The sequence below is a fragment of the Parabacteroides caecihominis genome (assembly GCF_023656785.1).
Taxonomy (GTDB): domain Bacteria; phylum Bacteroidota; class Bacteroidia; order Bacteroidales; family Tannerellaceae; genus Parabacteroides; species Parabacteroides segnis.
The window spans coordinates 1-50,626 of sequence record NZ_JAMOKS010000045.1; the positions used below are offsets into that span (position 1 = coordinate 1).

Consider the following 50,626-nt stretch of genomic DNA (forward strand, 5'->3'; position numbering starts at 1 on the left):
GGTCGATTTCAGCCAAAATTTGAGAACAAGAACTTTTTCCAGAACTAATTTTCTTTCTATTTACTATACAAAATGTCAAAGATCTTTTTGAGATATGTTTTTACACAGTCTCTCGAGAGGGGAGCCGGTTACAACCGGTCGATAATCGGATAGTTCATATTTGATAAAAGGTGAACTCAGCAAACAGTATATCTTTCAATCGTCTGGCAAATCGACACCAGCATCCTTTGATAAGCAGCACGGTTGTCACCATTTACTTCGCTGATGTATTTACTGTAAGCGATCTCTTTGGCATAGGCCGAAGGATGGGCACTGAGCGAGGCGGCCACCGGATAAGCAGTGTGGATCAGACGGGCGAAATCCATAAAACTGTCTTTCGCTGATTCGTAAGTGCGGAACCATAAGGAAGTATGGCCGCTGTTTTCCGACAGATCGGTCTTTGTTCCTTTCCAGAAAGCGTTTGGACGTCCGTAGGCGGTGATACCAAAGAAGTTATGATGCTCCTTTGCCAGCGTACTTTCTCCCCAGCCTGTTTCGATGGCCGATTGGGCAAGGATGACGATCGGATTGATTCCGAAACATTCCCCCGCCTTTTGAGCGGGGAAAAGATATTGTTTGATAAATTCCTGTTTTAACATAGTGAATAATTGTTTAATTTGCCGATATGCCAATGTGCCAATGGAAATACCAACTGTTGCTATCAGAATTGGCATATTGCCTTATTGGCACATTGGCATATTATTTTACTCGATTTCCGGACGGTCCGAACCACCTCCTGTAGGCGGAGTGACCGTTTCGATATCCATCTTTTCATATTTGGCATTCTTGCGGATCTCGTTGAGCATGGTGCCCGGTGAGAAGACGATACGAGCCTTGTTGAAGAGGGAGACATTGAAGTCCTTTTCGTTTTCAGTACCCTTGCTGCCGGCAACCATACGGAAGTTACCCAGGCGGCCCATCTGGATCACATCGCCTTCTTCCAGGCGTTCTTCCATGACGGAAAGAAGACCTTCGATGACAAGCATCACATCACCGATAAAAGCGGTGCTTCGAACAGCGATCAGATCACAGAGCTTGTTGAAATCGAGTTTCTTCAATGAACGGACCTGTGCATAAAATAATTTGGAACCTTCGGCAGCATCTTTGCGCATGTCGGGACGTTTTACTAAGTGGAAACTTAAAGCCATGGGAATAATTTTTTAATTTGACAATGTGCCAATATGCCAATGGAAATACTCCGAAAGCTATTGACGGTTAACTGGTTGGTTATCGATAACAGGATAAAGATAGGGTGCTGGAAAAACGGCTGTGACATGAAATGTTGTTATCGGTTATAAAGGGTTAGATATGGTTGTATAAATCAAGAAATAAGCTGCACAAACTTTGATTTACATGCTATTAATTGGACTTAATTTCTTATCTTAGTGGTATTAAATCATAAGAATATGGACGAAGAAAAATTTAAGATCCGCAGTTACGGATGGACAGAATTGGCACTCTGTTACAACCCGGATTTGCATCCGAACTCAGCATCACGTTTGTTGCATCGCTGGGTGGTAAGAAACGAAAAATTGACCAGGGATTTAAGGGCAGCCGGGTTCTGTGAACGGCAACGAAAACTGACTCCGAAACAGGTCGGGGTGATTGTCGATTTCCTGGGAGAACCTTGAGAATTGAAAATTAAGAATTGAAAATTGAAAATTTGAAAGTCCCTTATTTCGGAGATGAAAGATATATGTTTTGAAGATGAAATAAGGGACTTTTGAATGCAAAAGATATATGTTTTTTTAGAGGAAAAGGAGATTCTTACTGTTGACAGGAAACATCTGTTGTACAGCATCAACTTAATAGTTATGCTGACAGAAGAATTAAAACGCTATAAAAAAAAATTAGTGGAATTGTAGGAAAAAATTTGGCTTTGGATAAATTGGAAGCCTATATCGGAGAGTGTCCGGACCGCCGGATCGAAATAATGAAACTGGTCTGGTTGCTGGGGAGTGATGAGTGTCACCAAAAAAAGGGTTGGACTGATTTGGCAAATAAGTTTTTTGACAAATTCCGACCGGAAATATTGACTTGGTGTGGTTTTGACCTGGTAGACCCGTGGAAGGAGAGAGTACCGGTGAACGACCGGAAATTTTTGAGTGACCTGCTGGGGCAAATGAAGGTCTATTATTTCAATGATGTGTCTTTCGACTTCCTGGCTGAGCACTTTTATCTCTGTTTTCGTCTGGAGGGAACGGTCGGTTCTTTTTGTACCGAAATGAAAGTACATGACTCCGATTATTCGGATTGTATCAAACATTTTTTGAATGAAATAAATAGGATTAATAACAAAAATAAGAAATAATAATTGATTAATACGCTGTATAACAGGTTTTTCTGTGCTTGTTTTTGCTGCGATTTTAGTAATTGCCGTCTGGTGCATACCCTCTACCTTTGCAGGGTGAAAGTGAATGATACCGGATGTTGTTAATCTTTGAAATCTGAAAAAAAATGGCCGCAGGCCCTTATTTAGTTATAAATATTTATATTCTATATTAAAAGAGGAATTTCAGGACATTCCCGGGCGACTTGAAAAGTATCTTATTAATAGGCTCATTATCAGAGAGGTATAGACACGAAGCAAATTCATTTTCATCTTGATATCAATTTCAAACTTAATTTGTGTAGGGTATGAAAGATTATTGTGCTGAAAATGAGAAGAATGCGTCCGATATTTTTGGAAGTGCATTCCTGACTGTTCCCCGCTTTATCCTGGATCAGTTGTTTAGTGAAAATCTGCCGGTCCGGCAAGGAGGATGGTTATATCTGCTTTTATTTGCCGGCTGTTTTTATGCAGATGGGCATGTTAGATTGAACGACCGAATGGTAAGTTGCCGCAAAGGCGAGTTTGTCGGTACCCAGGCCCAACTGGCTCGTTTGAGCGGGATCAATGTATCGACGGTCAACCGTTTGCTTCGCCAGATGGCGGATAAGAAATTGATTACTATGAACCGTATTCCCGGTGGAACCCGTATCCGGGTGAATGGTTATGTGAACTTTACGGCAGCTCCCGAAAAACCGGAAGTCGAGGAGAATACCCTTGCCGATCAATTGAAAGCTGCCAAAAAGCAATTCGGAGGGAGACAAATGGATGATGATGTTCCAACTTGTTAAAACGGACGGATATGAAAGCATTTGAAAAAGCAGAAGCGGCGGTTATCAGTTCCGTTTTATCAGTAGAGTCGGCCATTATAGAAGTTTATCCGGTACTGAAACCGGAGATGTTCAGTCATCCGGACCTGGCGTTTGTCTACAATGCGGCTTGTTCACTGTATGAAAAAGGGAAGAGGGCGGACCTTGTGACGGTGGATACGGAGATGCACCGGTTGGATGAAAAACATTGGAAAGATATTAACGGGATAGCGGTCCTGAACGACTGGATGATACAACTTCGGCATACCGCTAACCTGAAACAATATGCAGAAGAGGTAAAACGCCGTTATATGCTCCGGATACTTTCGGGGTTGTTCGGTGGATTGAAGGGGAAGGCGGATGACTTCGGTACTTCTTATGCCGACCTGATCGGAGAGGCGGAACAGAAGTTGTTGTCGCTGCGTGAGACTTGTACGGTCGGTAAACCGCTTCGACAGATCGGAGCGGTGGCACAGGAGGTGTTGCAGATGCACCGCGAACGTCTGGAAACCGGTACCGACAGCATGCGTATCCTGACGGGGATCGAGGCTTTCGATTATGTGACCGGCGGACTCTATAATGGCGAACTGACTGTGGAAGCCGGACGTCCCGGCGACGGAAAGACAGCTGTAGCCATGCATATTGCGATGAATGTGGCGATGGCGGGGAAACATGTTTGTTTCTTCAGTTTGGAGATGACGGCATTGCAAACCCTGAACCGCCTGTTTGCCGGTTATGCCGGGATAGATGCGAACCGTTTGCGTATCTCCGGAGCGAACCAGGCGGACCTGGGAAGGATGGAGCGGTTGGCGGAAGATTTTAAGAAGCTGCCGTTGTATTTTGACCATACGTCGGGAAACAGTGTCGCCAATATCCGTGCCCAGGTGAAACTGCAACGGCGTAAGAAGAAGTGCGACCTGGTGGTTATCGATTATCTTCATCTGATACAAAAGGAACGTTCCAAAAACGAGACAGTGGACCAGGCGATCGGACGGATTGTAGAAGCATTGAAGCAATTGGCGCAGGAAGAGAATATCCCTGTGCTGCTTCTTTCGCAGATGAACCGTAACAGCGTGAACCGGGATGGCAAACTTCATTTGCCGGAGCTGCATGACTTACGTGACTCGGGGGTGATCGAACAGGTCGCCGATTGTGTCTATTTTGTTTATATTCCCCTGAAGAACGGGGTGGAAAATGATCCGGTGACGGGCGAAAGCCTGGTGGATGTCGGTGAACTCTGGATTAAAAAAGTACGTAACGGTTCTGTCGGGGTAGCTCGTTATCGTTTCAATGAGAGTTATACGCTTATTTCCAACTATTCAAACCGGAAGAAGCCATGACGAAAAGAGAGATCGAACAAATGAAGTCGTCTGTCTGCATCAAGGAGGTAGTCGAGGGGTATGTGCCGCTGGAACGGAAGGGGAGTAACTATATGGGGCTTTGTCCGTTTCACGAAGATCATCATCCATCACTTATAGTGAATCCAGAGAAACAAACTTTTCATTGCTTTGCCTGCGGGGAACATGGGGATGCGATTGCTTTTGTGCAGAAGATGGAACATTGCAGTTTTATGGAGGCGGTGGGGAAATTGAAAATTGAAAATGGAAAATTGAAAATTAATAAGAAAAAGGCGGAGTCTGTTCCTGTGAATACCACTGAGAAGAAATTTTCAATTTTCAATTCTCAATTTTCAATTGAAAAAAACTGTAAGTTTTTTTCCTCCCTTTTGCCTTATGCTTGCGGTAACTCTGAATTGACGCCTGCTTACCTGGATTTTGAAGTCGGGCAATCTCCTGTAAATGTACCGAAGGAGTGGTATGCGATGCGTAACCGTGTCATTTTCCCGATCCGTGACGAAGCCGGGCAGTTAATTGCTTTTGCTGCCCGCCGGTTGGCGGATGGTAATCCGGATGAACCGAAATATATCAATACTTCAACAGCTGGCGGGTATAAAAAAAGCGATCATTTGTATGCTTTGAACCGGGCGAAGGAGGCGATTGTGCGTGAAGGTTTTGTTTTTGTGGTCGAGGGGTATAAGGATGCGATAGCCATGCATGCGGCGGGTTTGACGAATACGGTCGCTTTATGCGGGACGGCTCTGACTGGCGGGCAGGTGGAATTGTTGAAACGGTATACCGGCCATCTGTGTCTGTTATTGGACGGAGATAAGCCAGGGCGTGATGCGGCACGGAAAATTGCGCTGTCGCAGGAGACGGCTTTTTCGGAGATACAGGTTCTTTATTTACCGGAAGGGGAGGACCCGGATTCGTTGTTCCGGCGGCATGGGAGAGAGGTGTTCGTCGCCTTGATCGACCGTTGCCGGACAAGGCCGCATTATTCGGAAGAGTTGTTGTTGTCGGCTTGCCTCTTGTATGCGGATACGTATTATTTTTTCAAAGGGGAGTTTTGCCTGTTTACGGAGGTGATCCATACGATTCTCCGTTCGGATAACCTGTTGTTTGAACATGGGGACTATCGGACGATTTTGTCCCATCTGGCGGAAGGGTATCTGGAAGCTGACCTGGAGATGGTGCTGAGAGGGGTGGCGGACGGGTTGCATGCGGAGTATGACGGGATGGTCTGGCAGGATGTGAAGGCGTTCCGGCTTCTTTATCCTGAAGCATCCAATTACCGGGAGATGTATCTGGTCCGCTTGTTGTTCTTTTATACTGAAAACCGGATATTGAAGGATATCCGGAAGACGGTGAGGGCTTTGTTGCAGTCTTCTCCGGATGAGACCGGGCAACGACTGGAAATGCTCGTTCATATAGCCGAACGACGGGAGTTGTTACGGCACGTGGCGGAGAATCTGGATAGGCCGGGGACGGTTTGGGGATGATGGGACTGATACAATTATTTCTAATCAAAAACAAATGAAATCAATATCAAACTTACTTCTTTGGGGAGGCATTCTACTGCTTCCCCTAAACTCTTATGCTCAGTTTACCAAAGGGCTGAGTTACCGGGCGGAAACCGGTGTCAGCTTTAGCGGAGGGAAACATACTCCTTTTTGGCTGACGGCAAATAAACAGGGACTTTCGTCCATTGAAAAGAATAACGGGTATCTACGTGCAGGTGTTTTCCGGGAACTGGAAAACGATAAACCTTTCTCGTATGCTTTCGGGGCGGACCTGGCTGTAGCTTATAATTTTACATCGACTTTTGTGGTGCAACAATTGTATGCGGATCTGAAATATCGTTGCCTGGGGTTGAGCATCGGAAGCAAGGAGCGGCATAGCGAGTTCAATAATCCGTTACTCAGTAGCGGTGGTTTGACATTCTCGGGAAATGCCCGTCCGGTTCCGCAGGTTCGTATCGGTATTCCTGAATATACGCTTGTTCCGGGGACAAAAGGTTGGTTAGCTTTCAAAGGACATATCGCTTATGGTATGTTTACGGATGACGGCTGGCAGAAGGACTTTGTGGCTCCGGGAGGTAAACATGCGGAACATGTGCTGTATCATTCCAAGGATTTGTATGTGAAGATCGGTAACCGGGAGAAGTTTCCGTTGATTTTAGAAGGGGGATTGGAAATGGCTGCCCAGTTCGGAGGAAATGCTTTCATTGGAGATAAGAAGATCGATATGCCGAACGGGATAAAGGATTTCTTTAAGGTGTTTATACCGAGCGGCGGAGATAGTAGCACACCAACAGGAGAACAGACAAATGTCTATGGAAACCATTTAGGCAGCTGGAACTTCTCACTGACATGGCATGCTCCTAAAAATTGGACAATCCGTCCTTATTACGAACATTATTTCGAAGACCATTCGCAGATGTTTGGTGAATATGGCTGGAAAGATTGTCTGGCAGGAATAGAAATAACGTTTCCCAAGAATCGGGTGATCGGTAGTTTTGTTTATGAATATATCTCAACGAAAGACCAGTCCGGTCCTGTCTATTGGGACCATACATCGGAGATACCTGAACAAGTGAGTGGTACAGATAATTATTACAACCACTACATCTATGCCGGTTGGCAGCATTGGGGAATGGGGATCGGTAATCCGCTAGTCATGTCTCCGATTTATAATACAGATGGTGATATTAGTTTTAAAAGTTCACGTATGCAGGGACATCATTTCGGGATCATGGGTACTCCTTGTACCGACCTGGAATACCGAATCCTTTTATCGTTTACCCGTAACTGGGGAACTTATAGCTTACCTTTTTATGAGATCAAAAAGAATGGAAATGCGTTGGTAGAATTAACTTATACGCCCCATCAGTTGAAAGGCTGGGACTTTACAGCATCGCTGGGTGTTGACAGAGGCGGGATGTTGGGTAAAAGTGCAGGGGGAATGCTAACAATCAGAAAAACGGGATGGATACGATGAATACAATGAATGTGATGAAAAGATATATAACAGTAGTATTGCTGGTTCTGATAGTCAGTTCCTGCGGAAAAATGCCGATCAACGGAGACCTGGATGGTCGCTGGCAGATCATGAAAATAGCATATGCGTCGGGAGAGGAAGAGACACCGGAACGGGCCTATTACAGTGTTGCTCTGCATACAATCAATCTGATGAAGGTTGATGTAACCAGTCAGACCGGTAATATGGAATATACCGGAGATTCATTGTTTGTAGTTATGCCGGTCAGTAAAGTTGAAGATTTATTGCCATTCGGGATGAACGGGACGGAACAGCGTTTCGGTATCAAAGAATTAACATCGAAGCATCTGGTCCTGCAATCGGATTATGCCCGGTTGGAGTTCAGGAAGTTTTGATTCAACAATTTTTTTATTGAAATATCAACAAAAACAAATAATATATGAAAATGAATTTGAACAAACAACTTTTAGGAGTTTTGCTTGTGGTGCTACTGGGCTCTTGTGCATCACCCAAAAACATTATTTACATGCAGGATGTAGAACCTTTTAGGCAGGGAAATATCGAACAGATATACGAGCCGATCATCCATGAAGACGATTTGCTGGCAATCATGGTGAACAGCCGTGATCCGGAACTGGCATTACCTTTTAATATGCCGATGGTTACTTATCAGTTAGGCACAAATAACGGAACGACTGGTCAGCAGCGTGTGTTGGGCTATTTGGTAGACCGCTATGGTGATGTCGATTTCCCGATTTTGGGTAAGATCCGTGCCTCGGGCCTTAGCCGTATGCAACTAACGGAACTGATTAAGAAACGGTTGGTGGACGAGGATTTGATCAAAGACCCAATCGTAACAGTACAGTTTCTGAATTTTAAGGTTTCTGTCATTGGTGAAGTTAGCCGGCCAGGTAGTTTTACCGTATCGGGTGACCGTATCACATTGTTGGAGGCTTTAAGTATGGCAGGTGACCTTACGATTTACGGTCGTCGCGATCGTGTGGCGGTGATCCGTGAGAATAATGGTAGACGTACGATCCTGTTCCATGATTTACGTTCGGCGGATATCTTCGATTCGCCCTGCTATTATCTTCAACAGAACGATATCGTGTATGTGGAACCGAACAAGGCGAAAGCGGGCCAGAGTGGCATCAATCAGAACAACACGGTGGGTGTGTGGGTATCGGTCGTATCCCTGTTGACCACGGTTGCAGTATTAATATTCAAATAACAAAAGAGTATAAGAGTGATGAATCCCGAACAAGAAACAAATATGCTTCGTGAAGAGGAAAATGAGTTGAACCTGATCGATATGTATCGTGTCGTACGTGCCAACTGGTACTGGTTCCTGTTATCTGTGGCGGTCTGCTGTGCAGTAGCGGTGCTTTATCTGGGGTGGGCACCGAAAATCTACCAGCGTACAGCAACGGTATTGATCAAGGACGATACGAAAGGAGGCGGCGCAGCCAGTGAGGCTGCCGTTTTTGAGGATTTGAATATGTTCAATATGAAAAGGAGTGTGGATAACGAACTGCTGGTTTTTAAATCGAAACAGTTGATGAAATCAGTTGTCAAACGTCTGGACCTAGATATCAGTTACAGCATTCGTGAAGGGTTGCGTACGGTGGAGTTGTACAGTCATTCACCTGTAGTGGTCCGTTTTCCGGAGGCAAATGAAAACCTTGAATTTGGTTTGACGGTAGTGCCGGTATCAGATAAAGAAGTGAGCCTGTCGGGTTTCTTTTCCGAAGAACTGGAGGAAGAAGGACAGGTGCTGGAAGACCAGACGTTGACTGTGGCGTTGAACGACACGGTATCAACGCCTATCGGAAAAGTAGTGGTAACTCCCAGTTTGTATTATACGGATCTTTATTATGGGAGTGAGATAACAGTTTCTAAAAGCAACCAGGATCGGGTAGCCTTGGATTATAATGAATCTCTGCAGGTTGTGCTAGCGAGTAAAACAGCTACCATTTTGAATTTGTCACTGCAGGATGTTTCTGCATCCCGTGCGGAGGATGTGTTGAATACACTGATTGCTATTTACAACGAGGATGCGATAAGCGACAAGAATCAGGTGATGGTCAATACATCGAATTTTATCAATGACCGCCTGATTATTATTGAAAAAGAACTGGGAAATGTGGATGCGGAGATCGAGGTATTCAAAAGAGAAAACCAGTTGACCGATATCCATTCGGAAGCTGGTATGTATTTGCAGGAAGGTAGTCAGTACAGCCAGGAAGGGCTTGGATTAGAGAACCAGTTGACGCTGGCAAAATATATTCGGGAGTACTTGACTGACCCACATAAGGGGGCCGACCTGATACCAGCCAATACGGGTATCTCGGATGTAAATTTGGAAAGTCAGATTTCGGAATATAATACCTTGCTCTTAAAACGCGACAAGTTGATCGGTAACAGTAGTAACAGGAATCCGGTCGTGATGGACCTGAACAATTCGCTGGGTGCGATGAAGCAGACAATTATCCGGGCGGTAGACAATCTGATCGTAGGTTTGAATATAAAAATAAAGAACATACGTGAGCGTGAAGCGCAGACGACCCGTCGTATAGCAGCTGTCCCGACCCAGCAAAAGTACGTGTTGTCGGTTGAACGCCAACAGAAGATCAAGGAGGAACTTTACCTTTACCTTCTGAACAAGCGGGAAGAGAATGCCTTGTCGCAGGCGATCACGGAGAGTAATGCCCGTATTATCGACCCGGCACAGGGTAGCGAGAAACCAGTGGCACCCAAATCTATGCTGGTTCTTTTTGCAGCCTGTGTGTTGGGGATGGTGATTCCTTCGGGTATTCTTTGGGTGCAGTTGACGATGAACACGACGGTACGTTCAAGGAAAGATATAGAGGATAACCTGTCTGTACCGTTTCTGGGTGAGATTCCTTCGCGTAACCGGAAAGACAAGAGTGAAATCCTGGTCCATGAGAACGGTCGCGACGGTGTCTCGGAGGCATTCCGTATTGTCCGGACGAATATGGAATTCATGCGTGTAAAAGCAAAAGATCTGAAAGTGGTGATGTTTACCTCTTCAAATCCGGGTGCGGGGAAAACTTTCGTATCAATGAACCTGGCGATGAGTTTTGTTCTAACGAATAAAAAGGTGATCCTTGTCGATACCGATATTCGTAAGGGTACCCTTAGCGCCCGCATCAGCCACGCTGGTGCGGGATTGACGCATTATTTGTCGGGGAGGGTGGATGATGTGGATAAGATCATTGCACCATCGGGCATCAACGACCGTTTGGACGTAATCCATGCAGGTCCTGTGCCTCCTAATCCTTCGGAGTTACTTCTGAGTAATCGCTTGGAAGAATTGGTAAATACCTTGCGTGAGCGTTATGATTATGTGATTTTGGACAATGTGCCGGCCGGTATGGTAGCAGATGCCACGATCGTGAACCGCGTGGCTGACTTGACGGTTTATGTGATTCGTGCAGGTTTGATGGATCGCCGTCAGCTACCGGAAGTGGAAAAGTTATATAAACAGGAGAAGTTTCGCAATATGGCGGTGATACTGAATGGTATCAATATGAAACGTGCCGGTTATGGATATGGATATGGTTACGGTTATGGATATGGCTATGGTTATGGAAACGAAAAATCTCAAAAACATAAGAAATGAATAAAATTGTTCGACAAATGTTGATCTGCTTGTTATGGGTGGTTTGTGTATCAACGGCTTATGGTCAGCACACGGAGGATGCGTCCGTTGATACGCTAAAGCAGTCTTCCCGGGAGCAGCAAATGCAGGCCCGTTTGGAAAACTATGTACAGTTATTGTCAACGCATAAAAAGCCTGACAGGCCCCGGGTGATGGTGATGCCCGTGATGGGGTTTCGTACTTCCCAGATGTCGTACGGTTTGATGGTTGCTGCAATGAGACGCACGGGGGGATATATAAAAGCGAAATATAGTTTCAGCAATACTCCTTCGGATGATTTCGAATGCAACGATGTCGGGATGTCGGATGAAGATGGTGAGGTACAGTGGTACACGGGTAAGACGGAAAAAAGCCGCTTGTCTGTCACAGGGGGGATCGTACAACGCCTGTGGAAACCGTTTTATCTGTATGCCGGAGTAGGGTACGGCACACGTACGCTGGTCTGGGAAACGGTGGGAGGCAAGTGGGGTAAAAACAAAGACCATTCCCTGGAGGGTGTGGAAGCTGAGATCGGAGGAATCCTGTCTGCCGGACCAATGGTATTTTCGCTGGGTTTGCAAACGAACAGCTTTAAATATCTGGAGGGAAATCTGGGAATTGGAGTTATTTTTTAATCGATGAACCGAAAAAACAGAAGAGTCCATGAATCTATTGAAGTATATATTGTTTTTTCTTCCTGCTGTGTTGATGTTGGGAAGTTGTGAAAAGGACGCCGAACCTGAAGCCATATCGATCGGCATGCAGTTGGAGGAACCGCAGCATATAGGGCGAACGTATGTCAGGTTGAAAGGGAGCGTGACGAGTCAGATACCGTTAAAAGAGACTGGTTTTCTTTGGTGGAAGGCGGGTGACCGTGATCATGCCTCGGAGGTCGCATGCCGGGATTCTTTATCGTTTGGCATGCAGGTGCTGCTGGAAGGACTGGATGCGGATGCGTCGTACGAATATTGTTTGTATGCGGGTAACGGTACAGATCGTCTGACAGGGCAGTCGGGTAGTTTTAAGACGTTGTTGTATGGTGAGCCTTTGTTGTCGGACCTGTCGGCGGACGAGGAGGTCGCTAACCGTTTCACCTTCCGGGTGAAAGATGATGGAATAGATGGTACGGGGGCTAACTTGTTATCGAAAGGTGTTTGCTGGAATACAGAGGGCAACCCGACGGTAGACGACCGGAAGCTGGAAGCGGAAGGTGAGGAGGCTGCGTTTTCCGTTTCCATTCCGGACCTGGAAGAGAACACGACCTATTATCTGCGTGCTTTTGCATTAAACGATAGTTCGTATCTTGCTTACAGTCCGGAAATAAAGATTCAGACGGGCAAAACATTTCCCAAGGTCGGCAGTATCCTGTTGTCTGATTCACTGAAGAAGGAATTTCGTGCTACACTGGAGGACAGCGGAGGTGCTGAAATCATATCGAAGGGCTTCTGCTGGAATACGACTGGTACGCCGACGGTGGCAGATGAGAGGGAGACAGCGGGTAAAGAGTTTACTGCCGTGTTGTCGGGGCTGAATCCCAATACGGTCTATTATGTACGTGCGTTTGCCGAGAATACATATGGTGTGGGTTATAGTGAGGAGTTGGTGGTCAATATTATATCGCTGCCGGTAGTGGGGGCGGTGGAACGTATTGATCCGGATAACAATGTGTTCCGTTCCGTATTAGTGACAGATGGTGGAAGTGAGATAACGGAAAAAGGTTTTTGCTGGAACATGACGGGAAAACCGTCGGTGGAGGATCATGTAGTTGTGGCTGATGACGATTTTATGGCCACGATATCAGAAATGGAATCGGGTACTTATTATATACGTGCCTATGCTGTCAATAAAGCAGGTGTTGGTTATGGTGAAGAGTTGAGTGTGTCGATTCATGTGCTGACGGTTCCGGTACTTGACAGGGTTCGTATTGTTGATTGGGAAACGAACCGGATACAGTGTTCGATACTGAATGCGGGGGGCAGTAAAATAACGGCTAATGGTTTTTGCTGGAGTACGCATGAATATCCGGATGTTTCGGATAATCTGTTGGAAGCGGATGATGATTTCATGGCAGTTATGGGTACCATGTATCCGGGTGTTTACTACATAAGGGCTTATGCGAGTAATAAGATAGGTACGGGTTATAGTCGTACGTTGGTGTTGGATACGCGTACAGTTCCGGTTGTGGATGAAATAGAAGTATTGGATGCTACAACGTATACATTCCGCTCGAGAGTACTGGACAACGGTGGCGGGAATATAAGTAAATGGGGATTCTGTTGGAATACGGTCGGTGAACCGAACATCTGGGATTATAGTGTGCAGGCGGATAGTGATTTCACGGCAACGCTGGGTGATTTGTCTCCGGGTGTCTATTACATCCGTGCCTATGTGATTAATGAAAAAGGTGTTGGTTACGGTCCTGGATATTCGATCATAGTCTCCCCTGAGGGTGTGGATTAAGAAGTAAAACAGAAAGAGTCTTTTTGAAACTGGCATATTATTTGTGCTCTGCGATCTTTATCATTCTTATCATTATTTTGTTACAGAAGAATCCGGCTGTCTGCTGGTAGGATTCAGGGAAGATTCCGTTACTTTCATTGTAAAAGAGGTATGGAATAAGGAACCTGTCGGCTTGCCGGAAGTGGACAGGTTATATACTGAAATGCAGCGAATCGGGGAAATGTGCGGCTGCAACCAGTTCCGTATCTTGGCTCATGGCGGTTATCTACCGGAGGCACTTTCCTTTGAACTGCATGGACTGACTGTTTCGGATGAAAGCTATCTGAAAAGCTTGGAAACGGGAAAGCATATTGAACTCTTTTCACATAATGAAGCAGCTTACCGGGCTATTGAGGAAGGATTCAAAACGAACAGGATCGGAGCCGTTGTACAGGCAACCGGAACAGGAAAGTCTTACCTGATTGCCCGCTATATCGTCAATCATTCGGAAGATGATATAGTGGTTATCGCTCCCAACGTTACGATCATTGCCGAGATCAAAAAAGCAATTGGCAGGACAATGCCGCATGTTGCCTACCGGACTTTTCAGGCATTAGTTCTGAATCGCAGTACAGTCGGTGAGCTTAAAGCAGATCATATTATTATCGACGAATTCCATCATTTCGGAGCGGAAGTATGGGGACAGGCTGTACAGGAAGTAATAGATAACAATCCGGAGGCCCGTGTACTGGGAATGTCTGCAACCCCAATACGTCCCGAAGAGATGCTCGATACGGTAGAGGTCTATTTCAAGGGAAACCTGTTCCATGAACTGTCTTTGTCTATGGCCTGGTATTATAAGATACTACCTGTACCTGTCCTGGTGCAGAGCGTATTCGATCTGAATAACCAGCTGGATAAGGTACAGCGAATGCTGAACAGGAGCGATTGTACTTTAGAAAGGCGCAAGCATATTCAAGACAAGATAGATTTTGCCCGTCTCGACTTTCGCGGTTCATTGAGTGCATCGGAACTGATCCGGCGTTATCTTCCGAAAGAGGTAAAGAAAATGCTTGTTTTCTGTAAAGACAAGGAGGACCTTCGGCATATGATTCCCGAAGTATCGAACTGGCTCGGGCAGGCTGGCTTTGAAACGGAAACATTTGAGATCCATAATGGACTCAGTAATCGGGAGAATGAAAAGACGTTGCGTCGTTTTCGTAAGGAAACGGGAAAACTGCATGTTCTTTTCTCCATAAACATGCTGATCGAAGGATTGCATGTGGAAGGAGTGGATGCCGCCATGTTCCTGCGTCGGACGGAGTCGTATGTAGTAGCCTTGCAACAGTTGGGCCGTTGCCTGAAAGCGGGGTCGGACCGGCATCCGGTGGTGCTTGACTTTGTCAATAATCTTTCGGGCCGTTCTGTTTATGAGGCTATGTCAAGGGAGTTGGTTTATCATCCGGCGATCCGTGCCCCAAAAAGCTTTAAAGGCTTTATGGAGTTTGAGGTCACGGGATTCCTGTCTGATATCCGTGCCCGTGTGGATGATATGCTGGCGGAATTGGATGCGTGGCCGGTAATGTATGAACGTTTGATCGAATATAAGGAACGTGAGGGGCGCTGGCCGCAGGCAGCCGAAGGGAAGTTGGGAAACTGGTGCAACACCCAGCGGATTGCCCGGAAGAAAGGGACGTTGTCGGAAGATTATATCTTGCAGCTGGACCGGATCGGTTTCGAATGGGAGGTGCAGGACAGTCGCTGGATGCAGTATTATGAAGAACTGAAGATTTTTATAGCTCAGATGCAACGTTATCCTAAGAAGGGAGAAAATAATCTGAGTATCTGGTGTAATACGCAGCGGCAGGGGCGTAAAAAAGGGATATTATCTGAAGAACGGATAGCTTTGTTGGATCGCATCGGTTTTGTGTGGGAGCAAGATTTGGATGCCCAGTGGATAAAAAATTGGGAACAGGTAATGTTTTTTTATCACCAAAAGGGATATTGGCCAAAAAGTAATGATGGCAAATTAGGTTCCTGGTGTAGTACCCAACGTAAATTCCGTAAACAGGGGGGACTAGCCTCCGAACGTATCAGGATGATGGATGAAGCCGGTTTTGTCTGGAATACCGACGACATTTGGATTGAAAACTATGAAAAATTAAAACTGTTTTACCAGGAGAAGCACCGTTGGCCTACTGTCCGTGAAAACAAGCTCGGTAGTTGGTGCTTCGTCCAACGTCGCTTATTTAAAAACGGTAAACTTCTCTCCTGGCGAAAACAGATGCTGGAGTCTATATCTTTCCCTTTATAAGGTTTGTTGTTTACTTATCTGTTTCAGGTATTTGAGGATATTCATCTTCTTGTTTATACCAACTTATTTTCCGGGAGAAGAACATAATCGTTCCTAGGATTACAAACAAACCGATACTTCCTATTAATAAGGCAACATCTTCGAGTTGCAGAACAACATACAGGAAAATATATAATAAACATAACATGCCGGTGAGTGCTCCGGTCTGTATTTTATTTTTGAAGATGCTGTGAGCATAAGCTGTGATCAGGCTGATGGTGGCGATACTGGCAATCAGGTAGGCCGTGCCGAAGTTTATCTGTTCGGAGATGGACAGGAGGAGGCTGTAAAACAGGATCAATGCGAAGCCGACCAACAAATACTGGATAGGGTGGATCCGTTTTCTGGTCAGGATCTCGACGAAGAAGAAGACAACAAAGGTCAGGACGACGAACATGATGGCATATTTGGCGGAACGCATGTTCTGCTGGTAATGGTTTACCGGGTCGATCAGGTTTACACCGAAGGAGGAATCGTCGAATGAGTTTCCCGGGTAGTCGATCCACATTTCCGGGATACTGCGGTTGAAACTGAGGATACTCCAGTCGGCTTCGAATCCTTTTTCGGTAATATGGTGCTCCGGAGAGAAGTTGCCGATGAAACCGGGGGACTTCCAGTTACCCGTAACGTGGACTTTGGTCGTTTTGCCTATGGGGATGAAATTGATGCTACTGCTGCCGTTCAGTTTTAATTTGCAGTTGAATGTTTGGGGCTGGCTGAACAGGAGAGGATCGGTATTCTTTAGTGGCATGACCAGCATTTTCCCTATCTGCGTATCCAGGTTACCGGTGGCTTCGACCGACAATTGTTTGTTATCCAGCTTGAAATCGATATTTTCTGTTATGCCCCTCAGGTCGGAAACACCGATGGATAGATAGGCTTGTTCCCAATGAATGATACTATTTTCCGGTTTGGGGAAGTTTATTTTGTCGAAGTTCCCTGTTATGTCTATCTCGCTTTTGTAAAGGATCGTTTTGTAGATACCGTAATATCTTTCCTCTGGAAATAACTGTGTTGTGATATTCAGGTTTTCCGGTGTGATATTCAGGAGGTGTTCCTGAATGGTTGTCTTGTTGTCCGGATTTACCTGCGTCGTGGTATAAGGGATGGAAATGACCGGACCGCAAAAGGTTTGGGCATTGCTCCATTTGTTGTTAATCTTTTCGATTGTCTCCAAACTCCGGTTTTGTCTTTCCCGGATCAGATCCTGGATCATTAATCCCGGAATCAGGAGGATGAGGGTCAGGAATCCGATAATCAGTGCTTTTAGTGTGATAGACTGATTGATTTTTGTTGCTTTTTTAATTGTTGTTTCCATAAACTAAACCTGTTTTATATAGTTTAAAAGTACTTTGTGATTCAAAGTAAAAGGGTAAAAAAATTATTTGATAAGTTCTTCCAGTGCATTCAAATGCTCTTTGAAACTTTTTCGTCCTTCTTCGGTGATGGAATATTGGGTATTGGGTTTCCGTCCGATGAACTGTTTGACGGACTGGATATATCCGAGAGTCTCCAGTGCTTTCAGGTGGCTGGCCAAATTCCCGTCGGTCAACTCCATCAGTTGCTTCATGGTGTTGAAGTCGGCTGATTCGTTTACCGAAAGGATAGACATGATACCTAATCGTATTCGGCTTTCGAAGGCTTTATTTAATTTGGACAGTATGTTTTTCATTCTTTTTTCAAATCATATTTGATGTACATAGCTGTGCCGTAAATGATATGGCAAACTCCGAATCCGATAGTCCAAAGCAAGAGGCTCCAGTCGGGGAACAGGGCGGCAACAATACCTAGCACGACTTCCGTCAAACCTAAATAATGTACTTCGTCGAGGGTGTATTTGGATACATTAATTAATGCCAGGCCATAGAAGGTCAGCGTCATGGTGATAGCCATAGCCAAATCGCCGCGTAGCAGGAAAATAAGGGCGAAGATACCTCCGGCAACCAAAGGGATACCGAGGTTATAAAGTGTCCTTTTTATCAGACTTTTGGAGGGCATCAGGTTCTTTTTCACCGATTTTCTCCAGGAGAAATAGATACCGAAACAAATAGAGAAGAGCAGCACGGCGGAAGCGTCGGTTATCAGCAAAGTGATTTCGCGGAACATGGCTTCGTGTGTCGTGTCGAAGTTGGCACTGGCCGGTTCCCGTAAAATATGGAAATAGGCAAGCGCTGCTCCGATAATGGCTATGACTCCGGCTGATATGCCTGACAAACCGCTTAACGAAAGGAATTTAGATGATTTCTCCATCATCTCGCGGATAGCTTTTATGTCTTCTATTTGTTTATTCATATACTTAAAATAAAAAGTACTTTGTGCTGCAAAGTTAATGAGGTTTCTGAAGATTCCAAATAAATGGAGAAGATTTTCTAAATATTATTACCTTTGCATTTACAGTATAATTAAAGTCATACAAAAAGAATGCATACAAAAATAAGCCATGTCCATATAAATAACTTCAAATCGATCAAAAACGTTGTTTTAAATGATTGTAGAAGGATTAACCTGTTTATCGGTAAACCGAATGTAGGTAAAAGTAATTTATTGGAGGCAATGTCCTTATTTTGTCTTCCTTATTTAAAATTTGCAAAGAAAAGGAGTATTCAGCAGTTTATTCGTGTTGAAAGCGATGCAGAACTTTTTTTTGATGGTCATATAGAGACACCTATACGGATAGAGACGGATGTTGTAAATGCTGAGGTTCATTTAGATAGTATGGGACTTTCATTTCTTTTAAATTATAAAGACCATACTGATGCGGAATTTTCTTTATCTTTTTCCAATATGCTCTTGTCTGGGAAAAAGAATATTGAGATCTCGGCAGCAAACCCATTCAGGAGTTATTTTTATCCAAATTCCTTTGAAAAGGAAAAATTGCCGTTAAATTATCTTCTGCCTCCGAATGGAAGTAATTTAATGAACATAGTAACTTTGTTGCCTGATTTGAAGAGGGAGTTAACAGCCATATTCAAAGATTACGATTTGAAGTATGTGTTCGATACGAATAGTCAGGAAATTAAAGTTCTTAAAGAGAAGAATCCGGGAGAGATTTTTTTGATTCCGTTTCATTCTATTGCTGATTCTTTGCAACGTATGATTTTCTATACAGCTGCTATTGAAAGTAATGATAATGCAGTTCTGATTTTCGAAGAACCTGAGGCACATTCTTATCCGCCATTTATATCTAAAGTAACACGAAGTATTATAGATTCGGAAAATAATCAGTTTTTTATTACTACCCATAGTCCTTATGTCGTAAATGACTTTCTGGAACTGCCTGGAAATGATTTGGCTATTTACTTAGTAGATTTCAGAAATGGAGAAACAATAGTGAAGAGGGCGGCTGAGAGTGAGTTACAGGAAATGTATGAATTTGGGGCTGATTTATTTTTTAATACGGAAACTTTCTTAAAATAATGGCAGAACTTTACATAATTCCGGAATGTTACGTTGACACTAATTTGCTCGAAACATTAGTTCCTACAGCAAAAGGTTATAATCACCAGAAAGGCTGTAATAACGTTGTTAAAGTCATGAAAGAGAAGCTTGCTGATGAGTTTGCCGTTGGAATTGTCGATAAAGATAAAAGGCAAATTCGTTATGTGGATGAATTTGAAGAGGTGGGGCATACTGATTCTCTGTTTTTTTATAAACATCCTGACAAAGCTCATTATCTGGTCATGATTTCACCGGCAGTAGATGGGTTTATTCTTAAATGTGCAGAAGATGTGGAAACTGATATGGAACAGTTTGGTTTTTCATCTGATCTGAAGTCTTTTACGGAGCAAACGAAAAAGGTTTCCAGCAAGGAAGATGCTACGTTCAAGAATTTATTTCAGGAACTCAAAAATGCGGATGAGGTGGTAGTCTTAAAGAAAGCATTGAAATACTTGAAAGAAAATAAATATCAATCGGACCCAGAGACGCTTAAAGCTATTATTGAAGGGATATGATATTTTTGTTAATGGTTTGAAAATTAAATTAGCAGACATGGATAATAAAACGATATTACCGGCAGAATGGTATCCTCAGAGTGCCGTTCAACTGACTTGGCCGCATGAGGGGACCGATTGGGCTCCGATACTGGATGAGGTGGTTCCTTGTTTTGTGGAGATTGCCAAAGAGGTGATCAAACGGGAGAAGTTACTGATTGTTTGTCCGGATGAAACGGCGGTACGCTCGCAGTTGGGAGAGGTGGATTATAGCCGTGTTATTTTCCGTGAGATGGAGACGAACGATACCTGGGCGCGTGACCATGGGGGGATTTCCGTGTTTGATGACGGGGTGCCGGTGGTGTACGATTTTGTGTTCAACGGTTGGGGGATGAAGTTTGCTGCCAACCATGATAATCTGATTACGCGGAAACTGTTTCATGGCAAGACTTTTGCCGATGAAGTGGTTCCTGTCAATATGCAGCCGTTTGTATTGGAAGGCGGCAGTATCGAGTCGGATGGAAAGGGAACTTTGCTGACTACGGTCGAATGTCTATCTTCCGTGAACAGAAACGAATATCTCCAGCAGGAAGAACTGGAAAATTATCTCAAGCAGGTGTTCGGGCTGGACCGTATCCTGTGGTTGGAAAGCGGTTATCTGGCGGGAGACGATACTGACAGTCATGTCGATACGCTGGCGCGTTTTTGCAGTGAGGATACGATAGCCTATGTGCAGTGCACGGATGAGGAAGACGAGCATTTTGCCGAACTCCGGGAGATGGAAGAGGAATTGAAGGAGTTCACGCAGGTAAATGGCGAACCTTATCGGTTGGTTGCTTTGCCGATGGCGGATAAAGTGGAATGGGAAGGTGAGCGTTTGCCGGCTACCTATGCCAATTTCCTGATTATAAACGGGGCGGTGCTTGTTCCGTTCTATAATTCGCCGAAAGATGAAGTGGCGAAAGCGGCCTTGCAGACGGCGTTTCCGGACAGAGAGATTGTAGGTATTAATTGTTTACCGTTAATTAAACAACATGGCTCATTGCATTGTGTGACGATGCAGTACCCGAAAGAATTTATTGTATGAAGATAGGATTGATTCAACAGGCAAATACCTGTGACCGGACAGATAATATAAAGAAACTGAAAAATAGCATCCGGCTTTGTGCCGACGAAGGTGCGGAACTGGTTGTCTTGCAGGAATTGCATAACGGCCTGTATTTTTGCCAGACGGAAGATACGCAGATGTTCGACCTGGCGGAAACGATTCCGGGACCGTCTACGGAAGAGTTCGGGGCTTTAGCAAAAGAGCTGGGCGTGGTTTTAGTACTTTCCCTGTTCGAGCGGCGTGCTCCGGGATTGTATCATAATACAGCCGTGGTGATTGAGAAAGACGGTTCGATTGCCGGAAAATATCGTAAGATGCATATACCGGACGACCCGGCTTACTACGAAAAGTTTTATTTCACTCCCGGCGATTTGGGATTTGAACCGATAGAGACGTCTGTCGGGAAGTTGGGCGTATTGGTTTGCTGGGACCAGTGGTATCCGGAAGCAGCCCGCCTGATGGCGATGAAAGGTGCTGAGATGCTGATTTATCCGACGGCTATCGGCTGGGAGAGCAGTGATACGGAAGAAGAGAAAAAACGTCAGCTGGGTGCCTGGATAACTGTGCAGCGCGGACATGCCGTGGCTAACGGACTTCCGGTGATTACGGTAAACCGTACCGGACATGAGACGGATCCTTCGGGACAGACAAACGGTATCCAGTTTTGGGGAAATAGCTTTGTAGCAGGTCCCCAGGGAGAGTTGTTGGCTGAGTTTCCGAACGACCATGAAGAGGTGCGTGTGGTAGAGATTGATAAAGCACGGAGTGAGAATGTGCGCCGTTGGTGGCCGTTCTTCCGTGACCGTCGTATCGATGCTTTCGGCGGACTGACAGAGCGATTTTTGATATAATATGAAGTTTTGCAATAAAGAAGAAGCCGTCCGGTATATGAATCGATTGGGATTATCCGGGCGGCCTTTTATATTTGTCGTTGATTATAAGCAGGAGCAAGTTTGGGTGGCGGAGCCGGAGGAGGTAGAGCCGGGTGAGGTGTTGTATGATTTGAATGGCGTTACCAATGTGACGTCAAAAGCGGAAGCCTTTCCTGAAAAACATGTTGAATGGGAGACTAATCCGGTTTCTTTTGAAACTTACTCCCGGTCTTTCCGGACAGTGACCGAGCATATTTATGCCGGTAATTCTTATCTGGTCAATCTGACTTGTGCGACTCCGGTACGGACGAATCTGACGTTGAAAGAGATTTTTTATCTTTCCCATGCTCCTTATAAATTATGGGTGAAAGAGCGTTTTGTTGTTTTCTCACCTGAAATATTCGTGCGTATCGAGAATGGATTTATCTATTCTTATCCGATGAAAGGGACGATCGATGCCTCTTTGCCTGATGCGCGGGAACGGATTCTGGCAGACAGAAAGGAGGAGGCGGAACATGCCACGATTGTCGATTTGATTCGTAATGACCTGAGCCAGGTGGCATCGGAAGTGACGGTGTCGCGATACCGGTATATAGATGAGTTGCAGACAAACAGGGGAAGACTGTTGCAAGTCAGTTCAGAAATTAGAGGTAAGCTATCGGAAGACTGGAAAGCCTCATTGGGAGACATACTATTCCGGCTGTTGCCCGCAGGGTCTATCACCGGAGCTCCCAAGAAAAAGACGATGGAGATTATCGGGGAAGCTGAAACATACGAACGGGGATTTTATACCGGGGTTATGGGATATTTTGACGGCCATCGTCTGGACAGTGCCGTGATGATTCGTTTTATCGGGCAGGAGGGAGGAGATTTCCTGTTTAAGAGCGGCGGTGGGATTACTTCCCAAAGCGATTTAGAAAGTGAATATAATGAAATGAAACAAAAAGTATATGTGCCAATTTATTGAAACAATCCGTATCGAGGATGGAAAGGCGGTTAATCTGGCCTTTCATAATTACCGCTTCAACAAGACGCGGAGAGATGTGTTCGAATGTAACTTGCCTGTAAACCTGGCGGATTATATCCAGCCCGGAGATTATTCCGGACGTACCAAATGCCGGGTCGAATATCAGGAGGAAGTGGAGAAGGTGGAATATCTACCTTACACCGTTCGTCCGGTGAATCGTTTGAGACTGGTCACGTCGGACGGGCTGGATTATACTTATAAAAGTGCTGACCGTCAGAAGTTGGATGAATTATTTCGTCAGAAGGGAGATGCGGACGATATCCTGATCGTGCGTGATGGTATCGTGACGGATACATCGATTGCCAATATTGCTTTATGGAATGGTAGCCAATGGGAGACACCCGAGGTCCCTTTGCTGGAAGGAACGATGCGGGCATCTCTATTAGGAAAGGGGAGGATTGTTCCGGCTGTTATTCGTCCGCAGGATTTGTCCCGTTATTCGTTGGTTCGCTTGTTTAATGCGATGATCGGGTTTGGTGAGGTCGAATTTCCGGTGGAGAACATTATTTAATAATGTAATAAACGGTATTGCTGATACGTGCCTGATATACTTTGTTGTCGTGCATGAGCGAGCATAGAGCCAAACAGAGCTCCGTGTCTTTAAAATTTGTTGCTCGTTGTAATTCAGCAAATGTACTCTTTCCAACCTGACACAAAGTCTCATACAATTGAGAGATGCTATGAGACAACTTTACACTTAGCGTATTCATAAGCTGTTATTTTATAAGTTAATACTATATAGAACCGGCGGTAGAGGGATACTGTCCGGTTCTTTTTTCGAAGACTAAAGTACCGGATATTTTTGTAAGAATCGTCTTTTTTTTTACTGTAACGGTAATTTTTGCTTCTTAAACGTATTATCGGGAAACTGAAATAAAAATGGGTGGTTATCTGTCTTTGGGCAACCGCAGTACGAACCGTATCAGTGCCACGAATACCTTTCCGTATTTTTCCAGTTTGATTTCTCCCACACCACGTATTTCGCTGAACTCTTCCAGGGTAACAGGCCTTTTTTGTACCATATCTTCCAGTGAATCATCGGAAAAGATGATGTAGGCCGGTGTCTGTTCGCGTTCGGCAATCTGCTTGCGGAGTTGCTGGAGCGAGTCGAGCAGTGTTTCTTCGACCGATGCCGATTGGATGGGTTTGATGGGGCGGTATTTGAATTTCGAGTCTTTTCTTCTGAAATAAGTTTTTTCTTCCGGCTCTTTATAGATAGCCATCATCGCTTTCTGTTCACCGAACAATACTTTTCTTCCCAGCGGAGTGACTTTCAGTATTCCGGCATTGACATAATCGATTTCGATATATCCCAATTGAAGCATCTGGTAAAGATATTCTTTCCATTCTTTATAGGAAAGGTCTTTTCCGGCACCGTATGTCTTTAATTTATCGTATCCTTTTTCCGTGATCTCTGTTTTCTCCGAGCCGCGGAGGATATTAATCAGCATATTCATGCCGACAAATTCACCGGTACGGAAGATGGCGCTTAACGCTTTTTGGACGAGTATGCTGCCGTCGAACCGTTGCGGAGGGTTTTTGCATACATCACAGTTGCCGCAATCTTGGTCGTTTTCTTCTCCGAAGTAACTGAGGAGGATACGCCGGCGGCAGATGTCCGCTTCGCAATAACGGCGCATGCGGTTCAGCTTCTGGAGGTTGGTGTCTTTTTGCCCGCTTTCTTCGGCAAAACGGCGGAGGACGAGCAGGTCGCCTACCGAATAGAACAGCAAGGTGTCGCTTTTCATCCCGTCGCGTCCGGCACGGCCTATTTCCTGGTAGTAGTTCTCGATACTTCCGGGCATATTATAATGTACGACCCAACGCACATTGCTTTTATCTATTCCCATCCCGAAGGCAACGGTTGCACAGACCACGTTTACCCGGTCGTTGATAAAATCATCCTGTGCCTTTTCGCGTTGAATGGGCGGGAGTCCGGCGTGATAGGCAACGGCCTTGATCCCGTAAGAAGAGAGTTCTTCTGCCAGGTTCTCGGTACTGTTCCGGCTCATGCAGTAAACGATGCCGCTCTGATGGCGGTGGGCATGGATGAAATGGACGATGGCGGAAGTTTTCTCCTTTTTGTTCAGTCCCCGGCGGATAGTCAGGGACAGGTTCGGACGGTCGAAGGACGAAACGAAAACTTCCGGATCACGCAGCTTCAATTGGGTGACAATGTCGGTACGTGTGACTTTGTCGGCTGTAGCTGTCAGGGCGACGATCGGAACTTTAGGGAACTGTTCTTTCAAAACGGACAGTTGGGTATATTCAGGACGGAAGTCGTGTCCCCAATGTGAGATACAATGGGCTTCGTCGATGGCGATCAGGGATATATCCATACGGGGAAGCAGCCAATGCAGTTCGCCTACCAGGGCTTCGGGTGACAGGTAAAGCAGTTTTATTTTACCCTGTATGCAGAGTTGTTTTATTCTGTGTCGTTCTTCTTCCGGCATCATGCTGTTGAGTGCGGCTGCCGGGATACCGTTGGCAACCAATCCGCCTACCTGGTCTTTCATCAGGGCGATCAACGGAGAGATTACCACAGCCGTTCCCGGCATATAAATGGCCGGTAACTGGAAACAAATTGATTTTCCTCCACCGGTAGGCATCAGCACCAGTGAATCCTCTTTCCTCAAAATACGTTGTATGATCTCCGCCTGTAACGGGCGGAAAGAAGTATATCCGAAAAACTTCTTTAGCAGCAACTGTAACTCTTTCATCATCCAAAAATCAATTTACAAAGATAATATATTATTTGATACAATATTCAAAGGTTATTTTTACTCTTATATTATCGTTTTAGAGAAAGAGGTACGTCTGATTTTATTTAGAGGTAGGTGTAAATTGATTTAGACGTACCTCTAAATTGATTTACACCTACCTCTTTTTATAAAGTATACAGAATGTCTTTCGGAAGTATTCTTATACATTTTAGTCACTGATTAGGATGATTCCCGTTTTATTTATTACCTTTGCATTCAATTATTTATTTAACGAGCCGCGATGGCTCAACATTATTATTAGATGACATTTGAACAATTAGAACTGATAGAGCCGATACAAAAGGCTCTTACAAAAGAAGGTTATACAATTCCAACCCCTATACAAGCAGAAGCAATTCCCTACGTTTTAGACGGATATGACTTATTAGGTTGTGCACAGACCGGAACAGGTAAAACTGCTGCATTTTCCATTCCTATTATTCAGAATTTGTATAACGAACGCCAGCATGGTAAAGTGCGTGGTATCAAAGCATTGATACTGACACCAACCCGCGAACTGGCCATCCAGATAGGAGAAAGTTTTACGGCATACGGTAAATATACCGGTGTGAGGCATACCGTTATATTCGGTGGTGTAGGACAGAAACCTCAGACGGATGCGCTCGAACGTGGCGTAGATGTATTGATCGCAACCCCCGGACGTCTGCTTGATTTGATCAACCAGGGATTTATCAGCCTGAAATATCTTGATTATTTTGTATTGGATGAGGCCGACCGTATGCTGGATATGGGATTTATCCATGATATCAAACGTATTTTACCTTTGTTGCCCAAAAAGCGCCAGTCGCTGTTTTTCTCGGCAACGATGCCGCCGGAGATAGAACGCCTGGCGGGAACGATCCTGCATGAGCCGCAGAAGGTGGAGGTTACTCCGGCTTCATCGACGGTGGATAAGATCGACCAGTCCGTTTATTTCGTGGAAAAGGCGGAGAAGGTAAGCCTGCTGACGCATTTGCTAAAAGATTCTTCTTTGGAATCGGTGCTGGTATTCACCCGTACGAAACATGGGGCGGACAAAGTGGCCCGTGTCCTGGCAAAAGCGAATATCGGAGCGGAAGCTATCCATGGAAACAAGAGCCAGACAGCCCGCCAGCGTGCACTGACTAATTTCAAGGACCATACCACCCGTGTACTGATCGCTACGGATATTGCCGCCCGCGGTATCGACGTGGACCATCTTTCGCATGTGATAAATTACGAACTGCCGAATGTGCCGGAAACATACGTACACCGTATCGGACGTACAGGCCGTGCCGGACGCAGCGGTGTCGCTTATTCATTTTGCGATGCAGAGGAAGTGCCGTACCTGAAAGATATCCAGAAGCTGATAGGCAAACAGATACCTGTTGCCGGCGGAAATGAATTTGAAACGGCAGATGTAAAAGCAGCCGTGGCAGAGAAGAAAGAAGCCATTAAGCAGGAATCGAAAAGACGTAATATGTTCGGCAGCAAGCGCGACGGCAGTTTCTGGCGGAATAAGAAGCGGGCTGAGGCGGGAAACCAGAAGACTGCCAAAAAGAAATCATAAAGTACCCGATACTTTGCAGAATTTCCTTATTTTTGTGCAAAGTATGATTTTAATGTTGTAGATGCCGGAAATAAGAGAAGATATTGTTACACGTATAAATGAAGGTGATATAAAAGCTTTTGAGTTGCTGTATTCTACCTACTACGTGTATCTCTGTGCAGTGGCGACCAAATATATTTTCAATTCCGAAGCATCCCGTGAAGTTGTAAATGATGTATTTATTAATGTGTGGAACAACCGTTCCACACTCATATTTCCGGTGCAGGCTTATCTGATCCGTGCCGTACAGAACCGATGCCTTAATCATCTTCGTGGGCAACGCCTTCAAATGGTTCCGATGTCGGATGTGCAGGAACATTTGCTGACTATCCAGGAGCAACAGATTTCCGCCGAATCCCATCCGTTGGCTTATCTGGAAAATAAAGAGTTTGAAGAACAGATATACAAGGCGGTTGACCAGCTTCCTAAAAAATGCCGTGATATTTTTATACAGTATCTTTATCATAATAAGTCGTACGAAGAGATTGCACAGATCTATAATATCAGTCAAAGTACCGTACGTGTACAAGTCAAAATCGGATTATCCAAGCTTAGAGACCTTTTAGGCGATCTATATCCATTATTTCTACTTTTATTTAATTTTTCTCAAAAATAATCGTATTTCTTTTAAACGCAATCCCAGTTTCTTGTGTATATAAGGGAAGCAACCCGATATTCCGGGCTTGAAATTTATATGATGACAAGAAACGAACATATTGAAGAGCTGGTATTCAGCTATTTTGCGGGAGAACTGACAGAGGCTCAGGAACAGGAATTGTCTTCCTGGCTGGATGCAGATGAAGAAAACAAGAAAATCCTGTTTGAAATGTCCGATTGGTGGGCAACAGCGCATGTACCTGTTTTCTCTTCCACCCGAAAAGCAGATTTCGAGAGATATTTTGGAAGTTTGATGCAGCCGGTTCAACAGAAGGCCGGAAAACGCAGCCTATGGACTACCTGGGCTCGGATAGCAGCTGTCGGTTTATTACTTTTATCAGTCGGTGTAACCTCTTACCGGTTGGGTAACCGGAATATGGACGATACGCAGTTGGCCTATTTTGAAACATCGGCTCCGATGGGATCGCAGTCGAAAGTGGTTTTACCGGATCATTCGGTTGTATGGGTGAATGCCGGTTCCTCTCTTCGATACAGCAAGAATTTCGGTAAGGAAGATCGTGAAATACAATTGGAAGGGGAGGCTTATTTTGAAGTAGCTCGCGATACCCTGAAACCGTTCGTTGTCAAGTCGGAAGTCCTAAATGTTCGTGTATTGGGTACCCGGTTTAATGTCAAAGCCTATAAAGAAGATCAAACAATTGATGTAAGTCTGGTTTCCGGTAAAGTAAATGTGCATCTGAATGATAAGAAACATGCGGAAGAGGTGGAGTTACGTCCGAACAGGATGTTGAGTTATAATAAGGAAACCGACCGGGTGGAAATGACGGAGATAGATGGAAGCAAAGCGTATGACTGGACAAGCGGTACGCTCCGTTTTGAAAATAAATCTTTCCTGCAGATTGCTAAAGACCTGGAACGTAAATATAATATTCATATACGTATAGAAAGCAAATCCTTGAAAAAGGAAATTTATACAGGTAGTTTTTCTGGCCACTATACCCTGGATGATATTCTCAGGGAAATAGATGTCGAGCATAAGTATGCCTGGAAACAACAAGGAAATGAATTGGTAATCAAAGATAAATAAAATAAAGTCTATTTGTAAATCTAACTAAAATGAAAAAGAACTATTTAAAAAAGTCCGGGAAATGGATGCTTTCAGCATGTTTGCTGGCAAGTGTACCTATGATCCCCGGAACGATGTTGGCTACGGAGTTGCAGACCTGTATCATGTCTGTTCAGTTAGACACGACAACCTTAAAGGAACTTTTCGACCAGATCGAAAAAGAATTTTCCTACTCCTTCCTTATCAGGAATAATGACATCGACCTGTCTGAACGTGTATCGGTGGAGATGAAAAACCGGTCGGTGGAACAGATTCTGAGAAACGCCCTGAAAAATCAGCATGCTGATTTTATTGTAAACGATCGTAAGATAATCGTTTACAAGATTACATCTAAAAAAGAAACGGAAACATTTGTTGCTTCTATGAAGGCGCAACAGAAAACAATTAAAGTGAAAGGTGCAGTGATTGACGGAACGACCGGCGAGCCGATCATCAGTGCCAATGTGCTGGTTAAAGGAACGTTGAATGGAATAAGTACGGACCTGGATGGTAACTTCGAACTGGAGGTGCCGGAAGGTGCGATGCTTGAAGTTTCGTATATCGGTTACTTGAAAAGCGAGGTAAAAGCACAAACTGGCAAAATGATCATTAAGATCAAGGAAGATACCCAGGCACTGGAAGAAGTGGTTGTTGTCGGGTACGGTGTTCAGAAGAAGGAAAGCCTTACCGGTGCGATGCAGGTTGTTAAACAAGATAAGTTATTGGATATAACGACCCCTTCTGCGGAAAACCTGTTGAGCGGTAAGGCTCCGGGTGTATATGTGAATAGCGGTTCCGGACAGCCGGGAGCTACCGGTAAGATTGTGATTCGTGGTAAAGCCACTGTTAATGGGGGAACCGACCCTTTGTGGGTAATCGACGGAGTGCTTGTCGGTGACGGTTCGGGAAACCTGAATCCGATGGATATCGAATCTATTTCTGTGCTGAAGGATGCGGCTTCAACGGCTATTTATGGTTCGATGGGGGCGAACGGGGTCATTGTCGTAACGACCAAAAAAGGGAAGAGTGGTAAGGCAACGATTAGTCTTTCGGCTAAAACTGGTATTACCCAGTTGAATAAAGGTGGTTTCTCGGTGATGAACGGTAGTGAATTGTATGATTATTACAAATCTTTCTCGAACCAGGAGTCGATCCAGTTCCCGCAATATACAGAAGACCTTCGGAACAAGAATTTCGATTGGTGGGATTGTGCTACTCACCTGGGAATCGCCCAGGATTATAATCTTTCGATATCCGGCGGAACGGATAAGATGAAAAGTTATTTGTCGCTTGGCATATATGATGAGTCGGGAGCTGTGAAAGGATATGACCTGACACGTTATAATTTCCGTTACAATGTGGACTACCAGGTAAATGACTGGCTGAAGATCAAACCGTCTGTATGGGGTGCCCGCAGAGATGTCGATGACAAGCAACATGCTGTCGGTTCGATGTATTCCTGTCTGCCCTGGGATAGTCCTTATGATGAAGACGGTAACCTTTATCAGGAGTCGCAACCGGTAGAATGGGTATCGCCGAAAATGGGAAATTATCTGTATGACCTGCAATGGAATTATGGAAAGACTACTTCTTATGAGTTTATGGGAAACTTCGATTTCGATATCAAGATTACCGATTGGCTGACGTTTTCGTCTGTCAATAACTATAAATACGGTAATTCGGCACAGAAGACATATACCGATCCACGTTCATCCGGAGGGAAAGCCGATAACGGGTTGCTGAAAGACTATAAGTCTGAGTATAACCGGTTATATACGAATCATCTGTTACGTTTTAACAAGCTTTTTGGAAAACATTCGGTGAATGCGATCCTGGCATATGAGTTTAATTCTTATTCGGGAACGGTTACTTCGCAGACGGCTTCCGGTTTTCCTGCCGGTTTCAGTGTGGCTGATGTCGCCACGACACCGAAGGCGGTTGCCGGTTCACAAAATGAATGGGCTGTACAATCCTATTTCCTGAATGCCAATTATTCTTACGATAATAAATATCTGGCACAGTTCTCTCTTCGTAGGGACGGCGCTTCCAATTTCGGAGAGAATGCCCGTTACGGTACTTTCTTCTCGGTCAGCGGCGGTTGGAATATCAATCGTGAAGCATTTTTCCATGCCGATTGGGTGAATTTGTTGAAGTTACGTGCCAGTTACGGGTCGGTCGGCGCCCGTCCTGCCAGCCTTTATCCCCAGTATGCGCTTTATACGATTAGCGGAGGGTATAACGGAGTGCCGGGAGCTATGATGTCGCAAATCGGAAATAAAGATTTGACCTGGGAGAAGACTTATACATTCGGTGTCGGTGTAGATGCTGTGCTGTTTGACCGTCTGACCATTAATTTGGACTATTATCAGAAAAAAACAACAGACCTGTTATATAATGTACCGGTTTCTGCTGTGACAGGCTGGTCGGTGAATTATAAGAATATAGGTGAGGTGCAGAATAAGGGAGTCGAGATGACAGTCTCTGCCGATGTGTTGAAAACAAAAGACTGGAACTGGAATATCTCAGCCAATATAGCTAAGAATACCAATAAGATAAAGAAACTGTATGGGGATGATCCTGAAATCATTATCAGTAACGGCCAGTCAGCGGTTGTCGGAGCTTCCGATAAAATATTGAAACCCGGCTATGATATCGACTCCTGGTACACGACAGAATGGGCAGGCGTAGATCCGGCAAACGGTGATCCGTTATGGTATATGACCGATGAGAACGGAAACCGCGTAACGACCAACAGTTATTCGAAGGCATCGGCCAACCGTGTTATCTGCGGCTCGTCGACTCCCGATTTCTATGGTGGTTTCTCAACCAACCTGACCTGGAGAGATTTCGACCTCTCTGCTATCTTCGGATATTCGGTTGGAGGAAAACTCTACAATTATATGCGTATGGAATTTGATTCCGACGGTGCCTATACCGACCGTAACCAAATGAAACTGAAAGATGGCTGGAGCCGTTGGGAAAAGGAAGGCGATATAGCTACACATCCGCTGCCGGTTTATGGAAACAAGTCGAATTCCAACAGTACTTCTTCGCGTTATCTGGAAGATGCCAGTTACCTGCGTTTGAGAAACCTGACTATCGGTTATAATATTCCGGTTAAGAAATTTATCTCCAACCTGAGAGTATATGCTTCCGGTGAGAATCTGTTTGTGATTTCCGGCTTCTCCGGTATTGATCCGGAAGTACCTCCATTGAATAATGGCAAGGGTACGGGCGTTGCCACTTCCGTATATCCGCAGACACGTAAATTTATGTTTGGATTAAATATTACTTTATAATAAAAAGAGCACAGTTATGAAGAAATTATATATAATAGTATTAGGAGCTGCCGCATTGATGATGAACGGGTGTGATATAGAACGTCTTCCGTATGGCAGTTATTCCGCAGAGACTATCCAGAAAGATAAAGCAGAGGCTTTGGATATTTTGTTGAACGGATGTTATGCCCAGTTACGTTCGGCGACGGATGTAATGCACCGTACGGGAGAATATCCGGGTGATAATATCATGAAGCAGAATGCAACGACAAATAATTTCAGCCAGTATATGTCGTATAAACATACGGCTACCAATAATCATCTGCCGGGAGTTTGGAGTAACGGATACAAAATTATCGCCCAGGCAAGTAACCTGATAAAGATGGTTGAGGAAGGAGAATCGGCCGAAGTAGACCAGAAAATAGGGGAGGCTTATTTTATGCGCGGGATGATGTACTTTTATCTGTGCCGTATTTTCGGACGCCCTTATTATCAGTCGCCTGAAACGAACCTGGCGGTTCCTATCGTGGATATTCCCGATAATCTGGACGGATTGGTTTTGCCTGACCGTTCGACGGTGAAAGAGGTGTATGCACAGGCTGTTGCCGATTTGCGTAAAGGGGAAGAGTTGATGACGGTTTACAAATCGGCTATCTATGCTTCCAAATATTCTGCTCAGGCCCTGTTGGCTAAAATGTATGCTTATATGAGCGGCACTTATGAGAATCCGAACAAGACGTATGCCGACTCTTCTTATTATTATGCCAACGAAGTGATTAAAAGCGGTAAATTCCAGTTATTGAGCCGTGATGTTTTCATGACTTATAATCAGATGACACCGGATAGCAAAGCACAGGTGGAAACTGTCTTTGCCGTAAAACGGATGGATGCCGAGATTACAAATTATAATCCGGTAATCGGCAGTATGTATGCCAATATCCAGGATGTGGGATGGGGAGAAATATATACCAGCCAGAAATATCTGGATTTGCTGAATGAAACGGGATATAATGACTGGACAAGTGAAAACTTTACCGATGCACGTGCTGCATTTATCCACCCTCAGTATACGCAAAAGAACGGATTGCCGGTTCGTGCTTTCCGGTTCTTCCATGAAGTATATGATAAAAACGGGACGTTGACCGGTTATACTTATAAACAAGGTGAGATAGCGGAACAGGGTACGACGTTGACAACTAAAATTGGGGAGGATACATATACTTTGACTCCTGTGAATGCAGGTAACAAAAAATATTCAATTGAATATAACGGTAAGGTTTATGTCGGTCAGGATGATTATATGATGAAGTTGAATAACGGATATCCTATGTTTTATTGTTATAAATGTTCTTTGGAAGACGGGATTCCACAACTTCATTCTCCGATAGTTTCCCGTTTGGCGGAAATGTATTTACTTTGTGCGGAAGCAGCGGCTAAAACCGGTAATTACGAGCTTGCCAGAACAAATGTAAATATTGTCCGTGAACGTTCTTTGCCAGGAAAAGGGTATGCCTCGATGGATGCGACGAATGCCAAAGAACTTATCATGAAAGAACGTCAACTGGAACTGGCTTATGAGGCCGACCGCGGTTTTGATGTTTATCGGGTGGGCGATACGATGGTACGCCGTTATCCGGGATTTTACAATACTATTCTGGAGATAGAACCGACCAGTCCGCTGGTTGTGCAATTAATTCCTCAGTCGGAGATTAATGCTTATCCGGGGACATTGACACAGAATCCATTGGAATGATCTTATAAAACTAATATGTGAATGGAAAAGAAATTATTCAGTTATTCATTTGGGATGTTGGCAGGCTTAGCACTGCCAACTTCTGTTTTTGCCGGACAACCTCAGTCGGGACAAGAACAGGGCGAAAAACAGCCCAACGTCGTAATCATTGTAGCCGACGATTTGGGGTATGGCGATTTGAGTTGTTACGGAGCCACCCGTATACAGACTCCGGGTATGGACCGGATTGCAAACGAAGGACTGCGTTTTACGCAGGGATATTGTACGGCAGCGACATCCACGCCCAGCCGTTATTCACTTTTGACCGGGCTGTATCCCTGGACGAATAAGGATGCTAAAATCCTTCCCGGTAATGCCGCTCTGATTATCGATACACAACAAATTACTTTGCCGAAGGTCATGAAACAGGCCGGTTATGTAACCGGCTCGGTCGGTAAATGGCATCTGGGACTGGGTGACGGAGCGGTAGACTGGAATGAAACGGTTTATCCCGGAGCCAAGGAAGTGGGATATGATTATTCGTTCATCCAAGCAGCGACCAACGACCGCGTGCCTTGCATCTTTATCGAAAACGGGAAAGGAGTCGGACTGGAACCGGATGACCCGCTATATGTCAGTTATAAGCATAATTTTCCCGGTGAACCTACCGGTAAAGATAACCCTGAACTACTCCGGATGCATCCGAGTGTGGGACATGCCGGTTCGATTGTAAACGGTGTGCCGCGTATCGGTTTCCAGAAAGGCGGTAAGGCTGCCCAGTGGAAAGATGAAGATATGGCTGAGTTATTTCTGGAGAAAGCCAAAGGCTTTTTGAAAGACAATAAAGATAAACCATTCTTCCTGTATTACGGATTGCACCAGCCACATGTGCCCCGTGTACCGAATCAGAAGTTTGTCGGCAAATCTGGTATGGGACCTCGCGGAGATGTCATCCTGGAAGCTGACTGGTGTGTGACTGAATTTCTGAAAGAACTGGATAAACTGGGATTGACGGAGAATACCCTGATTATCCTGACCAGCGATAACGGTCCCGTATTGGATGACGGCTATCAGGACCAGGCTGTCGAAATGGTAGGCAATCATAAGATGGCAGGCCCTCACCGCGGTGGAAAGACCAGCCTGTATGACGGCGGTACTTGCATCCCGTTCCTGTTGCGTTGGCCGGCGGTTGTAAAACCGGGAGTATCCGATGCATTGGTTTGCCAGATGGATTTGCTGGCTTCATTGGCAGCATTGACCGGGCAGACGTATTCGGATAAGACGGACAGCCAGAATACTTTGCCCGTCTTTTTGGGAAAAAGCGACCAGGGACGTAAGGAACTGGTGACGGAAGGTTATTTCAATTATGCTCTCCATCAGGGCGACTGGGTGATGATTCCACCGTATCCCAGCTATTATGACGACCCTGATGGTACCGGTTTTTCGGGATTGGGAAATTGTTACCAGTTATATAATGTAAAGGAAGATGTCGGACAGAATCATAACTTGGCGGATAAAGAACCTAAACGGTTGCGCCAAATGATGATGACTTTCGAGAAGCTGAAAAGGGAGACTGGAAAGATGACAAACTATTAATAGATTAAAATGATTGACTCTTTTTTTCTAAACATATTTGAGAAGTTGATTAAATATTATAAATTTGCCCACTTAACATAAAATACTAAATAAAGAACATGGAAAACACTCGTCGTTCCTTTCTTAAGAAAATGACTGCCGCCGGAGTTGGTGCAGCAGGTTTGGCTATGGCAGGTACTGCTTCGGCCACTACAGTAGCAGGTTCTCCAGAACCTCAGAAGAAAAAAACAGCCGGAAAAGATGACGGTAAACTGCGTTTCGGATTTATCGGAACAGGTTCACGCTGCCATGAGCACATCAATAATGTGTTGGCTATCCCGGGAAATAAGATTGTTGCTATTTGCGATATCCAGCAAGGCCCGATCGACCGTACATTGAAACACATCGCTAAATTCAACGTGGATGCCCCGAAAGTGTATAAAGGTGGCGAACGTGAATTTGAAAAGATGTTGAACAATGAAGAGTTCGACTGCGTGATTATTGCCAGCCCGTGGGAATGGCACGTACCGATGTCGGTTGCAGCCATGAAAGCCGGTGTTCCTTATGTTGGCGTAGAAGTTTCTGCTGCCAATACGCTGGAAGAATGCTGGGATTTGGTTAACGTATCGGAAGCAACAGGCAGCCATCTGAACATCATGGAAAATGTTTGTTATCGTCGTGACTGCATGGCTGCTTTGAACATGGTTCGCGAAGGTTTGTTCGGTGAGTTGCTGCACGGTGGTTGCGGTTACGAACATGACTTGCGTGAAGTGAAGTTCAATGACGGTAAAAACTATAACTATGTACCGGGTAGCGGTGACTTGCGTATGGGCCCGACAGCTTTTGCTGAAGCTCAGTGGCGTACACAGCATTCTGTAACACGTAATGGTGATATTTACCCGACTCACGGTATCGGACCGATTGCAAACTGCATGGACATCAACCGTGGTAACCGTTTCCTTTCTCTGTCTGCTATGGCAACTCAGTCTCGCGGATTGCATAAGTTTATCGTAGACAATGGCGGTGAAAACCATCCGTTGGCAAAAGTTCGTTTCAACCTGGGTGATATCGTAACTTCTATGATTAAATGTGCGAACGGCCAGACGATCATCGTTACACACGATACAAACTCTCCCCGTCCTTACTCTTTGGGATTCCGTGTACAGGGTACTGAAGGTTTGTGGATGAACGATGGCAACCATGTATATGTACAGGGTAAATCCAAACCTCACCGTTGGGATGACTCTGACGAATGGTTCAAGAAATATGACCATAAGCTGTGGGCTCAGCTGGATGCCCAGGCAAAAGAAGCCGGTCACGGTGGTATGGACTTCATCATGATGTACGACCTGATCGATGCCATCAAGAATAAGAAACCGGCTCCTATGGACTGCTACGATGCAGCTGCATGGAGTGCTATCTCCGGTTTGTCTGAAATGTCTATCGCCCGTGGCGGTGCATTGGTTGATTTCCCTGACTTTACACGCGGACAGTGGATTCACCGTAAACCGGCATTCGGCATGTAATTGATAAGTAAGCGATAAAAAAACAAAAGGCTATCGGGATTCCGGTAGCCTTTTTTATATAATAGCACAGTAGTCCTACGAGTAAGAATTCGGAATGTGGAGTATTGAATACAAAATAAAAGTATCTATCTTTGTAAAAACAGAGATAAAATGCGCTTAAATAAGAAAGACATACAATCGATTGTCCGTGTAGCAAAAGAAATTTACGGGGAAGGTGTCGAAGTTTATCTGTTCGGTTCACGAACAGATAACGAGAAACGTGGTGGAGACATTGATCTGTTAGTACGTACTACATCCGAAAAGAAAGGTGTCTTGGCTCGTATACGCATGATTGCTCGGCTGAAACAATTTTTAGGCGATCAGAAAATCGATGTGATAGGCGACCATGAAGAATCGTTGGTTGCAAAGGAGGCATTAATAACAGGTATACGATTAATATGACAAATCGAAAACAGGAATTGATGGAACGATTGAGTCGTGAATTTGATATTTGCGACCGGCACATTCAACGCATAGATGAGGCTTTAGAGGCTATGCATACGGATATCCCTATGTCTGTTGATAGCTATACGAATTTGGATGAGAACCAAATCCGTTGTATGGATCAGTTTATTTTTCGTTTCTCCAAACTACAGGATGCTATGGGGGCTAAGATTTTCCGATATGTGTTGGAGTATTTGGATGAAGATGTTTCTGCTTTGCCAATGCGGGATATTCTAAATCTTTTGGAGCGTTATCATTTTATAGATAGTGCAGATGAGTGGGGATATATTCGGGAATTGCGTAATGAGATTGCCCATGATTATCCATTGATGGAAAATGATATTGTTTCTGTGTTGAATGAATTAATATCCAAGGTGTCGATATTAAAAAGTATTTATAAACGAATGAAAGCTGCTGTCTGAGAGAAGATAGTCAGGATTTAATAAAACGGAATTTGGAAATAAAACGTCCCGCATCTAAACTATCAAATTTGGATGCGGGACGTTTTATCTTTTGTTTTTTTAGTCTAACTCTTCTATCTCCTTCAGCCAAAGTGTCGCCATGGCATCGCTCGGCATACGCCAGTCGCCACGGGGGGAGAGGCTGACGGAACCTACTTTCGGACCGTCCGGCAGGCAACTGCGTTTGAACTGTTGCTGGAAGAAACGGCGGAAGAAGGTGTGGAGCCATTTCCGGATGGTCTCTTTGTCGTAACTGTCGCTGAAAGCCTGTTGTGCCAGGAAATAAATCTTGGCGGGGGAGGAGCCGAAACGGAGGAAATAGTAGAGGAAGAAGTCGTGGAGTTCGTAAGGGCCTACGAGGTCTTCCGTTTTCTGTTTGATGTTTCCGTTTTCGTCGGCGGGTATCAGTTCGGGACTGATTGGAGTGTCGACGATATCCAGCAATGTAGCACGTGAGGCTTCATCCACCCGGTTGTGGGCAACCCATTCTACCAGGTATCTGACAAGCGTCTTGGGGATACTGCCGTTTACACCGTACATCGACATGTGATCTCCGTTGTAGGTAGCCCAGCCAAGGGCCAGTTCGGAAAGGTCGCCGGTACCGATGACCATGCCGTTTTTCTGGTTGGCTACGTCCATCAGGATTTGGGTGCGTTCGCGGGCCTGGCTGTTTTCGTAGGTCACGTCGTGAACCGATGGGTTGTGACTGATATCTTTGAAATGCTGGAGGCAGGCATCCTTGATGGAGATTTCCTTTAATGTGACACCCAGTGAACGGATAAGGTCGCAAGCGTTGGTGTAGGTGCGGTCTGTCGTTCCGAAGCCGGGCATGGTGATGCCGAGTATCTGGTTGCGTGGGATATTCAGGGCATCGAATGTCATGACGGTTACCAGCAATGCCAGTGTGGAATCGAGTCCGCCGGAGATACCGACTACCGCTGTCCGGGAGTGTGTGTGGACGATACGTTTAGCCAGTCCGGCTACCTGTATCTGGAAAATCTCTTCGCAACGTTCCTTCAGTGCGTCGCCGGAAGGAGTGAACGGATGCGGGTCGACAGAGCGGGTCAATACCGGCTGGCCGGAGTTTTCAGACAGGGCGAACGGGATTGTTATTGTTTCACCCCCCAGCAGGGTGGAGGCGCCGTGCATGAAGCTAGTATTTACCTGGCGGTCGTTTTGCAGGTTCTCGATGTCGATTTCACTGATGACGAGTTGTTCCTGCATGGTGAAGCGTGGGGATTCTTCTAATAGAGTGCCGTTTTCTGCAATGATCCCGTTGCCGGCAAAGACAAGGTCGGTGCTGGATTCTCCGAAACCGGCGGAGGCATAGACATACCCTGCCATGCAGCGGGCGGACTGCTGGCATATCAGCGAACGGAGGTAATGATGTTTTCCGATCAGTTCGTTGCTGGCGGATATATTGACAAGGATATTGGCTCCTTCCATCGCCAGTAAGGAACTGGGGGGGACGGGAACCCACAGGTCTTCGCATATTTCGATGCCGACTTTTACCTGTCCGGCGGTGAAGAGCAAGTGGCTGCCCAACGGATATGTTCTGTCTCCGATTGAGATGGTCTTGTCCCGTAATTCGGTGGCGGAAGTGAACCAGCGTTGTTCCTGGAACTCCTTGTAGTTCGGTATGTATGTCTTGGGGACTACGCCTAATATCTTTCCGCTCTGGAAAGCTACGGCAGCGTTTATCAGTCTGTTTTCCGTCACTAACGGGGCGCCTGCGATTGTGAGGATATTCAGGTCGGCGGTGTCGCTGACCAGTTTCAATAAGGCTTGTTCTGCATTTTTCAGCAAAGCCTGCTGGGCGAACAGGTCCAGGCAGGTATAAGCCGTTACCGACATTTCGGGGAAGGCAATGATTTGTACGCCTTTGTCCGAAGCCTGGCGCATCAGACCTTCCATCTGCTGAATATTATAAAAACAGTCTGCCACCTGTACGTGTGGGACGGCTGCTGCTACTTTTACGAATCCGTAGTTCATATGAGTTTATTTTTATCGTATAGCGTGTTTGAGTTTATCGGGGGCTTGCCGGCAATCCCACAATAAAACGATATGTATTAAATATTCATTGTCTATAGTGTAAACGAGCTTGTAATATCCTTCAATTAAAGAGCGATATTGTTTAGCTCTATTTGCCAAAAGACGTTCAGGAGTTCCGATGAACGGATTGTTCTTAATACGTATAGTATTTTTCTCCAATTTGTTCATGAACCGGAGGGCAGTTCTTTTTCCAAATTGTTTCAGACAATAGGTGATGGCTAAATCTGCTTGTCTTTGTGCACGTGGTGCCCAGATTACTTCAATTTCTTTCTCCATTCTTCAAAGAATTGATGCATTTCGGGCTCCTTGATACCTTTACCTTCGCTTAATTCTTGTTCTGCCAAGTTGATTTCTTTGTTGGCTTCCTCAATGCTAAACGCAATAGGAGACAAAACGGCTGCTTTTTTATTCAGTATTCGCTTTGTGCTTTTTTCCAGTTTATCCATCATTTCCAAACTGTCTATCTTATCCAAATAATTACGGATGAAGTTCTTTTTCCATTGCTGTAATTCCATTGCCGTCATAACGTAAACTCCTTTCTTATATAATGATGGTCCAAAGGTATATATTTCTCCGGGAATATAAAAGAAGGGGAGCCATACTTCACAGCATGCTCCCCTTGCAAACACAAAACAATCAACAAAAAACTACTGTCTGAGTGAGATGATAAGATAAGCCGGGATGCTTTGGAGGGACACCCCGGCTTAAGGAATGTGTGGTCTTATCGGATAAACAATAATTCGCGATACTTCGGCAACGTCCACATCTGGTCGTCTACTACCAGTTCCAGTTTATCGATGTGGTAGCGGATTTCTTCCAGCATTGGGACAATGGTGTCGTGGTAGGCGATTGCCTTTTCGCGTTCGCTTTCGATTTTGTTGGCGACCTTGCGGGCTTCGACCATTTCGTCTACCTTTTCCTTGATGAAGTTGGTGCGGCAGGCGATGTCTTCGATAATTTCCAGGTTACGGGCGGAGAGGACGGAGGCTTTTTCTGCCGGGAAGAGGTCCTTCATCTTATATACGTTGTCAATCAGCGAAGACTGGTAGCGGGTGGCGATAGGGATGATATGGTTCATCGTCAGGTCGCCTAACACGCGGGCTTCGATTTGGATTTTCTTGGTGTACGTCTCCCATTTTACTTCGTTGCGGGCTTCGAGTTCCTTGTGGGTCATGACGCCGGTCGATTCGAACATCCGGATACTGCTTTCCTTCAGGTAGTTGTCGAAGATGAGCGGTACGCTGGTTTCGCAATCCAGACCGCGGCGACGGGCTTCTTCTTTCCATTCATCGCTGTAACCGTTGCCGTCGAAGTGGATGGCCTTGCAGGCTTTGATGTCTTTGCGGAGGACTTCCAGGATGGCGGCGAATTTCTCTTTGCCGGTGGCAATCTTTGCGTCTACTTCGGCTTTGAAGAGTTTCAATTGTTCGGCCACGGCGGCATTGAGGGCGAGCATGGCAGACGCGCAGTTGGCTTCGGAACCTACAGCACGGAACTCGAAACGGTTGCCGGTGAAGGCAAAAGGCGAAGTACGGTTGCGGTCGGTATTGTCAATCAGCAACTCGGGGATGCGGGCGATGTCGAGCTTCATGCCTTGTTTGCCGGCCAGCATCAGGTCTTCGGGCTCGCTTTTTTCAAGGTGCTCCAATACCTGCGACAGCTGCGTGCCGAGGAAGCTGGAGATGATGGCGGGAGGTGCTTCGTTGGCTCCCAGGCGGTGGGCGTTGGTGGCACTCGAGATGCTGGCTTTCAGCAGTCCGTTATGACGGTAGACGGCCATGAGCACGTTTACTACGAAGGTGATGAAACGGAGGTTGTCTTCCGGTGTCTTGCCCGGACCCATCAGGCCGATGCCGGTGTCGGTGCCCAGCGACCAGTTGTTGTGCTTGCCCGAGCCGTTGACGCCTTTGAAAGGCTTTTCATGCAACAGGACGCGGAAACCGTGCTTGCGGCTGATTTTACGCATCAGCGCCATGACCAGCAGGTTGTGGTCGTTGGCGAGGTTGCATTCCTCGAAGATAGGGGCCAGCTCGAACTGGTTCGGAGCCACTTCGTTATGACGGGTTTTCAATGGGATACCCAGTTTGAGGGCTTCAATTTCCAACTCTTTCATAAATTCCATGACGCGGGTGGGGATGGCACCGAAGTAATGGTCCTCGAGCTGCTGGTTTTTGCTGCTCTCATGGCCCATCAGCGTACGTCCGCTGAGCAGCAGGTCGGGGCGGGCGGCGTAGAGTCCTTCGTCTACCAGGAAATATTCCTGTTCCCAGCCGAGGTAGGAATATACTTTCTTTACCTCCGGGTTGAAGTAATGGCATACGTCGACGGCAGCCTTGTTTACGGCTTCAAGCGCTTTCAGCAGCGGGGCTTTATAGTCGAGGGATTCGCCGGTGTAGGCGATGAAGATGGTCGGGATACACAGGGTGTCACCCACGATAAAAGCAGGAGAGGAAGGGTCCCAGGCGGAGTAACCGCGGGCTTCGAACGTATTACGGATACCACCGTTCGGGAAGCTGGAGGCATCGGGTTCCTGTTGTATCAGCAGTTTGCCGGAGAACTCTTCGACCATGCCGCCTTTGCCGTCGTGTTCGACGAAAGCGTCATGTTTTTCGGCTGTCCCTTCGGTGAGGGGGTGGAACCAGTGGGTATAATGTGTTGCGCCCATTTCGATGGCCCATTTCTTCATGCCGGAGGCTACGGCGTCGGCAGTCTCGCGGTCGAGGGGGGTACCGTTGTCGATGGAGTCGACCAGTCTGGCATAGGCTTTTTCCGGAAGATACTTGAACATCTTCTCGCGGTTGAATACGTTCTTTCCGAAATATTCCGACGGACGTTCTGCCGGGGCGGCTACTTCGGCGGCTCTTTTCTTGAAGGCCGATTCTACTACTCTGAATCTTAACTTTGACATAATACCTGATTTTTATAGTAAGTGTTTGTTTTATTTATATCTGATGGTAACTTATCATAACAAGATGATATTGTTTTGCTTACAGATGTCAGCCTGTTTTTCCGGCCATATCGAAGCCTGTACCTCGCCGATATGTGCTTTGCGGAGGAAGAACATGCAGAGGCGGCTCTGGCCGATGCCGCCTCCAATGGATTGCGGGAGGCGGCCGTCGAGCAGCATCTTGTGGAACTCCAGGCCGGCACGTTCGGGGCATCCGCGTTCTTCCAGCTGCCGGCGCAGGGCCTCCTTGTCGACACGGATACCCATGGATGACAGTTCGAAGGCACATTGCAAGACGTCGTTCCAAAGGATGATGTCACCGTTCAGGCCGTTGAAGCCGTCGGAGTTGACCGTGCTCCAGTCGTCATAGTCGGGGGCACGTCCGTCGTGTTTCTCCCCGTTTGTCAGTTCGCCGCCGATGCCGATAACGAAGATGGCACCGAATTTAGCAGCTGCTTTGTTTTCGCGTTCACGGGGAGGGATGCCCGGGTACATCTTTTGTAATTCTTCCGCATGGATGAAGGTGATGTTGTCCGGCAGGGAAGGAGTGATGTGAGGATACTGGTTGTAGACCATCTCCTCGATTTCTTTCAGTAGCGTGTAAATGCAGCGTACGGTGCGTTTCAGGTAATCCAGATTGCGGTCTTCCGGACGGATGGTTTTTTCCCAGTCCCACTGGTCGACATATAGCGAGTGAAGGTTGTCGAGATCTTCGTCGCCGCGGATGGCATTCATGTCGGTATAAAGTCCGTAGCCGGCAGGGATACGGTAGGCCGCCAGTTTCATCCGTTTCCATTTGGCGAGCGAGTGGACGACTTCTGCTCGCCGTTCGCCCATGCAGTGGATGGGGAAGCTGACGGCACGTTCCACCCCGTTCAGGTCGTCGTTGATGCCGGTTCCCGAGAGAACGAATAAAGGGGCGGTTACGCGGCGCAGGTTCAACGCTTTCGACAGTTTCTCCTGGAAGCTGGTTTTTAACATCTGAATCGCTTGCTCGGTCGTTTCCGGTGTAAGCGTCTGTTTGTAATCTTTTGGAATAATCAGTGACATGTGTATATAGTTTAAAATGTTGATTGTCTTTGTCGGTATGGGAGGAGAGGGGGTGTCTCCCTTCCCGTATCCTATGGTACCGCACCGGGATGCGGTTATCTGCCTCATCCCGATGATGTGAACCGCTGCATCCCGGTGTGGTAGATAGCCTCATCCGGATGAGGTACTATCGTATCCGAGGGGTTACCCTATCAGGGTGGTGCGATTCACACTATCTCGATGGTGGCTATTGCCCTGTCCAGATGGTGTTGACTACCCTATCCCGATAGTGTTATGGCGTATCAACTGTTGTAGGCCGTTTCGCCATGTTCGTATATGTCGAGCCCCTCTTCTTCCACACGGGGGGTGACGCGCAAGCCATGTACGATGTCAAGTCCTTTGAAGACCACGAATCCCATGAAGGCGGCCCAGCATCCGACTATGGCGGCTCCGAAAAGCTGTGCCAGCAGGAAGTTTGCACTGCCCGAGTAGAAAAGGCCCTGTTCGGTGGCAAACAATCCGGTCAGTACGGTTCCGAGGAATCCGCAGACACCGTGTACGGAAGAGGCTCCGACAGGATCGTCGATTTTCAGGACATGGTCGATAAAGTCGACAGCATAGACCATGACCGTTCCGCAGATGGCCCCGATCAGGACGGCTCCGGCAGGCGACACCAGGTCGCAACCGGCAGTGATACCTACCAGGCCTGCCAATACACCGTTGAGTGTCAGCGACAGCGACGGTTTTTTATATTTCATCCAGGCTACGATCAGCGAGAGGAATCCTCCGGCGCAGGCAGCCAGGTTGGTGGTCAGGAATACGTGGGAGATTGCCATGCGGTTGCCTTCGCCCGAAGCGGCCAGCTGTGAACCCGGGTTGAATCCGAACCAGCCGAACCAGAGGATGAAGACACCCAAGCAGGCGATTGTCAGATTATGTCCCGGAATGGCACGCGATTTCCTGTCTTTGTCGTATTTGCCGATACGCGGGCCGATGATGGCGGCGCCGACCAAGGCTACCCATCCGCCGACGGAGTGCACGACGGTCGACCCGGCAAAGTCGTGGAAAGTGGTTCCGAAGGTGTTCATCATGAAGCTGCCTTCTTCGCCGTTCATCAGCCAGCCGCCTCCCCAGGTCCAGTGGCCGCTGACAGGATAAATCAGTACGCTGATAAGTACGGTGTAAGCCAGGTACATGGAGAATTTTGTCCGTTCGGCCATGGCTCCCGATACGATGGTGGCTGCCGTGGCGCAGAATACGGTCTGGAAAACCAGGAAGCCTTCGACGGGCAACTGTGTGTCGTAGAAACTGATGTTGAAGAAATGAGGCATGCCTGCAAAACTTCCGGCGCCGAACATGACTCCAAAGCCGATTGCCCAGAACAGGAGGGAACCCAGCATGAAGTCGAGCAGGTTCTTCATCAGTATGTTTGCTGTGTTTTTGGTGCGGGTGAAGCCGGCCTCCACCAGGGCGAATCCCGGCTGCATAAAGAATACCAGCATAGCTGCAAGTAGCATCCACACGGTGTCGAGCGATAAAGCTAAGTCTGTAATTGTGTATGTTGTGTCCATAATCGTCGTATTTGTTTCGTTTGTTATTTGTATGGTCTCGCGGGTTATTTTTCCTGTTCGGCATTGTAGAGGGCGATGTCGCCCCGTTCGCCGGTACGGATACGGATGGAGTCTTCTACGGGGATGACGAAGATGCGTCCGTCGCCGATTTCACCCGTTTGTGCCGCCTTGATGACTGCCTGTATGGTCTTCTCCACATTCTTGTCGCGTACGACGATGGAGATGAGGATGCGCTCGATAGAGCTGGTGTCGTAGACAACACCACGGTAGATACGTCCCTGGCGGGCTTTGCCGACGCCTCTCACGTCATAGTAAGAGAACCATTCAATGTCTGCTTCGAGAAGTGCTTCTTTCACATCTTCGAATTTGGTCTTGCGAATAATAGCTTCAATCTTTTTCATAACCTTACTTTTTTTATAGTTGATAAAAAGGAGGTATAGAGCTGCCTGCCATAGTCAGGTGTGGTCAAGCGGTATAACATTCTATAAAATCGAAAAGCAGCGGCCGGCTTCTCTATACAGTCCTTTTTATGAGATAACCTAAATTGATACGTTACTTAATTCTTTTGTTGTATTGCGTTGCTGCTTTCGTCAGGCTCCCTCATGGAACGCAGATGACACAGACGGGCGCAGATGAACGCAGATTTTTTGTTTCATTTTATACTTAGTCCGAAAACTAAAAACACATTGTCTTGATTCGGGGCTACAATGCATTGGGCGAAGACGGGGAGGGAGAACGAGTCTGTTATTTTTATCTCCCTGCTGGCCCTGAGGGCAATGGAGCAGAGGGCGAAACCGTCTTTGCCTTCCTTGTGGTACATTCCTGTCCAGGGTGAAACACCAATGCCGGGGGTGACGTCTACGCCCAATACGCTGAAGGTATAGGCGGCTTCCACATAGGTGGAGAACTGCTGGTCGCCGTCGGCATCCTTGTCTCCTCCGGCAAACATTGTGCTCCAGGTGATCCCCAGAGGGAACGATTCGCCGAAGTTGTATCCAACGGCCCCTTCGAAGAAGTGGCTGTTCGAATAGTTGCCATAGCGTTTGCCTTCGCCTGCCCACCAATAATCTGTAACTCCGATACTGAATCCTCCGATTCCGTAGCCTACTGTGAGGTCGAACTCCTTACCCTTGTTCGGATCGCTCATGCTTGAGAAGTCCGTGGAACCCCACGCCGTGAGAGAGAGGCCGGCATACGATAGTGCGATGCTCGGCTGGACGGATGGTCCCGTCTGGTACACTCCGCGCCATACATAACTGCTGACCAGGTCGGCGGCAGGCGCGATTTCAAATTTGTTTTCCTCTTGTGCAAAGGTCGTAAAAGACATAAGTAGAGCCGTAGCAGCCAAAACTGGTTGCCTGAAAGTCATTGTTTTCATAATGTTTCTCTTTTTGTTTATAAAAGCCTTTGCCGGTAACAAAGCCGGATGCGCCTTTCCTGCTTCGTTCTTATTTGCCCAGAGAAACGTTCGCTCTTTAATTGTCAGTCGCTAATTGCTAATTCTTAATTTTCAATTTTCAATTATCAATTATCAATTTTCAATTCTTCAGAGCCACTTCTTCAGCCTGGCCATAGCTTCCAAAGTGTCGTCCCTGTCGCCAAAGGCGGTGAGTCTTAGATAACCTTCGCCACTCGGGCCGAATCCTACGCCCGGTGTCCCAACGATGTTGACTTCGTACAATAGTTTATCGAAGAACTTCCAGGAGCTGAGACCTTTCGGGGCTTTCACCCAGAGGTAAGGGGCGTTCTCGCCGCCGTACACCTTCAGGCCGCAACCTTGGAGGGCTTCTCTCATAATCCGTGCGTTGGTCATATAGTAATTAATCGTTGCCTTTACCTGTTCTTTGCCTTCCGGAGAGTAAACCGCTTCGGCACCCCGCTGGGTGATGTAGCTGGTTCCGTTGAATTTGGTCGTCTGCCGGCGGTTCCACAGTTTGTTCAACTGTACCCGTTCGCCTCCCAGCGTGAAGCCGTTCAGTTCTTTCGGGACAACCGTGTATCCGCAGCGTACTCCGGTGAAACCCGCTGTCTTCGAGAAACTGCGGAATTCGATGGCTACTTTCTTCGCCCCTTTGATTTCGTATATCGAGTGGGGGATGTTCGGGTCCTGGATGTAGGCCTCGTAAGCCGAGTCGTACATAATCAGGACGTCGTTTGCCAATGCATAGTTTACCCATTTCTTCAACTCGTCTTTCGTCAGGGTCGTTCCCGTCGGGTTGTTCGGGTAACAGAGGTAGAGTATGTCCACCCTGCGGGCCGGCAGTTCGGGCGTGAAATTGTTTGTTTCCGTGCAGGGGATGTAAACAACATCGCTCCATTTGCCGTCTTCCAATACTCCGGTGCGTCCGCTCATGACGTTGGAGTCTATGTAAACGGGGTAGACCGGGTCGAGTACCCCGATACTGTTGTCGTGGCGGAGAATATCGCCGATATTTCCGCAATCGCTTTTGGCACCGTCGCTGACGAAAACCTCTCCCGGCTCCAGGAATACGCCGCGGCTGGCATAATCATTCTTGATGATTGCGTCAATCAGGAAGCTGTATCCCTGTTCGGGACCGTAACCGTGGAAATTCTCTGTAGAAGCCAAATCATCCACCGCCTTATGCATGGCTTCGATGACGGCAGGTGCCAGGGGCTGTGTTACATCACCGATTCCCATGCGGATTATTTTGTCTTTAGGGTGTGTCACTTTGAAACTGTTTACCTTTTTCGCTATGTCGGAAAACAGGTAACTGCTTTGCAGTTTCAGGAAATGTTCATTAATCAGTGCCATATTCGTTCAATTGTTTTATGTTGTTGTTTTGTCGGGGTTGTTGGCCCTTTGTTTTGCTTTTTGTGTTATTTCTCTATTATTCCTTCAAATACGGTGACTGCTCCTCCGGTCATGTAGACCTTTCCTGAGTTTTCGTCCCAGTGAATAGTGAGCGGGCCGCCGTCCATGAATACTTTTGTTTTCCGCTTCGTCTTACCGCATACGACACCGGCTACAACTGTAGCACAAGCTCCTGTTCCGCAAGCCTGGGTGATGCCCGAGCCCCGTTCCCATACCCGCATCCGGACTTCATCGTCTTTTAAAACCTGTACAAACTCAACATTGGTCCGGTCGGGGAAGAAGGCGTGTGTTTCCAGCTTAGGTCCGATAGCCGGTAAGTCGATATCGTTTATATCATTAACAAAAATAACCAGATGAGGGTTGCCCATCGACACGACGGTTCCGGTGTAAACCTGTCCGCCGGCTTCCAGTTCGAGGGCTGGTTCGCCGATTCCGGGTGTTCCCATATCGACTGTTACTTCACTGACGGTATCATCATCCGAAACGGTCAGCTGAAGTTCTTTAATGCCGGATAATGTTTCGAGGGTGACTGTCTTTTTATCGGTCAGTCCTGCATCATATACATATTTGCCGATGCAGCGGGAAGCATTTCCGCACATCATGGCCTCGGAACCGTCTGCATTGAATATCCGCATGCTGAAATCGGCTTTTTCAGATGAACCTATCAGGACTAATCCATCCGACCCGATGCCTGTATGGAGAGCGCTCCATCTAATAGCTTGCTTTTCCGGGTTTTCCAGGGGATAAGCCATTGTGTTTATGTATATATAGTCGTTACCGGCTCCGTGCATCTTTGTGAATCTAACTGGGTTTGTCATTTTATTTGTTTTACTCCTATTCTTGTTTCTTTTTGTTTTGTTGTAGTGCAAATATACGACGTTTTGATATATTATAATCATTAAACGTATCCAAATGTCCTTTAAATTTCTATTGTGTGATAATTTGATTCAATAAAGCGGTTTTACGTAATAATTCGTAACTGTATAACAAATAATCCGTGGGTATTGTAAGTTGTTGTAAGTGAAAAGTTGTTGAAATATCGTTAAAGCTACTCTTGTTGGCGGGTTTGGTTGTGTCTTTATGTTCATAGAAGGGTATAAAAAGGACGGCATTCCGTACGAATTGTAAGTAATTCGAGGGAAATGCCGTCTTTTTGTAAAATGCCACGCAGATGTGGTCTATTATTTACTATTACAGTCCTGCCTGCGGATCGAATGTACCATTTTCCCAACCTTTTGTTTGTTCCAAGTTAGGGTTGTTACTTAATTCACTGCGTTTTATTGGCAGGAAGTACATATTTTGTTTTGCGATCATCGGCGTATTGTCACGGTCGAACAAATAAGTAGTATATGTCCCGTCAGTTTGTTTATTCATCACCAGTGCGTGACGTTTTTCCTGACCGATCATAAGTTTGTCGTAGATCATCCAACGGCGTAAGTCCCACATACGTTTCTGTTCGAACAATAACTCGATGAAGCGTTCTTCGCGGACAGCTTCGCGCATTTCACTTTGGTTCATGTTTGGATTCAGTCCGTACACTTTGCCTTTCAGTTCAGGATCGGAACTCGTTTCGTTAATACCTGCCCGTTCACGGATTTGTTTCAGTATTTCGAATGCTTCGCCCTGCTTACCTACTTCAACGGCTGCTTCAGCATAATTCAGCATGATTTCTGCCAAGCGGATGTCGATATAGTCTGTTCCGGATTTCTGGCAATCGGAAATAGAAATGCTTTCATCAATGCCTTTCTTTGAATAATATCCAGTTCTGGATCCCATGTTTTTACCATATGCATAATCGTTTTGTGCGTTTTCATTCAGTTCCATAACTGTATTGAAATAGGTAACGCCTTGATATACGACTGTTGCATAGAAGCGTTTGTCGCGGTTCTGCCATAAGGTAAAGATATCATTATTGCCATCTTTTTTCCAGTCGGTATAGGTATATGTTTTTCCGTCGACAGTAGGGAAACGGTCGATCACTTCCTGTGTCGGGTGATTTCCGCCTGTATTATTCATAGAGAATGTGATCGGACGACATTTTGTAATATATAATAACTTCCAAATAATCCACTAAAAAAGAATCCATTCCAACAATTTTTTCGCTCGTCGGGACACGTGCTCGCGCCCCTTGCCGCTAAGGCGTTCCCCGAGCGATGAATT

General features: G+C 46.1%; 45 protein-coding genes. 27 read left to right on the forward strand and 18 right to left on the reverse strand.

Annotated elements, in window-relative coordinates; all coding sequences use genetic code 11:
* Window positions 1-176 precede the first annotated feature (176 nt).
* Complete coding sequence (locus tag NBH14_RS25150) at window positions 177-638, reverse strand: glucosaminidase domain-containing protein (protein WP_186961587.1); 462 nt, start codon at window positions 636-638, stop codon at window positions 177-179.
* Between the two features lie 105 nt (window positions 639-743).
* Window positions 744-1,187 carry an HU family DNA-binding protein gene (locus NBH14_RS25155; RefSeq protein WP_129698129.1) on the reverse strand — a complete coding sequence of 148 codons (444 nt, stop codon included), beginning with the start codon at window positions 1,185-1,187 and terminating at the stop codon, window positions 744-746.
* Between the two features lie 258 nt (window positions 1,188-1,445).
* Between NBH14_RS25155 and NBH14_RS25160 the strand changes: the two genes are divergently transcribed.
* The 12 genes from NBH14_RS25160 (at window position 1,446) to NBH14_RS25215 (ending at window position 15,928) form a co-directional block, all read left to right on the forward strand.
* Entirely contained in the window at window positions 1,446-1,670 is a 225-nt protein-coding gene (locus NBH14_RS25160) for a DUF4248 domain-containing protein (RefSeq protein WP_007658484.1), read from the forward strand.
* A 248-nt stretch (window positions 1,671-1,918) separates the two neighbouring features.
* Window positions 1,919-2,350: a hypothetical protein gene (locus NBH14_RS25165; RefSeq protein ID WP_186961588.1), complete on the forward strand. Its 432-nt coding sequence runs from the start codon at window positions 1,919-1,921 to the stop codon at window positions 2,348-2,350.
* Between the two features lie 326 nt (window positions 2,351-2,676).
* On the forward strand, window positions 2,677-3,159 hold the full coding sequence (locus NBH14_RS25170) for a helix-turn-helix domain-containing protein (RefSeq protein ID WP_186961589.1): 483 nt from the start codon (window positions 2,677-2,679) through the stop codon (window positions 3,157-3,159).
* A gap of 11 nt (window positions 3,160-3,170) precedes the next feature.
* The gene (locus NBH14_RS25175) at window positions 3,171-4,517 is read left to right on the forward strand and encodes a replicative DNA helicase (RefSeq protein WP_186961590.1); all 1,347 of its coding nucleotides are present in this window, start codon (window positions 3,171-3,173) and stop codon (window positions 4,515-4,517) included.
* On the forward strand, window positions 4,514-6,016 hold the full coding sequence (locus NBH14_RS25180; protein ID WP_186961591.1) for a DNA primase: 1,503 nt from the start codon (window positions 4,514-4,516) through the stop codon (window positions 6,014-6,016). Before NBH14_RS25175 ends, NBH14_RS25180 begins: the two co-directional genes overlap by 4 nt.
* Before the next feature lie 34 nt (window positions 6,017-6,050).
* Window positions 6,051-7,514 (forward strand): capsule assembly Wzi family protein, encoded by a 1,464-nt coding sequence (locus NBH14_RS25185; RefSeq protein WP_186961592.1) that lies wholly within the window; start codon window positions 6,051-6,053, stop codon window positions 7,512-7,514.
* On the forward strand, window positions 7,502-7,909 hold the full coding sequence (locus NBH14_RS25190) for a lipocalin-like domain-containing protein (RefSeq protein WP_186961593.1): 408 nt from the start codon (window positions 7,502-7,504) through the stop codon (window positions 7,907-7,909). The genes NBH14_RS25185 and NBH14_RS25190 overlap by 13 nt, the downstream gene beginning before the upstream one ends.
* Before the next feature lie 50 nt (window positions 7,910-7,959).
* Complete coding sequence (locus NBH14_RS25195; RefSeq protein ID WP_436277993.1) at window positions 7,960-8,745, forward strand: polysaccharide biosynthesis/export family protein; 786 nt, start codon at window positions 7,960-7,962, stop codon at window positions 8,743-8,745.
* Between the two features lie 18 nt (window positions 8,746-8,763).
* The gene (locus tag NBH14_RS25200; protein WP_186961595.1) at window positions 8,764-11,157 is read left to right on the forward strand and encodes a GumC family protein; all 2,394 of its coding nucleotides are present in this window, start codon (window positions 8,764-8,766) and stop codon (window positions 11,155-11,157) included.
* Window positions 11,154-11,810 carry a hypothetical protein gene (locus NBH14_RS25205; protein ID WP_250817835.1) on the forward strand — a complete coding sequence of 219 codons (657 nt, stop codon included), beginning with the start codon at window positions 11,154-11,156 and terminating at the stop codon, window positions 11,808-11,810. Before NBH14_RS25200 ends, NBH14_RS25205 begins: the two co-directional genes overlap by 4 nt.
* Before the next feature lie 28 nt (window positions 11,811-11,838).
* Complete coding sequence (locus NBH14_RS25210; protein ID WP_186961596.1) at window positions 11,839-13,635, forward strand: fibronectin type III domain-containing protein; 1,797 nt, start codon at window positions 11,839-11,841, stop codon at window positions 13,633-13,635.
* 43 nt (window positions 13,636-13,678) lie between these two features.
* Window positions 13,679-15,928: a Helicase associated domain protein gene (locus tag NBH14_RS25215; RefSeq protein ID WP_186961597.1), complete on the forward strand. Its 2,250-nt coding sequence runs from the start codon at window positions 13,679-13,681 to the stop codon at window positions 15,926-15,928.
* A gap of 10 nt (window positions 15,929-15,938) precedes the next feature.
* Here NBH14_RS25215 and creD read toward each other — a convergent pair whose 3' ends face one another.
* From creD to NBH14_RS25230, 3 genes are all read right to left on the reverse strand, one after another.
* Window positions 15,939-17,285, reverse strand: coding sequence for a cell envelope integrity protein CreD (creD, locus tag NBH14_RS25220; protein ID WP_186961598.1), 1,347 nt, complete (start codon window positions 17,283-17,285; stop codon window positions 15,939-15,941).
* Window positions 17,286-17,348: 63 nt separating this feature from the next.
* Window positions 17,349-17,639, reverse strand: coding sequence for a winged helix-turn-helix domain-containing protein (locus NBH14_RS25225; RefSeq protein WP_007658450.1), 291 nt, complete (start codon window positions 17,637-17,639; stop codon window positions 17,349-17,351).
* Window positions 17,636-18,259: a hypothetical protein gene (locus tag NBH14_RS25230; protein ID WP_250817836.1), complete on the reverse strand. Its 624-nt coding sequence runs from the start codon at window positions 18,257-18,259 to the stop codon at window positions 17,636-17,638. Before NBH14_RS25230 ends, NBH14_RS25225 begins: the two co-directional genes overlap by 4 nt.
* A 129-nt stretch (window positions 18,260-18,388) precedes the next feature.
* On the opposite strand from NBH14_RS25230, the gene NBH14_RS25235 reads away from it, so the two are divergent.
* From NBH14_RS25235 to NBH14_RS25260, 6 genes are read left to right on the forward strand one after another with little or no spacing between them, the layout of a single operon-like run.
* Window positions 18,389-19,384 carry an AAA family ATPase gene (locus tag NBH14_RS25235; protein ID WP_186961599.1) on the forward strand — a complete coding sequence of 332 codons (996 nt, stop codon included), beginning with the start codon at window positions 18,389-18,391 and terminating at the stop codon, window positions 19,382-19,384.
* The gene (locus tag NBH14_RS25240) at window positions 19,384-19,920 is read left to right on the forward strand and encodes a basic helix-loop-helix domain-containing protein (RefSeq protein WP_128133009.1); all 537 of its coding nucleotides are present in this window, start codon (window positions 19,384-19,386) and stop codon (window positions 19,918-19,920) included. Before NBH14_RS25235 ends, NBH14_RS25240 begins: the two co-directional genes overlap by 1 nt.
* 37 nt (window positions 19,921-19,957) lie before the next feature.
* Entirely contained in the window at window positions 19,958-20,986 is a 1,029-nt protein-coding gene (locus NBH14_RS25245; RefSeq protein WP_128133050.1) for an agmatine deiminase family protein, read from the forward strand.
* Window positions 20,983-21,858, forward strand: coding sequence for a carbon-nitrogen hydrolase (locus NBH14_RS25250; RefSeq protein ID WP_186961600.1), 876 nt, complete (start codon window positions 20,983-20,985; stop codon window positions 21,856-21,858). Before NBH14_RS25245 ends, NBH14_RS25250 begins: the two co-directional genes overlap by 4 nt.
* A gap of 1 nt (window position 21,859) precedes the next feature.
* Window positions 21,860-22,846 (forward strand): aminodeoxychorismate synthase component I, encoded by a 987-nt coding sequence (locus tag NBH14_RS25255; RefSeq protein WP_128133010.1) that lies wholly within the window; start codon window positions 21,860-21,862, stop codon window positions 22,844-22,846.
* Window positions 22,830-23,417 (forward strand): aminotransferase class IV family protein, encoded by a 588-nt coding sequence (locus NBH14_RS25260; RefSeq protein ID WP_128133011.1) that lies wholly within the window; start codon window positions 22,830-22,832, stop codon window positions 23,415-23,417. The genes NBH14_RS25255 and NBH14_RS25260 overlap by 17 nt, the downstream gene beginning before the upstream one ends.
* On the opposite strand, the gene NBH14_RS25265 is transcribed toward NBH14_RS25260, so the two are convergent.
* Together NBH14_RS25265 and recQ are read right to left on the reverse strand one after the other, a co-directional pair.
* Complete coding sequence (locus NBH14_RS25265; protein ID WP_128133012.1) at window positions 23,410-23,616, reverse strand: winged helix-turn-helix domain-containing protein; 207 nt, start codon at window positions 23,614-23,616, stop codon at window positions 23,410-23,412. The two genes, NBH14_RS25260 and NBH14_RS25265, sit on opposite strands and share 8 nt — an antisense overlap.
* Window positions 23,617-23,793: 177 nt before the next feature.
* Entirely contained in the window at window positions 23,794-25,626 is a 1,833-nt protein-coding gene (gene recQ, locus NBH14_RS25270; protein WP_186961615.1) for a DNA helicase RecQ, read from the reverse strand.
* A 304-nt stretch (window positions 25,627-25,930) separates the two neighbouring features.
* Here recQ and NBH14_RS25275 point away from each other — a divergent pair, with 304 nt between their 5' ends.
* The 9 genes from NBH14_RS25275 to NBH14_RS25315 all read left to right on the forward strand — a co-directional run bounded on the left by NBH14_RS25275 (window position 25,931) and on the right by NBH14_RS25315 (window position 37,995).
* A complete protein-coding gene (locus NBH14_RS25275; RefSeq protein WP_007658434.1) occupies window positions 25,931-27,217 on the forward strand; it encodes a DEAD/DEAH box helicase in 1,287 nt (428 codons plus the stop codon).
* A gap of 61 nt (window positions 27,218-27,278) precedes the next feature.
* Window positions 27,279-27,872, forward strand: a complete 594-nt coding sequence (locus tag NBH14_RS25280) for an RNA polymerase sigma-70 factor (protein ID WP_186961601.1) — start codon at window positions 27,279-27,281, stop codon at window positions 27,870-27,872.
* Window positions 27,873-27,950: 78 nt separating this feature from the next.
* Complete coding sequence (locus tag NBH14_RS25285) at window positions 27,951-28,961, forward strand: FecR domain-containing protein (RefSeq protein WP_186961602.1); 1,011 nt, start codon at window positions 27,951-27,953, stop codon at window positions 28,959-28,961.
* A gap of 29 nt (window positions 28,962-28,990) precedes the next feature.
* Window positions 28,991-32,278 carry a SusC/RagA family TonB-linked outer membrane protein gene (locus NBH14_RS25290; RefSeq protein WP_186961603.1) on the forward strand — a complete coding sequence of 1,096 codons (3,288 nt, stop codon included), beginning with the start codon at window positions 28,991-28,993 and terminating at the stop codon, window positions 32,276-32,278.
* Window positions 32,279-32,294: 16 nt separating this feature from the next.
* The gene (locus NBH14_RS25295; protein ID WP_186961604.1) at window positions 32,295-34,010 is read left to right on the forward strand and encodes a RagB/SusD family nutrient uptake outer membrane protein; all 1,716 of its coding nucleotides are present in this window, start codon (window positions 32,295-32,297) and stop codon (window positions 34,008-34,010) included.
* Between the two features lie 21 nt (window positions 34,011-34,031).
* A complete protein-coding gene (locus NBH14_RS25300; RefSeq protein WP_186961605.1) occupies window positions 34,032-35,585 on the forward strand; it encodes a sulfatase-like hydrolase/transferase in 1,554 nt (517 codons plus the stop codon).
* Between the two features lie 98 nt (window positions 35,586-35,683).
* Window positions 35,684-37,090 (forward strand): Gfo/Idh/MocA family protein, encoded by a 1,407-nt coding sequence (locus NBH14_RS25305; RefSeq protein WP_186961606.1) that lies wholly within the window; start codon window positions 35,684-35,686, stop codon window positions 37,088-37,090.
* A gap of 150 nt (window positions 37,091-37,240) precedes the next feature.
* A complete protein-coding gene (locus NBH14_RS25310) occupies window positions 37,241-37,531 on the forward strand; it encodes a nucleotidyltransferase domain-containing protein (RefSeq protein WP_128133018.1) in 291 nt (96 codons plus the stop codon).
* Entirely contained in the window at window positions 37,528-37,995 is a 468-nt protein-coding gene (locus NBH14_RS25315; protein WP_128133019.1) for a toxin-antitoxin system antitoxin subunit, read from the forward strand. Before NBH14_RS25310 ends, NBH14_RS25315 begins: the two co-directional genes overlap by 4 nt.
* A gap of 99 nt (window positions 37,996-38,094) precedes the next feature.
* Here the strand turns inward: NBH14_RS25315 and NBH14_RS25320 are convergent, their stop codons facing one another.
* The 11 genes from NBH14_RS25320 to NBH14_RS25370 form a co-directional block, all read right to left on the reverse strand.
* On the reverse strand, window positions 38,095-40,026 hold the full coding sequence (locus NBH14_RS25320) for an NAD(+) synthase (protein ID WP_128133020.1): 1,932 nt from the start codon (window positions 40,024-40,026) through the stop codon (window positions 38,095-38,097).
* Window positions 40,027-40,038: 12 nt separating this feature from the next.
* Window positions 40,039-40,362, reverse strand: a complete 324-nt coding sequence (locus NBH14_RS25325; RefSeq protein WP_128133021.1) for a type II toxin-antitoxin system RelE/ParE family toxin — start codon at window positions 40,360-40,362, stop codon at window positions 40,039-40,041.
* Window positions 40,341-40,610 (reverse strand): hypothetical protein, encoded by a 270-nt coding sequence (locus NBH14_RS25330; RefSeq protein WP_128133022.1) that lies wholly within the window; start codon window positions 40,608-40,610, stop codon window positions 40,341-40,343. The genes NBH14_RS25325 and NBH14_RS25330 overlap by 22 nt, the downstream gene beginning before the upstream one ends.
* Before the next feature lie 197 nt (window positions 40,611-40,807).
* Window positions 40,808-42,994: a glutamine synthetase III family protein gene (locus NBH14_RS25335; protein ID WP_186961607.1), complete on the reverse strand. Its 2,187-nt coding sequence runs from the start codon at window positions 42,992-42,994 to the stop codon at window positions 40,808-40,810.
* Window positions 42,995-43,048: 54 nt separating this feature from the next.
* A complete protein-coding gene (gene asnA, locus NBH14_RS25340; protein ID WP_186961608.1) occupies window positions 43,049-44,083 on the reverse strand; it encodes an aspartate--ammonia ligase in 1,035 nt (344 codons plus the stop codon).
* Window positions 44,084-44,364: 281 nt separating this feature from the next.
* A complete protein-coding gene (locus NBH14_RS25345; RefSeq protein ID WP_186961609.1) occupies window positions 44,365-45,633 on the reverse strand; it encodes an ammonium transporter in 1,269 nt (422 codons plus the stop codon).
* A 44-nt stretch (window positions 45,634-45,677) separates the two neighbouring features.
* Complete coding sequence (locus NBH14_RS25350) at window positions 45,678-46,034, reverse strand: P-II family nitrogen regulator (protein ID WP_186961610.1); 357 nt, start codon at window positions 46,032-46,034, stop codon at window positions 45,678-45,680.
* Between the two features lie 251 nt (window positions 46,035-46,285).
* Entirely contained in the window at window positions 46,286-47,011 is a 726-nt protein-coding gene (locus NBH14_RS25355; protein ID WP_186961611.1) for a TorF family putative porin, read from the reverse strand.
* A gap of 168 nt (window positions 47,012-47,179) precedes the next feature.
* Window positions 47,180-48,406, reverse strand: coding sequence for an LL-diaminopimelate aminotransferase (locus NBH14_RS25360; protein ID WP_186961612.1), 1,227 nt, complete (start codon window positions 48,404-48,406; stop codon window positions 47,180-47,182).
* Between the two features lie 65 nt (window positions 48,407-48,471).
* Entirely contained in the window at window positions 48,472-49,284 is an 813-nt protein-coding gene (gene dapF, locus NBH14_RS25365; RefSeq protein ID WP_128133025.1) for a diaminopimelate epimerase, read from the reverse strand.
* A gap of 373 nt (window positions 49,285-49,657) precedes the next feature.
* Window positions 49,658-50,482 (reverse strand): RagB/SusD family nutrient uptake outer membrane protein, encoded by an 825-nt coding sequence (locus tag NBH14_RS25370; RefSeq protein WP_250817837.1) that lies wholly within the window; start codon window positions 50,480-50,482, stop codon window positions 49,658-49,660.
* Window positions 50,483-50,626 lie beyond the last annotated feature (144 nt).

Excerpts from the sequence above, each read along its gene's own strand:
- NBH14_RS25150 (WP_186961587.1), bottom strand. The coding sequence starts at position 638 with ATGTTAAAACAGGAATTTATCAAACAATATCTTTTCCCCGCTCAAAAG.
- NBH14_RS25155 (WP_129698129.1), bottom strand. The coding sequence starts at position 1,187 with ATGGCTTTAAGTTTCCACTTAGTAAAACGTCCCGACATGCGCAAAGAT.
- NBH14_RS25160 (WP_007658484.1), top strand. The coding sequence starts at position 1,446 with ATGGACGAAGAAAAATTTAAGATCCGCAGTTACGGATGGACAGAATTG.
- NBH14_RS25170 (WP_186961589.1), top strand. The coding sequence starts at position 2,677 with ATGAAAGATTATTGTGCTGAAAATGAGAAGAATGCGTCCGATATTTTT.
- NBH14_RS25175 (WP_186961590.1), top strand. The coding sequence starts at position 3,171 with ATGAAAGCATTTGAAAAAGCAGAAGCGGCGGTTATCAGTTCCGTTTTA.
- NBH14_RS25180 (WP_186961591.1), top strand. The coding sequence starts at position 4,514 with ATGACGAAAAGAGAGATCGAACAAATGAAGTCGTCTGTCTGCATCAAG.
- NBH14_RS25185 (WP_186961592.1), top strand. The coding sequence starts at position 6,051 with ATGAAATCAATATCAAACTTACTTCTTTGGGGAGGCATTCTACTGCTT.
- NBH14_RS25190 (WP_186961593.1), top strand. The coding sequence starts at position 7,502 with ATGGATACGATGAATACAATGAATGTGATGAAAAGATATATAACAGTA.
- NBH14_RS25195 (WP_436277993.1), top strand. The coding sequence starts at position 7,960 with ATGAATTTGAACAAACAACTTTTAGGAGTTTTGCTTGTGGTGCTACTG.
- NBH14_RS25200 (WP_186961595.1), top strand. The coding sequence starts at position 8,764 with ATGAATCCCGAACAAGAAACAAATATGCTTCGTGAAGAGGAAAATGAG.
- NBH14_RS25205 (WP_250817835.1), top strand. The coding sequence starts at position 11,154 with ATGAATAAAATTGTTCGACAAATGTTGATCTGCTTGTTATGGGTGGTT.
- NBH14_RS25210 (WP_186961596.1), top strand. The coding sequence starts at position 11,839 with ATGAATCTATTGAAGTATATATTGTTTTTTCTTCCTGCTGTGTTGATG.
- creD (WP_186961598.1), bottom strand. The coding sequence starts at position 17,285 with ATGGAAACAACAATTAAAAAAGCAACAAAAATCAATCAGTCTATCACA.
- NBH14_RS25225 (WP_007658450.1), bottom strand. The coding sequence starts at position 17,639 with ATGAAAAACATACTGTCCAAATTAAATAAAGCCTTCGAAAGCCGAATA.
- NBH14_RS25230 (WP_250817836.1), bottom strand. The coding sequence starts at position 18,259 with ATGAATAAACAAATAGAAGACATAAAAGCTATCCGCGAGATGATGGAG.
- NBH14_RS25235 (WP_186961599.1), top strand. The coding sequence starts at position 18,389 with ATGCATACAAAAATAAGCCATGTCCATATAAATAACTTCAAATCGATC.
- NBH14_RS25240 (WP_128133009.1), top strand. The coding sequence starts at position 19,384 with ATGGCAGAACTTTACATAATTCCGGAATGTTACGTTGACACTAATTTG.
- NBH14_RS25245 (WP_128133050.1), top strand. The coding sequence starts at position 19,958 with ATGGATAATAAAACGATATTACCGGCAGAATGGTATCCTCAGAGTGCC.
- NBH14_RS25250 (WP_186961600.1), top strand. The coding sequence starts at position 20,983 with ATGAAGATAGGATTGATTCAACAGGCAAATACCTGTGACCGGACAGAT.
- NBH14_RS25255 (WP_128133010.1), top strand. The coding sequence starts at position 21,860 with ATGAAGTTTTGCAATAAAGAAGAAGCCGTCCGGTATATGAATCGATTG.
- NBH14_RS25260 (WP_128133011.1), top strand. The coding sequence starts at position 22,830 with ATGTGCCAATTTATTGAAACAATCCGTATCGAGGATGGAAAGGCGGTT.
- NBH14_RS25265 (WP_128133012.1), bottom strand. The coding sequence starts at position 23,616 with ATGAATACGCTAAGTGTAAAGTTGTCTCATAGCATCTCTCAATTGTAT.
- recQ (WP_186961615.1), bottom strand. The coding sequence starts at position 25,626 with ATGAAAGAGTTACAGTTGCTGCTAAAGAAGTTTTTCGGATATACTTCT.
- NBH14_RS25275 (WP_007658434.1), top strand. The coding sequence starts at position 25,931 with ATGACATTTGAACAATTAGAACTGATAGAGCCGATACAAAAGGCTCTT.
- NBH14_RS25280 (WP_186961601.1), top strand. The coding sequence starts at position 27,279 with ATGCCGGAAATAAGAGAAGATATTGTTACACGTATAAATGAAGGTGAT.
- NBH14_RS25285 (WP_186961602.1), top strand. The coding sequence starts at position 27,951 with ATGATGACAAGAAACGAACATATTGAAGAGCTGGTATTCAGCTATTTT.
- NBH14_RS25290 (WP_186961603.1), top strand. The coding sequence starts at position 28,991 with ATGAAAAAGAACTATTTAAAAAAGTCCGGGAAATGGATGCTTTCAGCA.
- NBH14_RS25295 (WP_186961604.1), top strand. The coding sequence starts at position 32,295 with ATGAAGAAATTATATATAATAGTATTAGGAGCTGCCGCATTGATGATG.
- NBH14_RS25300 (WP_186961605.1), top strand. The coding sequence starts at position 34,032 with ATGGAAAAGAAATTATTCAGTTATTCATTTGGGATGTTGGCAGGCTTA.
- NBH14_RS25305 (WP_186961606.1), top strand. The coding sequence starts at position 35,684 with ATGGAAAACACTCGTCGTTCCTTTCTTAAGAAAATGACTGCCGCCGGA.
- NBH14_RS25310 (WP_128133018.1), top strand. The coding sequence starts at position 37,241 with ATGCGCTTAAATAAGAAAGACATACAATCGATTGTCCGTGTAGCAAAA.
- NBH14_RS25315 (WP_128133019.1), top strand. The coding sequence starts at position 37,528 with ATGACAAATCGAAAACAGGAATTGATGGAACGATTGAGTCGTGAATTT.
- NBH14_RS25320 (WP_128133020.1), bottom strand. The coding sequence starts at position 40,026 with ATGAACTACGGATTCGTAAAAGTAGCAGCAGCCGTCCCACACGTACAG.
- NBH14_RS25325 (WP_128133021.1), bottom strand. The coding sequence starts at position 40,362 with ATGGAGAAAGAAATTGAAGTAATCTGGGCACCACGTGCACAAAGACAA.
- NBH14_RS25330 (WP_128133022.1), bottom strand. The coding sequence starts at position 40,610 with ATGACGGCAATGGAATTACAGCAATGGAAAAAGAACTTCATCCGTAAT.
- NBH14_RS25335 (WP_186961607.1), bottom strand. The coding sequence starts at position 42,994 with ATGTCAAAGTTAAGATTCAGAGTAGTAGAATCGGCCTTCAAGAAAAGA.
- asnA (WP_186961608.1), bottom strand. The coding sequence starts at position 44,083 with ATGTCACTGATTATTCCAAAAGATTACAAACAGACGCTTACACCGGAA.
- NBH14_RS25345 (WP_186961609.1), bottom strand. The coding sequence starts at position 45,633 with ATGGACACAACATACACAATTACAGACTTAGCTTTATCGCTCGACACC.
- NBH14_RS25350 (WP_186961610.1), bottom strand. The coding sequence starts at position 46,034 with ATGAAAAAGATTGAAGCTATTATTCGCAAGACCAAATTCGAAGATGTG.
- NBH14_RS25355 (WP_186961611.1), bottom strand. The coding sequence starts at position 47,011 with ATGAAAACAATGACTTTCAGGCAACCAGTTTTGGCTGCTACGGCTCTA.
- NBH14_RS25360 (WP_186961612.1), bottom strand. The coding sequence starts at position 48,406 with ATGGCACTGATTAATGAACATTTCCTGAAACTGCAAAGCAGTTACCTG.
- dapF (WP_128133025.1), bottom strand. The coding sequence starts at position 49,284 with ATGACAAACCCAGTTAGATTCACAAAGATGCACGGAGCCGGTAACGAC.
- NBH14_RS25370 (WP_250817837.1), bottom strand. The coding sequence starts at position 50,482 with ATGAATAATACAGGCGGAAATCACCCGACACAGGAAGTGATCGACCGT.